Here is a 51,383-nt window from a genome sequence, read left to right on the forward strand (position 1 = left end):
CTCGGGGCGGGATCGTTGCCGCTGGTGCCGAGATGGGCGACGCTGCCGGAGAAGCTCAGGTTTCCGTCAGTCAGGCTTGAGAAAAGAACGTTGGCGAGCGTAACGGTTTGTCCGTTATTTCCAACGACGAGATCGGATCCTTGCTGAACAAACGTCAGATTTGCCGCCGAGTACCCGGAAAACGACAAGATATCTTGCGCCGGATTGAAGGCGAAGCGCTGGCCGATCCGATCATTGAAAATGTACGTGGCCATCCGAACGCCCCCGCGCGCCAATCATCAACCCGCCTGTGCTTTCACGCACTTGGCACAGTTTGCGGTGCTTCTAGCAAGATATCTGAGACGAGATCAACGCTTTATCGTTCGAAAATCGAACTTGTCTCGGATGGTACAATTCTTATTTAAATTGATAAATTTATATATTGACAGCAAACAGGGGGCTGAATGATGTCTTCTGTCACGACATGTCGCACCTGGCCGATTGAGTTACTCCGGATCCGATCGAAATGATCGGCTTTCTTCAAAGCTCGCGATTTCCATGAGGTGAATAAAAAATCCCCACCGGATTCGGCCGTGACAGGGCCGATTTCGGCATCCAGAAGCAATCGGGGAATCGATTATCGGGGAGTGGCGGAAATTTTCAATGACTTATTAATGTAATTCTTGATTATTGTATTGTTTTATTATCGTTGCTTGATCGAATGGGCTGGAACACACCGCTGATTTCGCAATATAAAATTATGTAAATCTTTTATCACGACGTCATTACATCTTTGCCCTTTGAGGAAGCACTGTTACCCATCTGCATCATGGTCGCACTGTCGCGACGGCGGCGGGCACTGGAGCTGGATGCAGCAAGCTGTCTCCGGCCCTATCGCTCTGCGCCTGCACACCGGTCGCGCCGGGCCGGCCGCACATCCGGTTGACCGGCTCCCGAATCGGGCCACCCGGGCGCAGCCCGGCCGGTCTCGCCTCGCCATCGCCCAGGATGGTGCCGGCGCGAAGGCGGGTGAAGGCCCTGAGGATGTCGCCCGCCGCACCGAGGCGGCCGTCAGGGCCTCGGCAGCCCGGTCGACCGGGTCTCCTGGCACATCGCACGCCGCAATCGGCTGCTGGATCGCCCGGACTCCGCCTGTCCGCGATGGCCTCGGACCCGACGAGCCCGGTGTTGCGAAACGGCACGGTCCCCCGGTGACGGCGGGCCGGCGCGATGGCGACGGCGGGCGGTGATGCGTCGGGGACAGGGCCGACCCGGCCCCGTCGCGACCGGGTCGACCGTCGGGATGCAGCGCGTCGTCACCAGCTCGTCAGCGCCGAGCGCTTCCATCGGTTCGTGGCGACGCAGACGTAGACGTAGCTCGTGCCGCTGCCGTCCGTACCCCAGGACATCTCGCCCGTGCTGCACGTCGCCGTCGCGGAGGCCGGCACGCGCTGCGAGGCCAGGCGGAGCGAATCGCCGGCGCTGACGATGTTGCCGGAATCGGTCAGCCCGTAGACGGATCTGCCGCCGACATCGTAGGTCATCAGGCCGTTGTTGAACCTCCAGCTCCTGTCGTTGTTCGCCGTGAACGCGATGCTCTGCCCCTGGGCAAGGTTGATGGCCGGCCCGCCGGTCGAGAACGTCGCGAAACGGAAATCGATTCCGCGGTCGAAATCGGTGCTGACGAAGTTGGACCCGAATGCCAGGCCGATCCCGAACCGGTTGGCCGTGGCACGGTCGGCCACTTGCCGGACGAGGCGCAGACCGACACCCATCGTCGCGGCGGGCCCGGAATAGGCGTGGCCCGGCCCGTCATGCGGTCGGGCGATGACGATGTCCAGGCCGACCCGGGCGGAGTGGGCGTCGGTCCCGTTGGCGGCGACGATCTGCTCGATGCCGAGCAGCGGTGACCGGGGGTCTGCGGTTTTCGTGTGGTCCGTCGTCTCGTTGGCCAGCGACCACGTCCCGGACGTGCCCCATTGGTTCGCCGTGAACCGGCCGCTCGCATTCTGCGCGGCGGTGTTGGCGTAGTTGTCGATGATGCTGAGCAGGCCGTCCTCGTAGTTGGCGTTTCCGGGAGAGACGCGGTTGATGATGCGGACAGCCGCGTTCTCGAAACCGCTCGACCCGCCCGTATAGGTCGAGACGCGCTGGAAGCTGAACGTGGCGGCCTGATCGGGCGTGTTCGTGTGGTCCTGCGCGGTGAACCGGTTGCAGGGGCCGGGCACCGCCGATGCGCCGGAGGTGTTGCACAGGAGCGAATAGCCCGGAACGGCCGGCAGGCGCGAGAACGGCACGGGCGCCACCGCCAGGTCGGCCAGGCGCGTCGCGGCCGAACCACCCCGCGGGGTGACCGTCATCCCCGACACGTCGCCGGTGCCGCCGTCCTGGAGCGTGCGCACCCAGGTCGATCCCTGAAGCGCGCACGGCACCCTCGGCCCGCTCGATCCGGAGGCGAAGCACAGGTCCTGCGCCGCGGTGCCGGCGGAGGTCAGCCCCTCGGCCTGGGCGATGCCGAGGCCGGCGAGGGTCAGGAGGGGCACGAGGAACAGGCGCATGGGTCGAATCCCGGGGGTTGAGGGCCGCGGCGGGCGAGCAAGGGACTCACCTGGGTCGCGGCCGCCAAAAAACCCGTTCGGCCCTGGCCCGACCTGCGGTAGAGACGGGCCACGATGCTGACCGAGAACGTCGTCCGTCCGGCTCCCGGGCGCTCCGCCTTCCTCCGGCCCCGGATCCTGCGGCGGCCTGCGCGCCTGCGCCGGGCCGGCACCGTCGGGCTGGTGCTCTACGCCCTCGTCCTCGGGGCGGGCCTGGGGCTCGCCAGCGCCAACTGGGCGACGCGGGGGCGCTACCCGTTCGGGGGCGTCGCCCTCAACGCGTGGACGGCCTGGCCGAGGATCGGCTCGCGGGAGGCCGACCCCTACGTGCGGGCGATCCACGCCCGCACCGGCGAGATCCCGCTGGCGCTGGGCGAGGGCCTGCTCCTCACCGCGCTCACCGACGATGCCGGGCACCGGCTCGATCCGTCCTGCCGCTACCGCATCGCCGGCGCCACGCCGCCGGCCCGGGCCTGGACCCTGACGGTCGAGCGGCGGGGCCAGGCGAAAGCCCTGCCTCAGGCCGGCACCGCCGCCCCGCCGCCGCGCACCGGCTTCACCTCCACCGAGGTGCTGCGCGACCGGGACGGCCGCTTCGCCGTGGCCCTGAGCCCGACCGTGCAGCCCGGCAACTGGCTGCCGATGCCCGAGGGCGAGGGCTCGATCCGGCTGGTCCTGCGCCTCTACGACACGCCCGTGGCGGCGAGCACCGGGGTGCTCGAGCGCGAGGGCGTGCCCTCGATCACCCGGGAGGATTGCCCGTGACGCCGCTCGGCCGCTTCATCCTGGCCACCCTGTGCGGGCTCGTCCTGGCGGGGCTCGTGCACGTCGCGGTGGTCCTGGCGATCCCCTTCCTGGCCGACGGCGACGCTATGACCCGCTCGCGCGCGACGCTCGCCAACGACACCTCGGTGCTGGTCCACGCCGTCGCGACCGGCGGGCCGCCCGAGCCGCCGCAGGACAAGACGGCGCCGGCGCAGGCACCGGAAGACTGGCTGCCGCCGCAGGATCCGGCGGTGGCTTTGGGCGTCTGCGCCTACGACCTCGACGACGGCCCGGTCCGGATCACCGCCGAGACCGGCCCGCTCATCGAGACGATCGCGCTCCACGGGCGCAACGGCGCCTACTACGCCATCACCGACCAGGCGGCGGTCCGGGGAACCGTGGAACTCGTCATCATGACCCGGCGCCAGTTCGACGAGGCGCTGGCCACCGCCGACGAGGACGAGCGCAACCGCGACGTGCGCATCGTCGCGCCGAGCCGCGAGGGCTTCGTCACCGTGCGGGTCCTCGCCGCCCTGCCGAGCCAGCAGGCGCAGGCCAACCAGGCCGCACGCTCGGTTTCCTGCACCATCGACGGGCCGGACGAGTAGCGGGCGATCGGGGCTGACCGCGTCAGCCCTTGCGCACCAGCACCGCCGCGGGCTCCGGTGCCACGAGGCCGCAGCGCGCCTCCGCATCGGGCGGCAGCAGCGGCTCGAGGAGGCCGCGCCGCGCATCCAGGAAGGCGAGCGCCCGCTCGCCCGCCACCGCCTCGTCCTCGGGCGCCGCCACCAGGAGATGCTCGAGGGCGTAGCGGTAGGAGGCGGAGCGCGCCGCCGTCTCCAGCCGCACCCACGCGATGAGGCAGCGGTTCTCCGCCACCCGCATCGCGGCGCTGCGCACGTCGCGGTCGTCGAGGGTGGCGATGAAGGGCAGGCTCTGCAGCCGCGTCAGGTCGGCCCGCACCACCCGGGCGGCGGTCTCGGCGAAGGCCGGGATCAGCCGGCCGTCGGCCACGAGGTCGTCGGAGAGGCGCCGGTAGAGCGACACCACCGAGCGGAACGGCCCGGCGGTGATCGCCTCGTAATAGGCGGTCGGGTCGGAGAGGCGCCAGCCCACCGGCAGCACCCGGGCGCGGGTCAGGTTGCTGAGGGCGGCCTCGAAGGCGTTGCGCTCGCGGGCCGGCATCAGGAAGCGCCAGGCGCGGTCGCGCAGGGCCCGCTCGTCCTCCGTGAACGGGAAGAGCGAGGCCGGCTCGCCCCGCTCGTGCGCCGCGAAGGTCCCGGCCGCATCGATCAGGCTGTTCCAGGCGGTCGGGGCCGGGCGGCCGAAATCGCCCTGCTGGACGCAGGCCGCCACCAGCGGCAGGGCAAGCAGGAAGCCGGCGCGCCGCATCAGGCGCGGCCGCTCACGCCCGGCAGCACCGCTCTGGCGGCCGCCCCGGGGCGGGCAATCCGGGCTCGGCAGGGTCGGGCAGCCTCTCATAGCGCACTCCCGTGAACAGCAGAATCGTGCCGCGGACCGCGTCCGCCGCGTGGGGGTCGGCCGCGCGGCCTTCGGCCCGGCGCGGGCGTCCCGTCCGGAACGGGATGATGTCCGCCGAGGGACGTCGCTGTGGGCCGACCATGCGTTCTCTCCCGCCTCCGTCACGTCCCTCCGGGACCGCCGCCCATCGCGGCGTGGCAAGCGGACGAAACCACGGACATGGTTAATGGACTGTTTCCGCAAGCGCCGTCCGGGCTTCGGGCCGGCCCACGGCGTAAACCATCGGTGACCGGCCCGAGGCGTCGTCCCCGTTGTCCCCAGGGCCGCGGCGCGCCGGTTCCCACAGCCTTAAGCGTCGCTTTACGGGGAGGCTCGCATTCTCCGGGTCGCCTTCCAGTCCTGCGTACCCGACCGCCCATGGCCCGCTCCGCCGCCGACGCTCCGCCGGACCTGTCCGGCCTCCTCGACCTCGCGCGAGACCGGCGTCTCGACATGAAACCGGTCCTGCTGCGGGTGCAGACGGACCTCTTCCGCGCCGCACCGGTGCGGGACGTGGCGACGATCCGGGCCTTCGAGGCACTGGCCTGCGGGCTGATCCCGACCGTCGATCCCGCCACCGCCGAGATCGTCGCCCAGAAGCTCGCGCTGCTCCCCGACACGCCCCAGAGCGTCCTGGCGCTGCTCGCCGCCCATGGCGGGGGCGCCCGCGACGCGGTGCTGGCGCAGAGCCCGGTCCTGTCGACGCAGGTGCTCGACGCGGCCGGCACCGGTCCGGAGCTCGACGCGATCGTGGCCCTGCGGCAGGATCTCGGCCGGGCCGTGGTCGAGGACCTGAGCCTGCGCGACGAGCCTGAGGTCGACCTGGCGCTCGCCCGCAACACGGCCGCGCCGCTCGCCGGGCCCGCCCTCGAGCGGCTTGTGGAGCGGGCGCGCCGGCGGCCCGACCTCGCAGCCCAGCTCCTCGCCCGCGACGACCTGCCGGCGGTCGACCTCGCCCCGCTCTACCTCCAGGCCGGACCGGAGCGCCGGGCGGCGATCCGCGACGGGGTCGCGGCCCGCGCGGCGCTGCGGCCGCAGGGCCGGGCCGGGATGCGCGCCGCCGGCGCGGCGCTCACCGCCTTCGCGGGCCGGGGCGAGCCGGAGCGGTTCGAGGCGGCCCTCGGCGAGGCCCTCGGGATGCCCGGCGTGAGCTTCCGCGCCACCGAGCCCGAGCGGCGCGACCTCCTGGCCCTGGCTTTGCGCGCCGCCGACCTCCTCGAGGAGGAGGCAGTCTTCATCTTCCTGCGCCTCGATCCCTCGATCGCCCGCTCGGTCGAGGCGGTCTTCGGCCTCACCCACCTCTTCCGCGCCATGGACGCGGCGACGGCGCGCGATCTCGTGGCCTCGATCCTCGGCAGCGAGCCTGCCGCCCGCAGCGCGACGCCCGAGCAGCACCGCCCGGTTCACGGGCCGGCCTCGCCGCGCCTGCGCCCGGCCGCCGCGCCGGCCCTGCGCCCCAGCCTGCCGGAGCGGACGCGCAAGACCCGCTGACGCAAGACCCGCCGGCGGAAGACCCGCCGACGGACCCGGCACGCGGTGCGGGCGCGACGGTTTCCTCCCGGTCGCGAAATGGTCTAGGCGTGGCGTCCCGGACGCGGCGCCGACTGACGAACAGGACGGACCCGCGGCGAGAGAACGAGAAACGCCTCGGAGGACCTCGTGAGTGCCAGCCTGCCGGTCGCCCTGCCCGATATCGGCGACTTCAAGGATGTCCCGGTCGTCGAGATCCTGGTCAAGCCCGGCGACCGGATCGCCGTCGACGACCTGCTGATCAGCATCGAATCCGACAAGGCCACCATGGAGGTGCCCTCGCCGGTGGCGGGCGTCGTCGGTGAGATCCTGGTGGCGCCGGGCACCCGGGTGTCGCAGGGCACGCCGATCCTGATGGTCGACACCTCCGGCGAGGCCGCCGTGCCGCCGCCGGCACAAGCGGCCGTCCCGCAAGCCGCGCCTGCGCCCCAAGCCGCGCCTGCGCCCCGAGCCGCGCCTGCGCCCCGAGCGGCGGCCGCGCCGCCACCCGCCCCGGCGGCGAGCCCCGCAGCGGCGACCGCGCCCCCCGCCTCGTCCGACATCCACGCCTCGCCCTCCGTGCGCGCCTATGCCCGCGAGCTCGGCGTGGATCTCGCCGGCATTCCCGGCACGGGCCCGCAGGGGCGCATCCTGCGCGAGGACGTGCTGGCCTTCGTGCGCGGCCAGATGGCGGCACCCGCCCCCGCCGCGGCGTCCGTGCCGGTCGCCGCCCCCCCGCCCGCCCCGGCCTCCGGCATCGGCGCCGGGCTGCCGGCCTGGCCGCAGGTCGACCACGCCAAGTTCGGCCCGGTGCGGCGCGAGGCGCTGTCGCGCATCCAGCAGATCTCCGGCCAGGCGCTCGCCCGCAACTGGCTGACGATCCCGCACGTCACCAATTTCGACCATGCCGACGTCACCGAGACCGAGGCCCTGCGCCGCGACCTGAACGGCGCCGGCCGGCCCGGCAGCCACAAGGTCACGATGGTGGCGATCCTGATCAAGGCGGCGGCCGCGGCGCTCCGGGCCTATCCGCGCTTCAACGCCGCGCTCGAGGGCGACGGCCTGATCCTGAAGGACTACGTCCATGTCGGCTTCGCGGTCGACACGCCGCGGGGCCTGCTGGTGCCGGTGGTGCGCGACTGCGACCGCAAGGGCATCGTCGAGATCGCCCAGGAGATGGGGGAGCTCGCCGAGCAGGCGCGGTCCGGCACGCTGCCCCCCTCCGCCATGCAGGGCGGCGGCTTCTCGGTCTCGTCGCTGGGCGGCATCGGGGGCGACGGCTTCACGCCGATCATCAACGCGCCCGAGGTGGCGATCCTGGGCGCGGCGCGCTCGCGCATCGAGCCGGTCTGGGACGGCAGCGCCTTCCAGCCGCGGCTGATCCTGCCCTTGAGCCTGTCCTGGGACCACCGGGCGGTGGACGGCGCCGCGGCGGCCCGCTTCCTCTCCCATCTCGCCGCCGTGCTCACCGACCTGCGCCGGGGCGCCCTGTGATCCGGGCTGTCACGCCGGCCGATCACCCGGCGCTGGCGCGGCTCTTCGAGGAGATGCAGGCCTACTACGCCGTGCCCTGCCCGCCTCTGGCGGAGATCGAGGCGGCGCTCGCCGGGCGACCGGCCGGCACCGAGATCCTGGTGGCGGAGGACGGGGCGGCGCTCGCCGGCTTCGCGGCGTTCTCGGCGATCTATCCCGGGCCGGGCCTCGCCGGCGGCCTCTTCCTGAAGGAGCTGTTCGTCGGCGCCGCCCATCGCGGCGCCGGCCACGGCCGGGCCCTGGTGCGGGCGGTGGCGGCCGAGGCCGTCGTTCGCGGGCTCAAGCGCGTCGACTGGACGGCGGATGCCGGCCGGCCCGAGCTCCTCGCCTTCTACGAGGGGCTCGGGGCGCTCCGGAAGCCCGACAAGGTGTTCTTCCGACTCGACGGCGAGGGGCTGGTAAAGCTCGGCGGGCCGGCATGACGCCGATCGCGAGGCGTGGGCTGCGATCGCTCGACGCCGCGGAACGTCCCGGCCTCGAAAGCGGAGAGGGATGGGATTCGCGCCCGATCCGCCCGACCCTTCGACGGTTTGCCCATGGTCGGAAGCGCGAGCCGAGCCGCCGGCCAGTCCAGGCGGCTCGGTTGCGGGTACGGTCCATGGGGGCTCGCCTGACGGAGCGGCTCTGCGAGACCGGGGCTGCCGTCATGGCCGCGTCCTGAGGATCACGGCAGGCAAGCCGGTGCCGGCTCGAATCTTCACATCCTTTAATATTGTCGCTGCCGACTTTTGGTAAATGGAGTTCGACGACCCTTGCTTGAGGATCGCACGAATCCATCGGCCGACCAGGCGCGTGAAGCACCGGGACTCGGGCGGATACTGACGCCATGGCATACGAAGAAAAACACAATTTGGATTCTCGCGCGAAGGATCGATCGGTCCAGGCAGATGTGTCGCTTTTCAGGACTGCATTGGATGGGATTGGAGAAGCGGTCATTATCACCGACTCGCAACTGAGTCCGCCCGGACCCCGTATCGAGTACGTCAATTCCGCCTTCTCCCGAATGACGGGCTACTCGGCCGACGAGGTCGTCGGACAGACGCCGCGCATCCTGCAAGGTCCCTTGACCGACCGTACGGTGCTGGATCGCCTGCGTTCCGATCTGGAGATGCGCGAAGCCTTCCAGGGCACCAGCATCAACTATCGCAAGGATGGCACGGCATTTCGCCTCCATTGGCACATCACACCGCTGCGCGATCGAACCGGGGAGCTGACGCACTGGATCGCCCTCCAGCGCGAGCTCACCGCTGACACGGCGATCGACGAGCCGCAGGAGCAGGGGGTGCACCGTGTTCGCCAGATCACCGGCCAAGCGGCGGCACGCTTGGCTGAAACACTTCCTTCGTCCGGCGAGGCGATCCGGCGTCGAGACCGAGGCACACCGGATCCGCGCGACCTGCAGAGGGAGGTACGCGACACCCTCGCCACCGTGCGCTCCATCGCGCGACGAACGGCGGAGACCCACGAGACGGCCGAAGACTACATCATGCACTTCGACGGGCGGATCGGTGCACTCGCCCGTCTGAAGAACGCCGCCATCCAACCGGACGGCCACAGCCTGGAATTGGGATGGCTGATCGCACAAGAACTCATGGCCTTCGACACTTCGGGCGAGAATCGTGTGCGGATCAAAGGGCCGAGAATCTATCTTCGACCACGAGCCGCCGAGATCATAGGGCTCGGCATTCATGAACTCGCAACGAATGCCCTCAAGTTCGGGGCGTTGTCCGGGGCGAGCGGTCGCGTGGCGGCCGGCTGGCGTATCGAATCGCGCGGGGCAGTGCCCCGGGTCGTCTTCCGATGGGTGGAAAGCGGGGCGTCAGAGTCGGTGAGCTTACCCAAGCACAAAGGGTACGGCATAAATTACCTGGAATCGATCATGCCGCGCGATCTCGACGCACAGGCAGAATTCAATTTCGCCACTGGCGGCATGACTTACAAACTGATGATACCGTTGGCTGATCCGATCAATCGCAAGCGTTAAGCATTTTTGGAGAGATGCAGGAATGCGGGATCAAATTCCGAGAATTCACACAATCGATCATAGTCGATTATTTTTACATATCCCCTCTGGCACTGTATGAGATTATTATTGCGCAATGATTGCATGATGCGATTTATATGAACGAACGATACCGCGATAGCGTCCGCCAGATCGACTTGCGTCAGACGCAGATCGCAGCTGTTGTCGCGCGCCAAGCCAATCGTCTGTAGCCGCACCAGCAATTCGCAGAAGAGGTGACCCAGGCGCCGGTCAGCCGGGCGACTATCGTTGACGAGCCATTCTCGCTCTATCTCCAGCTCAACGAGTGTTGCCCACCACAACCCCTGGGCGATACCCGGGTGCCTTGCGGCCAAGTCCAGGAGTGCCTGACGCTGCACGTCGACGACCTGGCAGCGCGTGAGCGCCCCCAGGTGCCAATGCGAGGCGAAATGTGCTGACGCATGGAGATCGTACAAGTCTCCCGGCAGCAGAAAATGCACGATGCGACGCTGTCCATCGGGGCGGAATTTATAGCGGCATGCGATACCACTCAGAATCAGAGGGATGGTCTGAGTGGATCGACTCTGCGCGATATCTTCCCGTGCCTGTATGCAACGAGATTTCAACACCAGCGCGTGAAGAGCGTCCTGCTCCACCTGCGACAAGAACCCAGCATGGTTCAGCCGTTGGATCAGGGGGTTGGCAGTCATCCGCCTCTCGTCACCGCTCTGATTTGCAGCCATCGATACGGGCTCATGGGCCAACAGGAGGTCACTCCAGCGGATCCGGGTGCGTAAAGCACGCTCCGACCTGGGTGACGATCAACATGAGCTCCGCTTGCACTATTGACGTCTGCTGAGGCGCGGGGTTGGGGCATGCTCGCACTGACCGACGAATACGCGACCCTTGGCCTCGGCACGGGTCCGGATCCTGGGAGAACGGAGTCGGACGGCCTTGTCACACTTCGTCCGATCCCTGGCCGGCCCGACGGGTCGCGCTTCACCCGGACGCCCGGCCCCCTGACCCTGGATCGTCGACCGCCCGCACGCTCCCCGGACGGGGGAGGCGCCGTCGCGGTCGAAGCGCCGGCGGACCTCCGGAGGCGTCGTTGCCGCCGCCGGCGCCGAGGTCTAAGCTCCCGCCATGGACGAAAGCGACGCCCTCCTGGCGGCCCTTCACCGGACGGCCGAGCCCGACGCCGCACGGGCAGTCGAGCACCTGCTCCGGCACGGACGCGACGAGGACCTGGCACGGATCAACGCCGTGCGCCTCGCCGCGGAGGCCGGCCTCGACGACGAGCCGGTGATCGCCGCTTTGCTGCACGGGGCGCGGCTCGGCCTCGTGGAGATGACCTGGAACGTGCTCTGCCCGAGCTGCGGCGGCGTGTTCGAGGCGCCCAGGAGCCTGCGCGGCGTGCGGCAGGGCTCGTATCACTGCGCCTTCTGCGCCCTCGACAGCGAGCCGGTCCTCGACGACACGGTCGAGGTGACCTTCACGGTCAGCCCCCGCGTCCGGCGCATCCGCGCCCACGACCCCGACGGGCTCGACGTCTGGGACTATCACCGCCAGGTCTTCTTCGGCTCCGGCGTCGCCTTCCCGGAGCCAGAGACCTTCGCCGCCCTGGCCCAGCGGGCGCTGGTCGAATCGGTCGCGCTCAAGCCCGGCGACCGGATGATCCTCTCGCTGCAGGTCGGGCCCGAGGCGCTGATCGTGCTCGATCCGGTCACCCATGCCGCCCACGGCATCGCGGTCGAGGGCGAGCCGACGCGGGAGCGCCAGGACCTCGCCCTGGTGTTCGACACCCGGGCCGCCTCCGGCCGCGACACCGTCCAGCCCGGCGCCTTGCGCCTCGCCCTCGACAACCGCAGCGACGGGCGGGTGCTGCCGACGATCTTCCGCGTCGGGCCGGAGCTCGACGCGCTGCTCGGCGGGCGGCAGCCCTACCTCACCGCCAAGCGTCTGCTCAGCAACCAGACCTTTCGCGATCTCTACCGCACCGACACGCTCGACATCGACCAGCGGCTGAAGATCCTCAGCCTCACCTTCCTGTTCACCGATCTGAAGGGCTCGACCGAGCTCTATGCCCGGGTCGGCGACCTCGTCGCCTACGACCTGGTGCGGGCGCATTTCCGCATCCTGCACGAGATCGTCGCCGCCGAGGGCGGGGCGGTGGTCAAGACGATCGGCGACGCCGTGATGGCCACTTTCCCGGCGCCGCACCAGGGAGTCGCCGCGGCGCTCGGCATGCGGGCGGCGATGCAGCGGCTGAACCGCGAGCGCGGGGCGGACGACCTCGTGCTCAAGATCGGGCTGCACGAGGGGCCCTGCCTCGCGGTGAGCCTCAACGACCGCCAGGATTATTTCGGGCAGACCGTGAACGTCGCCGCGCGGGTGCAGCAGCTCGCCACGGCGGGCGGCATCTTCGCCACGGAGTCGGTCCTGTGCCACGAGGAGGCCGCGCGCCACCTCGCCGCGCGGCAGGTCACGGCCCGGGCCGAGCTGCGCTCCTTGCGCGGTATCGGCGAGCCGGTGCCGGTCTACGAGTTCACCTGAGGTCGGGCGGAACGCCCTGCTCGACGAGCCCCAGCCGCGGCACCACCGTGCCGGGGCCGAGGATCGCCCCCGGCGCCACGACGGCGTTCGCCCCGAGCCGCACGCCATCGCCCACGAGGGCGCCGAACTTTGCCAGCCCCGTCGCGATCAGTGCCCCGTCGTGCCGGAACGCCACCGTGGCCCCCGGCCACTCGTTGCGGTGGTTCGCGATCACCGCGCCCGCCTCGAGATTCACGCCCCGGCCGAGCACGCTCTCGCCGACGAAGTTGAAATGCGCCAGCGCCGTGCCGGCGAACACGAACGACGCCTTGAGCTCCGCCCCGGGCCCGATCGTGCAGGCCTCCTCGAGCCAGGCGCCGCCCCGCAGGGTCGCGCCGTGAGCGATGAGGCAGCCCGGCCCGACGACGAGCGGGCCTTTCAGCACCGCGCCGGACTCGATCCGGGCGCCGCGATGGACCGCGACCTCCTCGGCGACCGTGTAATCCGCCCCGAGCCGGGCGAGGAGCCGGCGGACGATGTCGGCCGCGGCGGCGGTGAGCGCCCAGGGCGGCTCGGCCGCGAAGGGCGCGAGGGCCGAGGTGGGAAAGGCCTGGATGTGGCGGGTGAGCAGGGTCATGCCGTGAGTCGTGAGCCTCGGCGTTCGTCCGGCCCGCTCTCAGGCACCACCTGATCCCACCGCCAGCTCACAGATCCGCCGCGTCACCCGCCACGACGCCGCGAAGGCCGGCACCGGCAGGAACTCGAACCGCGAGTGGAAATTGCAGGCGCCCGTGAAGTAGTTCGGCGTCGGCAGGCCGCGGGCCGAGAGGGCCGCGCCGTCGGTGCCGCCGCGCATTGGGATCTGGTTCGGCGTGATCCCCTCCGCCTCGAGCGCGGCGAACAGAAGGTCGACGGAGCGGCGGTCGTCGCCCAGGCTGTCGTGGATGTTGCCGTAGGTGTCGGTGATCCGGCATGCGACCCGGCCGGTGGGATAGAGCGCGGCGATCTCCTCGGCGACCGCGTGCAGGCGCTCTTTGCGGGCCGCGAAGGCGGCGCGGTCGAAGTCGCGGATCATCGCCTGCAGGCGGGCCTCGCCGGAATGGGCCTGGAGGCCGTTGAACCAGATGTAGCCCTCGCGCCCTTCCGTGTTCTCCGGCGTCTCCGTGCGGTCGAACCGGGCGATGAAGTCGTGCGCCATCAGGAGCGGGTTCACCATCACGCCCTTGGCCGACATCGGATGGGCGCTGACCCCGGTGAACACGATCTCGGCGCTCGCCGCGTTGAAGGTCTCGATCACCACCTCGCCGACCGCGCAGGCATCGATCGTGTAGGCGAAGTCGCAGGGAAAGCGCGCGAGGTCGAGGGCCTTGGCGCCGCGCAGCCCGATCTCCTCGTCGGGCACGAAGGCGACCAGGATGTCGCCGTGCGGGTCCTCGGGAGTGAGGGTGGCAAGCAGCGTCATCACGACGGCGATCGCCGCCTTGTTGTCGGCCCCGAGCACGCTGGTGCCGTCCCCGACGATCACGTCCTCGCCGACGTAACGCGCGATTTCCGGGTGCTCGGCGACCCGCAGCCAGACGTCCTCCGCCCGGTTGAGGCAGAGGTCCCGGCCCTCGAAGCGCAGGACCTGCGGGCGGATCTCGGGCGAGAGGCCGACATCGACGGTGTCGAGATGGGCGACGAAGCCGATCCGCGGGGCGCCCGCGCGGGTGCCGGGCTTTCGCGCCGTCAGGATCGCGTGCGCGTCGAGCACGATGTCCTCGAGACCGAGGCCGCGCAGTTCATCGGCCAGCAGCGCGGCGAGGGCGCGCTGGCCCGGGGTGCTCGGCAGGGTCGTCGCGCGGGCATCGCTCTGGCTCGGCACCGCGAGGTAGCGGAGGAAGCGCGCGACCAGCTGCGCTCTGAGATCCGTCTCGTCCGGCATGTCGTACGGCTCCTCAGCTCAGCGCGACCGAAAAGCCGCGCTGCACCGCCGGCCGCGCCATCAGCGTCTCGTACCACCGCTTCACGTTCGGGTACTCGGCGAGGTCGACCCGGTGCCGGGCGTGGCGCCAGGCCCAAGCCAAGATGGCGAAATCGGCGATCGAGAGCTCGCCGGCGACGAACGCGCCCTCGGCGAGGCGCCGGTCGAGCACGCCGTAGAGCCGGTGCGTCTCCTTCTGGTAGCGCGCGAGGCCGTAGGCGCGGTCCTTCTCGTCGACGCCGAGGAAGTGGTGGACCTGGCCCGGCATCGGCCCGAAGCCGCCCATCTGCCACATCAGCCACTCCATCACCTGGACCCGGCCGCGGCCGGTCGCGGGCAGGAAGCGCCCGGTCTTCTCCGCGAGGTAGACCAGGATCGCGCCGGATTCGAACACCGAGATCGGCGCCCCATCCGGGCCTTCCGCATCGACGATCGCCGGGATGCGGTTGTTCGGGCTGATGGCCAGGAAGGCCGGCTCGAACTGCCGGCCCTTGGTGATGTCGACCGGCTCGACCCGGTAGGTCAGCCCCATCTCCTCCAGGGCGACGCTGATCTTGCGGCCGTTCGGCGTGTCCCAGGCGTAGAGCTGGATCATGATGCGCATCCTCCGGTGCGGGCGGGACCGTAGGACGGTTCGGGCGCGGAGTCGCGCCGGTTGTGAGCGGGATCGCTCGCGGCTGGTCCGCTCCCGCGGCATGGCCGCCGCAGGCGTGGACGCGCCGCCACGGCCTGCGACATCGGCTCCGGGATGAAGGAACCAACTTACCCGTACTGAGTATCTCCACACGACGGGGCGGCCGAGGTTGCCCGGGGGAGGTTGCGAGACCGCGAGGCGCATGGCGCAGATCTTTCGTCCCGGCGCGGACACCCTGGCGCGCCTGGCCCTGGCGGCAATCGCCGTGCTGCCGGTCCTCGCGGTCGGGCTTGCGTCCACGCTCTGGCGCTCGCCCTACGCCACTGCCCAGGACGTGACCCGCGAGCAGCCGGTGCCGTTCAGCCACGAGCACCATGTCGGCGGGCTCGGGATCGACTGCCGCTACTGCCACAGCTCGGTCGAGACGGCCGCCTTCGCGGGCATCCCGCCGACGGAGACCTGCATGAGCTGCCACTCGCAGATCTGGACCAACGCGCCGATGCTGGCGCCGGTCCGCACCAGCCTGGCGGAGGGGCGCCCGCTGGTCTGGCGGCGGGTCCATGCCCTGCCGGACTACGTCTACTTCAACCACGCGGTCCACGTCGCCAAGGGCGTCGGCTGCGCGACCTGCCACGGCCCGGTCCAGACCATGAAGCTGGTGCGCCAGGTCGCGCCCCTCACCATGGGCTGGTGCCTCGATTGCCACCGGAACCCGGCGCAGAACCTGCGGCCGCGCGAGGCGGTGTTCGACATGACCTGGACACCGCCGGAGGACCAGGAGCGGCAGGGCGCGCGGCTCGCCGCCGCCACTCACGTCAAGTCGCCGGCGCGGCTCAGCGAGTGCTCGATATGCCACCGCTGACCGCTCTCGACCGCCGCGAGGCCCTGCGGCTGCTGGGCGCCGGCATCGCGCTCGCCGCCGGCGGCTGCTCGCGGCCGGACGAGGAGATCCTGCCTTACGTCCGCCAGCCCGAGCAGCTGCTGCCCGGGGTGCCGGCGCGCTACGCCACGGCGCTGCCCCTCTCCGGCTGGGCGCGCGGCGTCCACGCCATCGCGGTCGACGGGCGGCCGATCAAGATCGAGGGCAACCCGCTCCATCCCGGCAGCCGCGGCGCCACCGACGTCTTCCTCGAGGCCGCGATCCTCGACCTCTACGACCCCGACCGCTCCCGGGCGCCGCGCGAGCGGATCGCCGGCATCGGTTCCTGGGAGGCGTTCGGCAAGGCCTATGCCCGGCCGCTCTCCGAGGCGCGGGCCAGGGCCGGAGCGGGCTTCCGGCTGCTCACCGGCCGCATCACCTCGCCGACGCTGCTGCGCCAGATCGCGGCCTTGCGCGAGGCGATGCCGGAGGCCGCCTGGCACGTCCACGAGCCCCTCGACGCGGCGAATGCCCGGGCCGGCGCCGCCCTGGCCTTCGGGCGCCCGTTGCGCGCCCTGCCCCGGCTGGACCGGGCCGAAATCGTGGTCTGCCTCAAGGCCGATCCCCTCGGGCCGGGGCCGGACCAGATCCGGCTGTCCGGTGCGCTGATGGAACGCCGGCGCGATCCCTCCCGGTTCGGCCGGCTGTTCGTGGCCGAGAGCCTGCCGACCCTCACCGGCATCAAGGCCGACGAACGCTGCGCCCTGCCGCCGGCGGCGACGAGCGCTCTCCTCGCCCATCTCGCCAACGGCTTCGGGGCGGGCCTGCCCGATCCCGGCCTGCCGGAAGCCGCGCGACGCTTCGCGGAACAGATCTTGACCGACCTCCGGGCGCATCACGGCCGCGCCGTGGTGCTCGTCGGCGAGGCGCTGGAGCCCCCGTTCCACGCCCTCGCCCACTGGCTCAACGCCCGCCTGGCCGCCCCGGTCGACTGGATCGAGCCGCCGGATGCGCTGCCGGGCCATGCGCCGGGCGACCTCGCGGGCCTCGCGCGAGACATCGCGGCGGGCGAAGTCTCGTGCGTGGCCATCCTCGGAACCAACCCGGTCCAGACCGCGCCGGCCGATCTCGGTTTTTCGGACTTGCTGCGGCGGGTGCCGTTCAGCGTCCAGGCCGGCACCCATGCCGACGAGACCGCCGGGGGTACGCACTGGCACCTGCCGCTCGCCCACGACCTCGAAGCCTGGTCCGACCTGCGCGCCACCGACGGCACCGCGAGCCTGGTCCAGCCCCTGGTGCGCCCGCTCTACGGCGGCCGCTCGGTGCACGAGGTCCTGAACCTGCTCACCGGCGCGGAGGCGCGACGCGGCTACGACATCGTGCGGGAGACGTGGCAGAACCATCCGCGCCCGGACGGGAGCGGGTTCGAGGGCTGGTGGCGCCGCTGCCTGCACGACGGCACGATTCCCCAGAGCGCCGCCGCGCCGGTGACCGTGCCCGATCCCGCGCTGCCGGCGCTGCCGCCCGCGCCGGCCCCGTGCGACCTCGCCCTCCTCCTCACCCCCGACCCGGCCCTGTGGGACGGGCGCTTCGCCAACAATGCCTGGCTGCAGGAATGCCCGCACCCGGTGACGAAGCAGGTCTGGGGCAACGCGCTCCTCCTCTCGCACGGCGAGGCGGCGCGGCGGGGTGTCAAGGACGGGCAGACCGTGAGCCTCACCGTGCACGGCACCTCGCTGATCGCCCCCGTCGCGGTGGTGTCGGGTGTCGCCGACGGGGTGGCGGGCCTGAGCCTCGGCCACGGCCGGGCCCGGGCCGGGCAGATCGGCAACGCCGTCGGGGTCGACGGCTACCGGCTGACGCGAGGCGGCGCGGCGCGGCTCATCCGCGACGTCACCCTCACCGCCCTCGACGGGAGGCGGGAGATCCTGCGCACGCAGAACTACACCCAGATCGAGGGCGAGACCGAAAAACTGTTTCCGCGCATCGACCTCGCGGCGCTCGCCTCGGCCGAGCCGAAGGGCAACGGGTCGGACCAGCCGACGCTGCTCGAACCCTGGACCGGGGATTCCGACGGCCACGCCTGGGGCATGGTGATCGACACCGCCGCCTGCATCGGCTGCAACGCCTGCGTCATCGCCTGCCAGTCCGAGAACAACGTGCCGGTGGTGGGGCCGGAAGAGATCGCCCGCGGGCGGATGATGCACTGGCTGCGGGTCGACATCTACGACGCCGGAAAACCGGAGCGGATCGAGGCCGGGTTCCAGCCGGTGCCGTGCATGCATTGCGAGCACGCGCCGTGCGAGCCGGTCTGCCCGGTGGCGGCCTCGGTCCATGACGGCGAGGGCCTGAACCTCCAGGTCTACAACCGCTGCGTCGGCACCCGCTTCTGCGAGGCGAACTGCCCCTACAAGGTCCGCCGCTTCAACTTCTTCGGCTACGCCGACGGGCAGGAATACGCCAGCCTCGGCGCCGCCCCGGTGCGGGCGCAGCGCAACCCCAACGTCACGGTGCGGGCCCGCGGCGTGATGGAGAAATGCACCTACTGCGTCCAGCGCATCGCGATCGAGCGCCAGGCCGCCGAGCGCGACGGGCGCCCGATGGGCGAGGTCTCGACGGCCTGCCAGTCCGCCTGCCCGACGCGGGCGATCCGCTTCGGCGACCTCAACGCGAAGGGCAGCCCGGTGGCGGCGCAGCGCCAGGACCGGCGCCACTACGCCCTGATGGAGGAGCTGAACACCCGGCCCCGCACCACCTACCTGGCGGACTTGCGCAACCCCGTCCGGGAGGACCGGACGTGAGCGGAGAGCCCCATCCGCTGATCGACGCCGAGCGCCTCGGCTACGGAGCGATCTCGGCGGCGGTCGCCGACCCGATCCAGCGCGAGGGCTTCGGCCGCGCCTGGGCGATCGCGCTCGTCTGCACCCTGCCCCTCGTCGTCCTGACGCTGGGGGCGATCGGGGCGGTGCTGACGGTCGGGATCGGGCTGTCGGGGGTGAACACCACCGTGGTCTGGGGCTTCTCGATCGCCAACTACGTCTGGTGGATCGGCATCGGCAATGCCGGCACCCTGATCTCCTCGATGCTGCTGCTGACGCGCCAGCGCTGGCGCGCCTCGATCAACCGCTTCGCCGAGGCGATGACCCTGTTCGCCGCAGGGATCGCCGGGCTGTTTCCGATCATCCATCTCGGCCGGCCGCTCTACGCCTACTGGCTCGCGCCCTACCCGAACACCATGGACCTCTGGCCGCAATGGCGCTCGGCCCTGGTCTGGGACTTCTGGGCGATCCTGAGCTACCTCCTGTTCTCCGCCCTGTTCTGGTTCACCGGCCTGCTGCCCGACCTCGCCACGATGCGCGACCGGGCGCGGACGCGGGCCGGCCGGGTGGTCTACGGCGCGCTGGCCCTCGGCTGGCGCAACTCCGCCCGGCACTGGCGCGCCCACGAGACCTACCACCTCACCATGGCGGCGCTCGCCGTGCCGCTGGTCTGCTCGGTCCACTCGATCGTCGGGCTCGACTTCGCCGCGAGCCTGATGCCCGGCTGGCAGGAGAGTCTTTTTCCGCCCTACTTCGTCGTGGGCGCGATGTTCTCGGGCTTCGCCATGGTGGTGGTGCTGGCGATCCTGATCCGCTGGGGCCTGAACCTGCAGGCGATGATCACGCGCGCGCATTTCGACGCCATGGCGAAGGTGATGCTGTTCGCGTCGATCGTGATGGCGTTCGCCTACGCCACCGAGTGGTTCACCGCCTGGTACGGCGGCGAGCACGCCGACCGCACGGTCGTCGGCTACGTCTTCACCGGCGATTACGCCCCGCTCTACGGCCTGCTCCTGGTCTGCAACTGCTTAGTCCCCCAGGCGCTGTGGTGGCGCCGGGTGCGGCGCAGCCTGTGGGCGCTGGCGATCGTCTCGGTGCTGATCAACATCGGCATGTGGCTCGAGCGGATCCTGATCGTCTGGAACACCCTCTCGCACGGCCACGCCGTCACGCTCTGGCGGACCTATCACACCAGCCTTTACGACCTCGCGATCCTGGTGGGACCGCTCGGGCTATTCGCCTTCCTGTTCCTGGTTCTGGCGCGCCTTCTGCCGATCGTCTCGATGCACGAGGTCCGGCAGCTGGCGCGGGACGAGGGGGCGGCGTGATGGGCAGGCAGGCTCGCCCCCAACCCTCCCCCTTGTGCGGCAGGGCTGTCTGGAAAAGAACCTTGCGCGGGATCCCCTCTCCCGGCGATGCCGGGCTTGCCCGGTATCGCTGCAAGGTGTGGGAGAGGGGTAGGGGTGAGGGTGGAGACAGGTCAGGATCAAGCACGAAACGTCGAGCTGCCAGCACGACGGCTCAAGTTCTACTCAGAACCGTGTCACCCTCACCCCTACCCCTCTCCCACACGGGAGAGGGGATCCCGCGCTTATTTTTTGTCACCGGTTGTCCGTCCCGTAGTGAGATGCGCACGAGCCGGCGCGCTCTTCCCGGATCTCGGGAGGCGCGCCCGTGACCACGCCCCTCCTCGCCGAGTTCGACACCCCCGACGCCCTCGTCTCCGCCTGGCGCCGCGCCCGGAGCGAAGGCCACCGCGCCATCGACGCCTTCACGCCCTTCCCGCTCGAAGAACTCGCGGAGGCCTTCGACCCCGCCCCGCGCTGGATCCGGCCCGCGATGGCGTCGGCCGGCTTCGGCGCGGCGGCCGCGATGTACGCCCTGCAATGGTGGAGCGCCGTCCGCGACTACCCGCTGAACTCCGGCGGCCGGCCGCTGCACAGCTGGCAGGTCTTCGTGCTGGTGCCGTTCGAGGTCGGCGTGCTGGCCGCCGCCGTCGCGGGCTTCGTGGCCTTCCTCGTCACCTGCGGGCTGCCGCGGCTGCACCATCCCTTGTTCGTGATGCCGCAATTCGAGCGGGCGAGCCAGGACCGCTTCCTGCTCCTCGTCGCCCCGACGGGCGATCCGGCCGCCTTGCGCCGGCTGCTGGAAGAGGCCGGCGCCGCCTTGGTCGCGGAGACGCATCCGTGACCGGCCGGCTCCTCGCGCTCCTCCTGCCGGTCCTGCTGCTCTGCGCCTGCGACGACCTCTCGATGGCGCAGCAGAAGCGCTACGACGTCTATCGCCGCGCCGACCTCTGGCCCGACGGGGCCGAGGCCCGGACTCCTCCGGAGGGCACAGTGGAGCAGGGCGCGCTCGCCGCCGAGGCGGCGCTCGCCGATCCGCCCCCGGTCGATGCCGCCCTGCTGCAGCGCGGGCGCGAGCGCTACGAGGCGATCTGCACCCCCTGCCACGGGCTGACCGGCCACGGCGACGGCATGATCGTCGCCCGCGGCTTCCCGAGGCCCCCGTCATACCACGACGACCGCCTGCGGGCGGCGCCGGCCCGCTACCTCGTCGACGTGATCACCAACGGCTACGGCGTGATGTACCGGTACGCCAACCGCGTCGCGCCGCAGGACCGCTGGGCGATCGCCGCTTATATCCGCGCGCTCCAGCTCTCCCAGGGAGCCCGCGTCGCCGAGGTACCGGGGCTGGCGGAGAGGCTTCCCGGCACGGATGCCCCGGGAGAACGGCCGTGACGGACGCCCTCGCCCGCGGCTGGCTCCTCGCCTGGATCGCCTTCGGGGCCGCGCCCGCCGGCAGCCTCGTGCTGCTCCTGATCCACCGCATCACCGGCGGGCGCTGGGGCGAGGCGCTGGCGCCGGTCCTTCGCCCGACCGCCGCGCTCCTGCCGCTCGTCGCCCTCGGCTTCCTGGGCGTCGTCATGGCCCTGCCGGCTCTGTACCCTTGGGCCGGGGGACCTTGGGCCGGGGGATCTTGGGCCGGGGGATCTTGGGCCGCCGATCCCGGCACGGTGAAGCCGGACGTCGCCTCCCTCTACCTCAACCCGGTCCTGTTCGGCGCCCGCGGCGCGGTCGCGCTCCTCGGCTGGTCGGTGCTGGCCGTCCTCGTGCTGGCCGGGCGTTGCACCCGGCTCGTCGCCGGCCTCGGCCTCGTCGTCTACGGCCTGACCATCAGCCTGGTGCCGGTCGACTGGATCCTGTCGCTGGAGCCCCGCTTCACCTCCTCGGCCTTCGGGGCCGGCATCGCCCTGCACCAGGTCCTCGCGGCACTGGCGCTGGCCGCCGTCGCGAGCCCGCGCGGGCTCGACGAGACGACCGCGCCCGACCTCGCCAACCTCCTCCTCGCGACGCTGCTCGGCGTGCTCTATATCGGCCTGATGTCCTACGTGGTCGCCTGGTACGGCGACCTGCCGCCCAAGGCCGCCTACTACCTGCGGCGCGAGGCCGTCCCCTACCCGGCCGTGATCGGCGCGAGCATCGGCGTGGGCGGGATCGTGCCGTTCCTGCTCCTGCTGCTCGGGGCCGTGCGTCGCAGCCCCGGGGCCTTGCGCCTCGTCGGCCTCCTCGTCCTCGTCGGGCTCGCCTTGCGCTTCGCGTGGCTGGTCCTGCCGGCCTGGGGCGAGGCGGCGGGCGGAGCCGCGGCCGCCGCCGGCCTCTGGCTCGTCGGCCTGATCGCCGTCGCTCTCCTCGCGTTGCGCCTCGCCGGCCGGTTCGGAGGGAGGCTCAGGGATGCCTGACACCGCCGCTCCGGTGCGCGACGACGCGGCCGGCCACGCCGAGGGGCCGCCGGAAGCGCCCGACATCCGCCTCACGCCGGTGCTGCTCACCGGCCTGTTCATCGTCGTCTTCGTCGGCCTGACCCTCGCGGGCATGCGGCTCTACCGCGACACGGTGATCACCAGCCCCAACACCGAGGAGCCCCGCACCTTCGCCGGCCCGGCCCTGCAGCGCGACCCGCAAGGCGACCTCGCCCGGCTGCTGGCCGACCAGCGCCGGCGCCTCGACGCCTACGCCTGGGTCGACCGGGCCCACGGCATCGCCCGGATGCCGATCGCGGAGGCGATGCGGCGCCTCGCCGGGCGGGGCGCGGAGGCCTACGCCGCCCCGCTCCAGCCGGAGCGCGTGCCGCCGCTCGGCAGCCGCGGCGGCGCCGCGAGCCCGCTGCAGCCACCCGGCAGCGTCGCGGCCCCCGTCCCGACCGGGGAGGCGCGCTGATGCTCGGCCGCCTCATGCCGGAATCGGCCTCCCTCCAGGCGGTGCTGACCGACCGGATCTTCCTCGGGCTGACGATCGCGTCCGCCCTGATCCTCGGCCTCGTCGTCACGCTGCTGCTGGTCTTCTCGATCCGCTACCGGCGCGGCTCGACGGCGGACCGCCATCCGCTCCCCGAGATCGTCTCGCGCGAGTTCGAGATCGGCTGGACCGCCGCGACGATCTTCCTGTTCGTGTTCGTCTTCTGGTGGGCCGCCTCGGCGGAGATCGGCGCCTATTCGGTGCCGCCGAACGCCATCGAGATCCACGTCGTCGCCAAGCAGTGGATGTGGAAGACGCAGGCCTCGAACGGGGCGCGCGAGATCAACGAGCTGCACGTGCCGGTGAACGCGCCGGTCAAGCTGATCATGACCTCGCAGGACGTGATCCACTCGTTCTTCGTGCCGGCCTTCCGGCTCAAGCGCGACGTGCTGCCCGACCAGCAGACCGAGGCCTGGTTCCAGGCGACGAAGACCGGCACCTTCCACCTGCTCTGCACCGAGTATTGCGGCACCGACCACGCCCGCATGCTCGGCCGGGTGATCGTGATGGAGCCCGAGGCCTACGCGCGCTGGCTCTCGGCGCAGCCCGAGGGCGACGACCTCGCCCACCAGGGCGCGCGACTGTTCTCCGAGCGCGGCTGCGCCGGCTGCCACGCCCCGAGCTCCCGGGTGCATGCACCGAGCCTCGCGGGGATCTGGGACCGCCCGGTCCCCCTCGACGGCGGCCGCTTCGCCACCGCCGACGCCGCCTATATCCGCGATTCGATCCTCCAGCCCGGACGCGACGTGGTGGCGGGATACGCCCCCGTGATGCCGAGCTATGCCGGCCTCCTCGACGACGGCGAGATCCAGGCGCTCACCGCCTATATCCGCGCGCTCGGCTCCGAGCCCGGGGTGGTGCGGGAGCCCGGCACGCCGGAGGTGCGCTCCAATGTGCCCGGCGGGGTGCGCGCGCGCAGCCCCGCGATGGTGCCGGGCGCGCCGGTGCGCGACGAGCCCGCCCCGGCGGGACCGGGGCGGCCATGAGCAGGAGCACCCAAACCCTCCCCCCTCTGCGCAGGGCTGTCCGGGAAAAGAAGAAACGCGCTTCTCTCCTCTCCCCGCGGGCGGGGAGAGGCCTGAGCTCCGAAGGGGCTCGGGGAGCCCGCAGGGCGGGGGTGAGGGGGTGTTTCCGGAGGAGCCTCATTCGGCACCTCCCCCTCACCCTCGCTCCGGCTGCGCCTGCGCTTGCCGTGCCTCCTGGACGGAGGTGGGATCTTCGATCCCCAGGCCCTCTCCCCGCCCGCGGGGAGAGGAGAAAACCCGCGTCTTCCCTTTCCCCGGACAGCCCTGCCCTTTGCGGGGGAGGGAGACAGCCTCGGAGGCTCCCGATGAGCACCACCGCCAGCCCCACCGGCCTCGCCGACCCGGACGAGCTCGATCTCGGCCTCCCGGTCAGCTACCTCGCCGACGGGCACAGCGTCCGCTCCTGGCTCCTCACCACCGACCACAAGCGGATCGCGATCCTCTACGCGGTCACCATCACGGTGTTCTTCTTCATCGGCGGGGCGGCGGCCACGCTGGTGCGGCTAGAACTCGCGACGCCCGAGGCCGACCTGCTGCGGGCCGACACCTACAACAAGCTGTTCACGCTGCACGGCGTGGTGATGGTGTGGTTCTTCCTGATCCCCTCGATCCCCAACACGCTCGGCAACTTCCTCGTCCCGCTGATGATCGGCGCGCGGGAGGTCGCCTTCCCGAAGCTCAACCTGATCAGCTGGTACCTCAACCTCGGCGGCGGGCTGCTGGCGGTCGCGGCGCTGATCCTCGGCGGAGTCGATACCGGCTGGACCTTCTACGTCCCGTACTCGACGGTCTTCTCCAACACCTGGGTCTCGCTCACCGTGCTCGGGGTGTTCACCACCGGCTTCTCGTCGATCGCCACGGGGGTGAACTTCATCGGCACGATCCACCTGCTGCGGGCGCCGGGCATGACCTGGTTTCGCCTGCCGCTCTTCGTCTGGGCGATGTACACGACGAGCCTGATGTTCGTGCTGGCCACGCCCGTGCTGGCCGTTACGCTGCTCCTGGTCTTCGCCGAGCGCACCTTCGGGCTGCCGATCTTCGATCCCGCCCGCGGCGGCGACCCGATCCTGTTCCAGCACCTGTTCTGGTTCTACTCGCACCCGGCGGTCTACATCATGGTACTGCCGGCGATGGGCGTCGTCTCGGAGCTGATCACCTGCTTCGCGCGGCGCAAGGTCTTCGGCTACACCTTCATGGTCTACGCCCTGGTGGCGATCGCGGTGATCGGCTTCTTCACCTGGGGCCACCACATGTTCACCTCGGGCATGTCGCCGTATGCCGCCCTGGTGTTCTCGTTCCTGTCCTTCGTCGTCGCGGTGCCGTCGGCCATCAAGGTGTTCAACTGGACCGGCACGCTCTATCGCGGCCAGGTCGGTTTCGAGTCGCCGATGCTCTACGCCCTCGGCTTCGTCGGGCTGTTCACGCTGGGCGGCCTCACCGGCCTGTTCCTCGCCTCGATCCCGATCGACGTCCACGTCCAGGACACCTACTTCGTCGTCGCGCACTTCCACTACATCATGGTCGGCGCCTCGGTCTCGGCCTATTTCGGCGGCCTGCACTTCTGGTGGCCGAAGATCACCGGACGGACCTACCCCGAGACCTGGGCGCGGTTCGCCGCGATCCTGATGTTCTTCGGCTTCAACCTGACCTTCTTCCCGCAATTCATCGCCGGCTATCTCGGCATGCCGCGGCGCTACCACGTCTACCCGCCGGAATTCCAGATCTGGAACGTGCTGTCCTCGGCCGGCGCCGCGGTGCTGGCGGTGGCCTACCTGATGCCGCTCGGCTACCTCACCTGGTCGCTGCTGTTCGGCGAGCGGGCGAAGAACAACCCGTGGGACGCGAGCGGGCTCGAATGGCGCACCACCTCGCCGCCGCCGCGGCAGAACTTCTTCGGCGCGCCGCGGGTCCAGGGCGGTCCCTACAACTACCATCCCGAAGGCGTCGCCCCGGTCCACGACCAGCCGCGCCTGCCCTCGCAAGGGTCGCTGACATGAGGTCGCTGACATGAGCGGCGCCGACGTCGAGGCGCGCCTGCGGGAACCGTGGAGCGACCTCGAGACCGACCACGACACCGCCTTCGCCCGCCAGCGCGCCGGCGCCACCTTCGGGATCTGGGTCTTCCTGGCGAGCGAGGCCCTCTTCTTCGGGGCCCTGTTCCTGACCTACACGGCGACGCGCCTCGCCCACCCGGAGGCCTTCGCGGCGGCGGGGCGCGAGACCAACATCGTCTACGGCACGCTCAACACCGCGATCCTTCTCACCAGCAGCCTCACCATGGCGGTCGCCTCGCAAGCCGCCGAGAAGGGCCTGTTTCGCCGCATGACGCTGTGGTGCCTCGCCGCCACCGCCGCCCTCGGCCTCGCCTTCCTGGTGGTGAAGGGCTTCGAGTACCGCGAGGACATCGAGAAGCACCTCGTGCCGGGCGCGCGCTTCGCCTTGAGCCAGGCCCCGGCCCAGCTCTTCTTCGGCTTCTACTGGCTCGTCACCGTGGTGCACGCGATCCACCTCGGCATCGGCATCGGGCTGGTGGCGCGGCTGATCGAGAAGGGCCGGCGCGACCCGGAGTTCCTGAAGGAGAACCCGCAGGTCGAGGTGACGGCGCTCTACTGGCACCTCGTCGATCTGGTCTGGGTCTTCCTCTATCCGATGCTCTACCTGCCGGGGCGGTCCGGATGAGCGCGAAGTCCGAAACCCCGAACCCCGAAACCCCCGGCGCCCTCTGGCGCCGCAACCTCCCGGTCTGGGCCGCCCTGATGGCGCTCCTGGCCTTGAGCGCCTGGGCCGCCTACTGGCCGTTCGGGCGCATCGACACGGCTCTGGGCTTCGCCATCGCGGGGGTCAAGACGGCCCTCGTCGCCCTGGTCTTCATGCAGCTCAAGCACGCCAGCGGCCTCGTGCGGATCGTCGCCGCCTGCGGCCTGTTCTGGGCCGCGATCCTGTTCACCCTGACGCTCGCCGACGTGCTGAGCCGGATGGTGAACCGGTAAGCCCGCTCACGGCCCGCAGCGCACCGGCACCACCGCCCCGGCGAGGCGCCCGGCGACCGCGCCGGCGCTCATCGGCCGGGTCTCCGCGCCGGGCGGCGCCGGGGCGTCGGGGCCGAGGAGGGCCTTGAGCGCCTCCAGGCCGACGAGCGGGTGGGTGAGCGGCGGCAGCACGCCGGCGACGAGGCGGGCCTGAGTCGGCATCCGGGCGACGAGGCCGAGGAGGCGGCCGGAGCGGTCGAGGACGGGGGCGCCGGCGGCCCCGGGCTGGAGCGGGGCGAGCACGCCGCCCGTCGCGAGCGCGCCGGTCGTCACCACCGGGCCGTCCGCCCCCGCCGCCAGCGCGATCACATCCTCCCCGGGCGCCCCGGGCGCCGGCGCGAGGACGGCCGACGGCGCGGCGGGCGCGGCGCCCTCGAGGAGCGTGAGGCCGCTGCCCTCGTCCCGGCGCAGGATCCGGGCGGGCTGGCCGGCGGCCTGCGGGCCCGCGCAGGGGCCGGGGAGCACCGTGACGATGCGGCGGGGGCCGACGACGAGGCCGGTGCCGGAGACCGCGCCGCCGGCGGGCGCGCCCGGGTCCGGCATCGTTGCGACCGGGCGCGGGGGCGCCACGGGCGCCTCGCCCGGGAAGGGCACGAAGCTGTTGGCGATGGCGATGACCAGCCGGTCCATCTCCCGGGCCGTGGCCTTGTCGTAGGACAGGGTGAAGCCGCGCAGGCCCGCCGGTCCGGCGGCGTGGCGGATGTAGAACTTGCCCGCCGGCGTCTCGCCGGTGACGACCATGAAATCGGGGCGCTTGAGGGTGTAGGTCACCTTCCGGTCGGGCGCCGCGGCGGTGCTCTGCGCGAACAGGGCGTCGAGGTCGGTGTCGCCGGGGGCGAAGGCCTTCGTGTCGAGGGTGACGCGCCCGTCCGGGCTCTGCCAGCGGCTGCCGCCCGGCACCCGGGCGCGCTTCGGCAGCAGCCGCTCCGGCACCCCGATGACGAGGCCGGTGGCGGGGTCCGGCGCGACGGTGAACCGGGCGGCGCGCCGCGCCGCCTCCCCGGCCGCGATCAGGGCGGCGCGGCCGGCCTCGTCGAGGATGCCGGTCCCCGCGCCGCCGGTGCGGCCCTGCCAGGCGCCGATCGCCTCGTAGGTGCGCCGGCCGAAGGTGCCGGTGACGACGCTGTTGTAGCTGCCGGCCCAGACCAGGGCGTCCTGCACCGCCCGGCGCTCCGCCTCGGGGCGGGCCTCGAAGGCGGCCCGGGCCGCCTCGAAAACCGGATCGGGGGCTGGCGGCGATCCCGGCCGGGAGGCGCCGGGCGGCTGGCCGGGCGCTTGACCGGTTCCTTGGGCCAAGACCCCGCCCGGGGCGAGGACGCCCCAGACGAGGAGCGGCAGCAGGCCGGCGGCGAGGGGGCGAACGGGACGCGGCATCGGGCTCTCCCGGAGCAGGCGCCGGACCTTGGCAGAGACGGACGCCGAGTTCCAGGCCGGACCGGCCTCGCGGCGGCAGGACCGGCCTCCACCGGGACCTGCTTCGAAGTCGAGGCCGGTCCGGCCGCAAGAGCAGGGGACATCAGCCGGCGAAAGACCGGGTCGCGGAGCGGCGTCGGATTGCAACGGGACCGGGCGCTGCTTAGGCTGCCGCCCGGGGAATCGCTTGCGAGGCCGGTCATGTCGATCATCACCCGGGTCGGACGCCTGGCTGGAGTCCTGACTCTGCTCGCAGGTCCCGCGGTCTGGGCCCAGCAGGCGCCCCAGACGGCCCCCCGTGAGACGGCCCCCCGCGGCAGCGCCCTGACGCAGCCGGCCGCCCGTCCTCCCGCGAAGGCGGTCACCCCGAAAAGCTTCGTGCGCCAGAACCTCGCCAGCGAGGCGGTGCGCCTCGAGGCGCGGGTGAAGGCCGAGGCCGGGGCCCGGGACAAGTCCGCGATCCAGTGGCGGCGCGAGGCCGAGGCCCTGCACGCCAAGGACGACGACGAGGGCGCGCTCGCCGCCTACCGGAAGGGCGCCGCCGCCGATTCGGCGGATTGGCGCGCCTGGTACGCCCTGGCGGAGGCCGCCAACGGCGCCGAGACCGACGATTACGACGCCGGCCAGAAGCTGAAGACGGAGGCCCGGGCCGCCGCCTACCTGGCCTACCAGCGGGCCGCGAGCCCGGCCGACGAGGGAAAGGCCCTGGCGCTCCTCGGGGCGGTCCAGGCCAAGCAGGAGAGCTGGCGCCCCGCGCTCGAGGCCTATGCCGCGAGCCTGGCGCTGGCGAGCAGCCAGGAGACCGCCAAGACCTACGAATCCCTGCGCGAGGCCCACGGCTTCCGGGTGCTCGACTACAAGGTCGATTCCGACGCCGCCGCCCCGCGCGCCTGCTTCACCCTCTCGGAGACCGTCGACCCGAAGGCGGACGTGGCGCCCTTCGTCGCCGTGTCGGGCTCGAGCGAGGCCGCCGTGACCGCCCAGGGGCAGCAGGTCTGCGTCGACGGCCTGCGCCACGGCGAGCGCTACGGCATCGTCCTGCGCCAGGGCCTGCCCTCGAGCGTCGGCGAAGCCTTGCGCAAGGCCGCCGACTACGAGATCTACGTCCGCGACCGCAGCCCGCAGGTGCGCGTCACCGGCCGCAACTACGTGCTGCCCCGCACCGGCCAGGCCGGGGTGCCGCTGGTCTCGGTCAACGCCGCGAAGATCGACGTCGAGGTCGTGCGCATCGGCGACCGCGGCCTGCTGCCGGCCCTGCGCAGCGACGAGTTCCTGTCGCAGCTCTCCGGCTCCGGCCTGCGCACCATCGCCCGCGAGCGCGGCGTGCAGGTCTGGAAGGGCACCCTCGACACCGCCCCGGCGGAGGTGAACCGCGAGGCGGTGACCGCCTTCCCGGTGCTCCAGGCGGTCGGCAAGGTCGAGCCCGGGCTCTACGTCATGACGGCGCGGCCGAGCGGCACCGCCTCGGTCAGCGACGAGGAGGGCGGCTACGAGAGCGAGGCGACGCAGTGGTTCGTGGTCTCGGACCTGGGGCTGACCGCCTTCAAGGGCCGGGACGGCGTCCACGTGCTGGCCCGCTCTCTCGCCTCGGCGGCGGTCGTGAAGGGCGCGGAGATCCGGCTGATCGCCCGCAACAACGAGGTGCTGGGGACCCGCAGTACCGATGCCCAGGGCTACGCCGCCTTCGATCCGGGCCTCGCCCGCGGCGAGGGCGGGGCGGCGCCGAGCCTGGTGGTGGCGCGGCTGGGCGACGATTACGGCTTCCTCGACCTGTCCTTGAGCGCCTTCGACCTCGCCGACCGCGGCGTGAAGGGGCGCCCGAGCCCGGGAGCCGCCGAGGCCTACCTGTTTCCCGAGCGCGGGGTCTACCGCTCCGGCGAGACGGTGCAGCTGACCGCGCTCCTGCGCGACGCAAAGGGCGCGGCGATCCCGAACCTCCCGCTCACCCTGGTGGCGAAGCGCCCGGACGGCGTCGAGTACCGCCGGGTGCAGGTGCCCGATGGCGGCCTCGGCGGGCGGTCTTACTCGCTGCCGCTCCTGCCCGGCGCACAAGGAGGCACCTGGCGGGTTTCGGCCTATACCGACCCGAAGGCGCCGGCGATCGGCGAGGCGAGCTTCCTCGTCGAGGATTACGTGCCGGAGCGCCTCGAGGTCAGCCTGACCCCGGAGGAACCCGCCTTGCGCCCGGGCGAGCCGGCCTCGGTCGCGGTCGCCGCGCGCTTTCTCTACGGCGCGCCGGGGGCGGGCCTGAGCGTCGGCGGCACAGTCGCGGTGCAGCCGGCCTCCCGCACCGGCATCAAGGGCTTCGAGGATTTTTCGACCGGCCTCGACGACGAGCGCGTCGAGCCGGTGACGGCGGAGCTGGACACGCCCGTCACCACCGACGCGCAGGGGCGCGCCACGGTGCGGGCCCCGGTCCCGGGGGCGAGCGGGCCGCGGCCGTTCGAGGCCAAAATCTCGCTCCAGGTCGGCGAGCCCGGTGGCCGGGCGGTGCAGCGCAGCCTGACCCTGCCGATCCTCCCCGCCGGCCCGGTGCTGGGGATCAGGAAGACCTTCGGCGAGCTGCGCGAGGGCGCCACCGCGACCTTCGAGGTCGCTGCCGCGCGGCCCGACGGCACACGGCTCTCCGGCGAGGCGAGCTGGACGCTCCTGCGCGTCGAGCGGCGCTACCAATGGTACCGGACCGACGGGCGCTGGACCTTCGAACCGGTCAAGACCACCGCCAAGGTCGCGAACGGCCGGGTCGCCCTCGATCCCGCCGCGCCGGCCCGGGTGGCGGCGCCGGTGGCGCTCGGGACCTATCGCCTGGAGGTGCGGGGCCCCGGCTTCGAGGCGGCGAGCCTGTCCTTCACCGTCGGCTGGGGCGGGACCGAGAGCGCCGACGCCCCCGACCTCCTCGACCTCACCCTCGACCGCAACGCCTACGCGTCCGGCGAGACGTTGCGGGCGCAGCTTCGCCCGCGCTTCGCCGGCACCGCCACCGTCGCGGTGGTGAGCGACCGGGTGCACGAGATCCGCACCCTCGACCTGCCGGCCTCGGGCGCGACCGTCGAGATCCCGGTCAAGCCGGACTGGGGAGCGGGCGCCTACCTCGTCGCCACCGCCTACCGGCCCCTCGACCAGGCGGCCAGGCGCCTGCCCGGCCGGGCGCTCGGCCTCGCCTGGTTCGGGATCGACCGCGACGCCCGCGCCCTCGGCGTCACCGTCGAGGCGCCCGCGAAGGTCCGGCCCCGGGGCGAGCTGCGCCTGCCGATCCGGCTGGCGGGACTGAAAGCCGGCGAGGAGGCCCGGGTGACGGTGGCGGCGGTCGATGTCGGCATCCTCAACCTCACCCGCTACGCCAATCCCGATCCGTTCGGGTTCTTCTTCGGCCAGAAGGCGCTGTCGGCCGAGATCCGCGACCTCTACGGCTACCTGATCGACGGCATGCAGGGCACGCTGGGGGCGATCCGCTCCGGCGGCGATGCCGGCGGGCCGGAGCTCGAGGGCTCGCCGCCGGCCCAGGAGCCGCTCGCGCGCTACTCGGGCGTCGTCACGGTCGGGCCGGACGGGCGGGCCGAGGTGAGCTTCCCGATACCCGCCTTCAACGGCACCGCCCGGGTGATGGTGACGGCCTGGAGCGCCGCCCGGGTCGGCGCGGCCTCCGCCGACGTGGTGATCCGCGATCCGGTCGTCGCGACCGGCACCCTGCCGCGCTTCCTCGCCGTCGGCGACCGCTCGCGCCTCCACGTCGCCCTCGACAACGTCGAGGGGGCGGCCGGCGACTACGCGGTCGATGTCGACCTCGCCGGGCCGGTCGTGGTGCCGGCGGGCGCCCTCGGCCGTTCCCTGCGCCTCGAGCCGGGCGGGCGCGGCGCCGTCGAGATCCCGCTCACCGCGGCCGGACCCGGCCTCGCCCGGGTCGACCTGCGGCTGACCGGGCCGGGGCTCTCCGAGCCCGCCGGCCAGAGCTTCGCCCTGGGCGTCCAGCCCGGCACCGGGGCGCTCCTGCGCCGCGAGCTCCGCACGCTCGCCCCCGGCGCCAGCCTGACCCTGTCGGGCGACCTGCTCGCCGAGGTGATCCCGGGGACCGGCGCGGTGACGCTCGCCGCCTCGCCGCTCGGTGGCATCGACGTGCCGGCCCTGCTCCAGGCCCTCGACCGCTACCCCTATGGCTGCACCGAGCAGGTGGTGAGCCGGGCCCTGCCGCTCCTCTCGGTCAACCGCCTGGCGGCGCTCGCGCAGCTCGGCCTCGACGGCGCGGCCGACGAGCGGGTGCGGGCGGCCATCGACCGGGTGCTGTCGCGCCAGGATGCGAGCGGCGCCTTCGGGCTGTGGTCGGCGGGCAATGCCGAGGATCTCTGGCTCACCGCCTACGCCACCGACTTCCTGACCCGGGCGCGGGAGCGCGGCTTCGCGGTTCCGCCCCAGCCCATGGCCCTCGCCCTCGACCGGCTGCGCAACACGGTCGCCAACGCCACCGAGGTCACCGAGGGCGGCCTCGACCTCGCCTACGCGGCCTACGTGCTCGCCCGCAACGGCCGGCCGGTGATGGGCGACCTGCGCTACCTCGCCGACACCAAGCTCGCCTCCTTCTCGACCCCCCTCGCCCGCGGCCAGATCGCTGCGGCGCTGGCGCTCCTCGGCGACCGGGCCCGGGCCCGCACCGCCTTCGAGGCCGCGGTGGCGGCCCTGCGGGCCGAGCGCGACACCGGCGCCTACCGGGCCGATTACGGCTCGCGCCTGCGCGACGGCGCCGGGCTGATCGCGCTGAGCGCCGAGACCGGGGTGGCGCGCGACTCCCTCGGCGCCCTCGGCGCGGTGGTGGGCGAGGAGCGCGGCACCCGTCCGACCAGCACCCAGGAGCAGGCCTGGCTGGTGCTGGCGGCCTCGGAACTCGCCAAGGACGCTGCGGGAAAGGACGCTCCCGCGCTCACCCTCGATGGCGCGCCGGTCTCAGGCGCGCTCTACCGCACATTCCCGGGCGCCACCCTGGAGGCGCGGCCGGTGACGGTGGCGAATCGCGGCACCGCCCCGGTGCAGCTCGCCCTCGGCGTCTCGGGCAACCCGGCGGTGCCGGAGCCGGCCGAGTCCAAGGGCTACACGGTGGAGCGCGGCTATTACCGCCTCGACGGCAGCCCGGCCAACCTCGCAGGCATCCGCCAGAACGACCGCCTGGTGGTGGTGCTGAAGGTGACCGAGGCCAAGGCCAGCGCCGGGCGCCTCCTCCTCGTCGACCGCCTGCCGGCGGGCCTCGAGATCGACAACCCGAAGCTCCTCGACGCCGACGCGGTCGCGGGCCTCGCCTGGGCGAAGTCCGACGTGACGCCGACCCACACCGAGTTCCGCGACGACCGCTTCGTGGCCGCCTACGAACGCAGCCCGAGCCAGTCCGCCTTCTTCAGCGTCGCCTACACGGTGCGGGCGGTGACGCCCGGCCGCTACGTCCACCCGGCGGCGACGATCGAGGACATGTACCGGCCGGAGCGCTACGGGCGGACGGCGTTCGGGGTGCTGGAGGTGGGAGCGGGGCGGTAGGGGTTGGGGCGTGAAGTGGCGCCTTCAGCACGGACCGGTTGCGCAGTAATCGATCCGTGCTCTCGATATTGATTTTGCCGCATTGTCTTCGACGAGCCGGCATCCGCTGCGTCGGAAAGCGCTCCAGGGTCGAAACCCGATCCGCTCGTCCCGACGAGGGTCAGCTCGCGGACCCAAGTGATCACTCTGTTGCCTGACCAAAAGGTGAGACAAGCGAGGGCTTTTCAGACACTCGAACTCGTAAGGATCGAATGCCTGAATAATCTCACCGCGATCCAGCAACCAAGAGGGCCCTTGGACCAGTTGCTCCAAACAGAGGATCGGATTTGTGGGACCTATGATCGAGCGGCAATCACCGCTTAACCGCACATGCGACGATAGCGGCGGCAGTTGCCCTGCCCTTCCTCGCCGTACACATCCCGGTTCTCGCAACGATCGCGAAGCTCCCGACACATGCGGCGGTAGCGGCGCTCGTCGCGCTCGTCGCGATAGCCCCGTCCATCATCGACCTCCACGCCGCCAGGCCCAATCCGGATTCCTTGGGCAAAGCTGGGAGCACCCGAAACGAGCAGCACGGCCATCGTGGCGGCGGCAAACACCAATGTGCGCATGAGAGCCTCTCCCTCGTTCGGAATGCGCTGAACGCGGGAGGAGAAACGGCTGAAGCTGAAAATGGTTCGAGGAGAATGCCGGCCTGCCGCTTCGGTTGGCTGCATTCGGACCCGCTCGCTGTCATGAGCAGCGTCGCAGGCGGAGCCTTCACGCTACGGTTTTCAGGTCTTGCGCGCTGGCATGGGCAAAGGGCGATGGTCCGCACGCCACCCTTCGCCACCCTTCGCACGGTCAAGCCGGTCCGTGTTCGCGCTGAACCTCATCGGGCCGGGTGATCGAGACCGTGCCACGCCACCTCGTGGCCGCAGCCCGGCGTGGTCACGACCCCGTAGAGGGGACGGTCCGCGACCGCCAGGCCGATCAGGCGGGCCGACATCCGCCCGTAGTGGCGCAGCCAGGCCCGCCATCGCGGCTGATCCTCGTAGGTGCCGCCCTCGTACACGAAGAAGGCCCGCCCGCCCTCAGGGGCCAGGCGATGGAGGAGGTCGCGGTGCCAGCTCAGCGGCGAGAGCGCCCCCACCAGCACCCGGCACGCCCCCGCCCGCGCCGAGACCAGGCGCACCTGCCCGGTCCCCTGCCACCCTTCGATCGTGAACCCGCTCCGCTCCAGGAAGCCGGCGACCGCCTCGTCGTGGCGTCCCAGCGCCGGGTCGGCGAGCGCCGCGGCCTGGAAGCCCAGGCTGAACCCGAGCGCGACCTTGAGGCTCAGGCTCAGGGCCAGCAGGCCCGCGAAGAGAAGCTTAAGCATGCGCCGGCCCCCTCCCCCGCGCGCCGCAGGCGCACAGGCCCACGATGGCCGCGAGCGTGAGCCAGCCCGCCACCCCCGCCCCGACCGGGCCGTGCAGCAGGTCGTAGCGGTCGCGGTAGAGGACCATCAGGCCCATCCGCGACACGTTGATGAGGGTCACGACGAGGCAGGCGAGCGCGCACCAGCTGAGGCCGGCCGGCGTCCACCGCGCGCCCCGCGCCTGCGAGAACAGGGTCCAGCACAGGATCACCAGGGAGATCCCCGACAGCGACGAGCAGCCCTCCTCGATCCAGATGTAGCCACCCCCGGCGGCGAACTGCACCGTGTTGCCGGAGCGCGGCGAGCCCGTGAGCCAGCCGACCAGGACCGCGTCGGCCTTCAGCAGCACCTCCCCCAGGACGACCAGCAGCAGGTGGCCCCAGAACAGGGTGCTGGTGAGGGCCAGCAGGACCCAGGCGGCGCGGCGCAGCGGGGGCGACCGGCCGGGGACGGGCCGGACCGCGCCCAGGAGGTAGAGCGCGACGCCGGTGAGCGCGAGCCAGCTCGGCCAGGCCATCGGCAGCAGGAAGGCCGGGATCGCGCCGGCGGCGACGATCAGGTCACCGCGCGCGGGGGGCTGCGCGCGGGACTGGAGCATCCAGAGGGGGCACAGCCAGGCGGCGACCCAGACGAGGACGCTGACGCCGAAGGTGTGCAGGACGGCCTCGGCCAGGCCGGATGTCTGAATCGCCCCCGCTGCGGATTGCGCCATGCCGTTGGCGAAGCCGAGCCCGAAGAGCGCCGCGAACAAGCCGCCGCGGGTGAGCACGGCCGGATCGCGGGCCGCCGTTGCGGGACGGTCGGGGCCCGTCACGGGAGAGGTCGTCGCTTGGCTCACGGTCGATGCTCCGCGATGCGCCGGGAGAGCGGCCGGGCGAGGCTCGGCGCAGACCTGGATGGTGTCGCCGCACACCGAGCGTCCCGGCGTGCCGCCGCGGGCGCCGGCCTGGCTGACGTGCGGACCGGCGGTCTCGGGACCGGGCGTCCCTGGGCGAACCGCGGGTCATGGCGGACGCCCAGGCGGCTCTCTCAGCCCAGGCGGCTCTCTCAGCCCTGGCGGCTCTGCTCGGCCTGGCTCCGCTCGAGGCGCCGGCGCCGCGCGTGCCGGACGGCTGCATACGCTCCGGCGAGGATGAGGAACGGAAGCCCGGCGCCGGCCACCGGGCCCGGCGCCCCATGCGACCCGCCCGCCCCCCAGCCGAGCCCGGGGGTGCTCCCCCGATCCGCCGGCTGACCCGCCCTGACGGCTCCTGCTCCCAGCGTGCATAGTACAACCGCAGCGAGTACGATCCTGTGGCGCATCGTTCGTGTCATGTCGCTCTCCTTGATTGTCACAGCAATACGATCATGCTGCACACACAATCCAGAGATCTTAAAATCATCATAATCTTAATTTACAGCGATCTATGTTATTATGGAAATTGCCGATCGTTCCAGGACCGGGCGCATCTCTTGCCACTTATGTTCGAGGACCATGATTTCAGGATGGTATTTGGCTACGCCGAAAGGATGTAAGGCGAGCAGGCTGAGGTCGGGATCGACGGCCGTCGATCCGGGATCGGCCCGCACGCCGCCGCCAGAGCGGGAGCGGAACTGTTCGACCCGACGCGGTGTCCGCTCTCGTCTCGACCGACCGGCGTGGCGGTGATGAGGTGGAGCCGGCAGAACCGGATGCGGAGACCGGCCCATCCGGGACCGCCCTCACCCCCGTCCCCCCATCACCTCCACCTTCTCCCCAAGCCACACCACGTGCCGACCGCCGCTCCCGGCCGAGCGCACCTTGTGCTCCTCGACCGCGAAGCCGCCCCGCTGCAGCCGCGCCTTGAACTTGCGGTCGGGCCGCTCCGACCACACGCCGAGCAGGCCGCCGGGCCGCAGCGCCCGGTGGGCACGGCCGAGGCCCGCGACGTCGTAGAGGCGGTCGTTCGTCTGCTGCACCAGCCCCTCCGGGCCGTTGTCGACGTCGAGCAGGATGGCGTCGTAGGCACGCGGGCTCGCCGCGATCAGGTGGTGGACATCCGTCTCGTGCAGGGTGACCCGGGGATCGTCGAGGCTGCCGGCGAAGAGATGCGCGAGGGGTCCGCGCGCCCAGGCGGCGACGGCGGGCACCAGCTCGGCGACCACGACCTCGGCGTCGGGCCCGAGCTCGCCGAGCGCCGCCCGCAGGGTGAAGCCCATGCCGAGGCCGCCGATCAGCAGCCGCGGCCGCGGGCTGTCGCGCAGGCGCGCGCAGGCGAGCGTCGCGAGCGCCCGCTCCGATCCGCTGCGGCGGCTGTTCATCAGCTCGATCGTGTCGACGACGATCGCGAACTCGTCACCCCGCCGCATGAGGCGCAAGGAGGCGGTCTCGCCGGGAATGGCGCTGGTGTCGAGGTGAACCCACGGGATCAAGAAAACACTCCATCCGCGTCGCGCCGGAGAGAGCGGCGGCGATCCGCGATCGAAAAACGCGAGACTCCCGGCGAGGAGACGGGACCTGGTCTCGTCCTGCGGCGGTGCCGGTGCACCTCCACCCGCGGACCGCCTGCCCCTGCGGAAGCGGCACGGACCATGCGACGGCTATCGCACGCGACCGCCCGCCCCGTCGAGCGGCGGCAGGCGGGGCGGGGTCCGATGTCGCGCCCGGAGGTTTTTTTCCGCCTGGGTCCGTGCCATATACCGGCCGATGAGCGACAACGAATTCTACCCCTTCTCCATCGAGGTGGCCCCGCTGAACAGCCCGAAAGGAAAATTCGGCTGGGCGATCCGCAAGCACGGCAAGCTGCTCGAGCGGTCGGACCGGCCGCACGACAGCGAGGAGCGGGCCTATGCCAGCGCGACCGCGGCCGTGGAGCGCGCCTTCCGCCCGGCCGACCCGCGCCGCCGCTGACGCGGCGCCCGATCGCGCCTCCATCCGGGATTCCTGGCACTGCACCGCCCTCGCCGAGCCGTCCTCCGGTTCGGCGGAGGCTTCCTGCATGAGGCCATCCGGCTGGTCTCGCGACGATCCGCCTCGCCGGCCCTCCACAACCATCAAATGACAAGAACAACCTGCCTTGTCGGCGGCAGGAAAATCATTTATTGTCAAACAGACGATATGTGGCTGGCTTTTTTGGATCTTGTAGCCTGAGACATCAGGCGCCAGCTCTGACACATCCTCCCAACGATATCGCGAGGTTTGTCCGGCGGCACCGGCCGCGGGCAAAGCGCCCTCGGATGGGTCCGGGTTCCGGCACGAGGAGGATCAGCCATGGCCAAGATGTTCATCACCGGGTCGGCCCGGAGTCCGTCGACGGAGGAGTTCAAGGCGCGCGTCGCGCGGCTGGCGGAGATGCCGGCCCACACGGCCTCGCCCGCGAATGCGCGCAAGAACCGGCCCGCCAAACCGTCCTTCACGCAAGGCCCGCTCAAGCGCGAGCCGGAGAGCGCGGCGGACGAGACGGAGTAAGCGGCGCCGGAGCGGTTCCGCGACGGCCCGCGACTCTGATATGTTAGATCCTGCCCGCCGGCGCGACGCGCGCCGGCGCCCCATGGCAGGAGATCCCCGATGAGCTTCGTGACCACCGGCGACGGCGTTCAGATCTATGTCAAGGACTGGGGCCCGCGGAACGCGCAGGCCATCATGTTCCATCACGGCTGGCCGCTGTCGTCCGACGACTGGGACGCGCAGATGCTCTTCTTCGTCCAGAAGGGCTACCGGGTCGTGGCGCATGACCGGCGCGGCCACGGCCGCTCGTCGCAAGCGGCGGACGGGCACGACATGGACCACTACGCCGCCGACGCGGCGGCGGTGGTGCACCAGCTCGGGCTGATGAACGTGATCCATATCGGGCACTCGACCGGCGGCGGCGAGGTCGCCCGCTACGTCGCGCGTCACGGCGAGCCGCAGGGGCGGGTCGCCAAGGCGGTGCTGGTCAGCGCCGTGCCGCCCCTGATGCTCAGGACCGAGAGCAATCCCGGCGGCCTGCCGATCGAGGTCTTCGACGGCTTCCGCAGCGCGCTCGCCGCCAACCGGGCGCAGTTCTTCCTCGATGTCCCGGCCGGGCCGTTCTACGGCTTCAACCGCCCGGGCGCTCAGGTCTCCGAGGGCGTGATCCGCAACTGGTGGCGCCAGGGCATGATGGGCAGCGCCAAGGCCCATTACGACGGCATCAAAGCCTTCTCGGAGACCGACCAGACCGAGGACCTGCGGGCGATCTCGGTACCGACCCTGGTGCTCCACGGCGAGGACGACCAGATCGTCCCGATCGACGCCAGCGGCCGGATGTCGGTCAAGCTCCTGCGCAACGGGACGCTCAAGACCTATCCGGGACTCTGCCACGGCATGCTGACGGTGAACGCCGAGACGCTCAATGCCGATCTCCTGGCCTTCGTGACGGCGTGATCCCGGCGAGCGGAAGGGGCGCGGCCGAGATCATCGGTGGCCGGGTCGCGCGGGTCCGGATGCTGCTGGACCCGCCGGGGCCGTAGCGATCTCCCGTCGGCCGAACGGTACCGTCTCCTCATCCCGGGGCCGCGGAGGCGGGACCCGGGATGATGCCGAAAGGGTCACGTCGGGCTCGTCCGGTGGGCCGGACGGGCCGCTCAGAGCATGCTGGGCAGGATCCGGTCCGGGGGCCGGTGGCCGTCCAGGAAGGTCTTGATGTTGATGATGACCTTCTCGCCCATGTCGACGCGGCTCTCGTGGGTGGCCGAGCCCATATGCGGCAGGAGCACCACCTTGCCGGCTTTCGCGAGCTTGACGAGGCGCGGGCTCACGGCCGGCTCCTGCTCGAAGACGTCGAGGCCCGCGCCCGCGATGTCGCCGACCTCGATCAGGCGGGCGAGCGCGGTCTCGTCGATCACCTCGCCGCGGGCGGTGTTGACCACCACGGCCTCGGGCTTGAGGAGCTTCAGGCGCCGGGCCGAGAGCAGGTGGTAGGTCGCCGGCGTGTGCGGGCAGTTGACCGACACGATGTCGACCCGCGCCAGCATCTGGTCGAGGGATTCCCAGTAGGTCGCCTCGAGCTCGCTCTCGATGCGGGCGCCGACCCGGCGGCGGTTGTGGTAGTGGATCGAGAGGCCGAAGGCCTTGGCGCGCCGCGCCAGCGCCTGGCCGATGCGGCCCATGCCGACGATGCCGAGGCGCTTGCCGGTGATTCGGCGCCCGAGCATCCAGGTCGGCGCCCAGCCGCTGGTCCAGGCATCCTCCGGGATGATCCGGGCGCCCTCGGTAACCCGGCGCGCCACCGACAGGATCAGCGCCATCGTCATGTCGGCGGTGTCCTCGGTCAGCACGCCCGGCGTGTTGGTGACCGTGATGCCGCGCTGGAGCGCCACCCCGACGTCGATGTGGTCGACGCCGTTGCCGAAATTGGCGATCAGGCGCAGGTTCGGGCCGGCCTGGGCGAGGAGCGAGGCATCGATCTCGTCGGTGACCGTCGGCACCAGGACGTCGGCCTCCTGCAGGGCCTGCGCCAGGGCGCCGCCGGAGAGCGGCGCGTCCTCGTGGTTGAGGCGTGCGTCGAACAACTCGCGCATCCGCGTCTCCACGACGTCCGGCAGGCGCCGGGTGACCACCACGAGCGGCTTGCGCTTCAACGACATGATCCCTCCCTCGGCCCCGGGCGGGGTCCCGGCCCGCCCGTGCGACCCCGACACGCGTCACGGGCGCCCGTGCCCTACGATAGGCGACGCAACGGCCCGGCGAAAAGCCCCGCCTTGGTGCGGCCCCGGAGCGTCGATACGCTCCGTTAACCACGTTCCGGCGATAGCAGCCGTGACGAACCGCGAGAGCCGGCCGGGCCCTCGCGCCCGGCGGCCTCTCTAGCAGAGGCCACCCGGAAGACAATCCGCGCCACGGCCGCGAGCGGCGCCGGATGGGAGACCGACCGCCGATGCTCCACCCGCGCCTTCTCGCGATCCTGGTTCTGGCCGGCCTGGCGGCGCCCGCCGCCGCCGCGCCCCCGACCCCCGCCCCGAATGCCACTCCCGGCGAGATCGGCGTCAGCATCGGCCCGGCGACGAAGCTGCCGCTGCCGCGCTACGTCAGCCTGAAGACCGACCGGGTCAACCTGCGCGAGGGACCGTCCAAGGACCACCGCACCCTCTGGGTTTTTCAGCGGGCGGGATTGCCGGTCGAGATCGTGGCGGAGTTCGAGACCTGGCGCCGCATCCGCGACTCGGAGGGCACGGAGGGCTGGGTGCTGCACTCGCTGCTGTCGGGCCGGCGCACCGCCGTGGTGCAGACCCGCGGCACCGACAAGGGCGCGCCGGTCTCGCTCCACGACCGGGCCGACGCGGGAAGCGGCGTGGTGGCCCAGCTCCAGGCCGGCGTGATCGGCAGCGTGAAGGCCTGCGACGGAACCTGGTGCCGCCTCATCGTGGCGCTGCCGCAGAAGCGCGGCGACGTCGACGGCTACATGCGCCAGGACCGGCTCTGGGGCGTGTACCCCAACGAGAAGGTGGAGTGATCGGGAGCGGCTTCGCCCTGTCCGATCCCATCCGCGACCTCGTCCTGAGGGGCACGCGAAGCGTGCCTCGAAGGAGGGCTCCAGGGATCACGGCGCTGTCTGGAGCCCTCCTTCGAGGTCAATCGGTCTTCGATCGCGTGCGATCTCCGATCGCCGACACCTCAGGATGAGGTCGTCGGCGGGATACATGGGCGCGATCAGTCAAACAGTCTCTCAGGCAGACACTCAGAGCCTGTTTGACGTGCCTTGTAAAATTATCCCGCCCCCAACCTCATCCTGAGGTGTCAGTCGATTGAAGATCGACTGACCTCGAAGGAGGCCTCCAGCAATCACTATGGTATCTGGAGCCCTCCTTCGAGGCTCCTTTCAGTCGCACCTCAGGATGAGGTCTCGGATGGGATAGATCAGGCTCATGCGATACCGTTCTCGGCAGTCAAACAGGCTCTCACAATTCTGGCGCCCGCAGGTGCCACTCGGTCGCGCCCTGGTAGGCCTGGCCGATGCGCAGAGCCGTCGCCTCGTCGTAGCCGCGGCAGACGATCTGGAGCGAGAGCGGCAGGCCGCTGGCCGTGACGCCGTTCGGCAGCGCCAGGGCACAGAGTTCGAGCAGGTTGCCGAAGCGGGTGAAGCGCGACGGCATCACCGCCTGGTCGACCGTCTCGAGCGGAATCGCGGCGGTCTCGGTCGTGGGCGTCAGGAGCGCGTCGATCCCCTCCATCGCCCGGGCGAAGGCCGCCTTCATCTCGTGCTGCATCCGGCGCGTGCGCAGGTAGTCCTGCGCGCTCACGCCGGCACCCGCCAGGGTGCGCAGGCGGACATCCTCGTCGAGACGCGCCGCCGCATCCTCCGACACCGCGCCGTTGAAGAAGTAGCACTCGGCCATGACGATCGAGGAGGTGGCCAGGAGGTCGGCGAAGCGGAACGGCAGGTCGATGTCGACGATCTCGGCGCCGAGCCTCGCCAGCGCCTCGAGGGAGGCGTCGTAGGCGTCCAGCATCTCGGCCGAGACGCCCGCCCGCTCCGCCGCCGGCATCCGGGCGAGCCGCATCCCGCGCACGCCGCGATGCAGCACCGGCATCGGGTCCTCCGGCACGATGCCCCGCGTGTTCGGGTCGCGGGGATCGGGGCCCGACAGGATCGTGTAGAGGAGCGCCACGTCCTCGACCGAGCGCGCCATCGGGCCGGGCGTGTCGAGGGTCGTGCTCAGCGGCACGATGCCGGCGGTGCTGACCCGGCCGATCGTGACCTTCAGCCCGGTGAGCCCGCAGAACGAGGCCGGCAGCCGCACGGAGCCGCCGGTATCGGTGCCGATCGCCCAGGGCGCGAGCCGCGCCGCCACGGCGACCCCTGAGCCGCTGCTGGAGCCGCCCGGCGTCCGCGGCGTGTCCAGGTCCCAGGGATTCCAGGGCGTGCCCATGTGCTGGTTGGTGCCCCAGCCGCCATAGGCGAACTCGACCGTGTGGGTCTTGCCGAGGACGATCATGCCCTGCGCCAGCATGCGCCGGGCGATCGTGGCGGTCTGCGTCGCCCGCCGCTCGCGGAAATGCGCCGAGCCGCCGGTGGTGATCCGGCCCTCGAGGTCGATCAGGTCCTTGAGCGCCACCGGCACGCCGTGCAGCGGCCCGACGGCGTGGCCGGCGCGGATCATCCGGTCGGCGCCCTCGGCGGCGAGCCGCGCGTCGTCGGCATAGACCTCGACGAAGGCCCGGAGCTTCGGCTCCAGGCGCTCGATGCGGGCGAGATGCGCCTCGACGGCGTCGACCGGCGAGATCGCGCGGGCCGCGATGGCGCGGGCGAGATCGTGGGCGGCAAGCTCGGCGGGATCGGTCACGGTGGCGGTCCTCACTGCACGCTGATCCGGGTCATGTCGACGAACCACGACTGGGGCGAGACGAAGCCCTTCACCCGTGGCGACATCGCCCTGGGGTTGAGATCATGCACGATGTACAGCCACGGTGGATCGTCGACCAGGCGCTCATGCGCCGCCCGGGTCGCCTTGGCGATCGCCTCCGGGTCGGTCGCCCCGGCGAGGTCGGCGAGCGCCGCGTCGAAGCGCGCGTCCTTCCATTGCGGGAAGTTGAAGCCCTTGGGCGAGACGTTGGCGGAGGAGAAGTAGCGCGCCATCACGGCGACGTCCGAGGACGGCGAGGACACGTTGAGCGCGTGCGCCCCCTGCAGAACGGCCGCGTCCGGCGCCGCCCGCGCGGAGTTGAGCAGCACCTGCCACTCGACCACGTTGAAGCTGACGTCGACGTTGCAGGTCTGCTTCAGGTTCTCCTGCAGGAACTCGTTCATCGGCAGCGGCTGCATCTGGCCCGAGCCCGAGGTCGAGATCATCACCTTCAGGCTGAGCGGGTTCTTCTCGGTGTAGCCGGCCTCGGCGAGGAGCGCCCGGCCCTTCTTCGGATCGAGCCCGTAGCGGTTCTGCGGCGCGCCGAAATCCGGGTCGCTCGCCTTGAGCCAGCCGACGGCCGGCTCGGCGGTGCCGTTCAGGAAGGTGACGAGCCCCTCCCGGTCGATGCAGTAGTTCAGCGCCTGGCGCACCCGCACGTCCTTGAGCGGGCTGTTCGCCGCGCCGATGTTGTAGAACCACGGCCAGACATGCGGGTAGGAGCCGGTGGTGATGGTAAAGCCCGCCTGGCGCAAGGACGGGATGCCGTCCGGCGCCGGTGCCTCGATCCAGTCGACTTGGCCGGCGCGGAGCGCCGCGATGCGGGCATTGGCTTCCGGAATCGGCATCAGCCGCACCCGGTCGACCTTCGCCAGCTTCTCCTTGTCCCAGTAGCCCTCGTTGCGGGCGAGATCGACCGCCTCGCGCGGCCGCACCCCGGTGATGCGGAACGGCCCGGTGCCGGCCGCCGGCAGCGACGCGACCTTGGCCCAGTCCCGCCCGGCCTTCTCGAACGAGGCCGGCGAGGTGAACAGCAGGTAGACCACCATGTAGGGGAAGTACGAGGCGGGCGCGGCGCTGGTGATCGCGACCGTCCGCTCGTCGATCTTGCGGTAGCTCGCCAGGAGCGGCGCCCGCGCCCGGCTGATGCCGGCGGCCGGCGGCTCGTATTGCGGGCTGTCCTGCTTGAAGAAGCGGTCGAGGTTCCACACCACCGCGTCGGCGTCGAAGGCGGTGCCATCGTGGAAGCGCACGTTCGGGCGCAGGTGGAAGATCCAGGTGTTCTTGTCGTCCGGGGCCTGCTCCCAGCGTTCGGCGAGGCCCGGCCGCAGGGTCGCGAGGCGGTCGGTGCGCGAGAGGTCCCACAGCACCAGCCCCTCGAAGACCGGGTAGCCGAGGAAGCGCATGCCCTCGAAGCCGTTATTCGGCAGGCCGGTGGTGGTCGGAACGTCGGCGGCGGTCATGCCGATGCGCAGGACCGATTCGGCGAAGGCCGGCGCGGCGGTGGCGAGGAGGGCCGAGAGGGTGGCGAACGGGGCGAGCGTGCGGGGCATGGCGGGACGGCGGGCTCCGTGTTGGCCCCTGCCCGCCGCAAGAGCCGGGCCATTCCGGCTGCATGCTCGCTCTCGTCGTCAGCTCTTGAGCCGGTACCCCGTCCGGAAGATCCAGGCGACCGCCGCCAGGCAGGCGAGCAGGAACACCAGGGCCATGCCGAGGCTCACCGCCGGGTTGACGTCGGAATGGCCGTAGAAGCTCCAGCGGAAGCCGCTGATGAGGTACACGACCGGGTTGAGGAGGCTCACCGTGCGCCACACCGGCGGCAGCATGTCGATCGAGTAGAAGCTGCCGCCAAGGAAGGTCAGCGGCGTGACGATGAGGAGCGGCACCAGCTGCAGCTTCTCGAACCCGTCCGCCCACAGGCCGATCACGAAGCCGAACAGGCTGAAGGTGACGGCGGTGAGGACCAGGAACAGCACCATGACGAACGGGTGCTCGATCCGCAGCGGCACGAACAGCGCCGAGGTCGCCAGGATGATCAGCCCGAGCATGATCGACTTGGTGGCCGCCGCCCCGACATAGCCGGCGACGATCTCGACCGCCGAGATCGGCGCCGAGAGGATCTCGTAGATCGTGCCGGAGAAGCGCGGGAAGTAGATGCCGAACGAGGCGTTGGCGATGCTCTGCGTCAGGAGCGTCAGCATGATCAGCCCGGGCACGATGAAGGCGCCGTACGGGACGCCGTCGACCGAGGTGATCCGCCCGCCGATCGCGGCGCCGAACACCACGAAGTAGAGCGAGGTCGAGATCACCGGCGCGACGATGCTCTGGAGCAGCGTGCGGAAGGCGCGGTGCATCTCGAAGCCGTAGATGGCGCGGATGGCGGGCCAGTTCATGTGCGGTCCCTCACGAGATCGACGAAGATGTCCTCGAGCGAGCTCTGCCGGGTCTGGAGATCGCGGAAACGGATGCCGGCGGCGGCGAGGTCGGTCAGCAGCGCCGTGATGCCGGTGCGCTCCGCCTTCGTGTCGTAGGTGTAGGTGAGCGCGCTGCCGTCCTGCGACAGGGCGAGCGCATGGCCGGCGAGTGCCGGCGGCAGGGCGGCGAGCGGAGCGTGGAGCTGCAGCGTCAGCTCCTTGCGGCCGAGCTTGCGCATCAGCTCGGCCTTGTCCTCGACCAGCACGATCTCGCCCTTGGCGATCACCCCCACCCGGTCGGCCATCTCCTCGGCCTCCTCGATGTAGTGGGTGGTGAGGATCACCGTGACGCCCTGGTCGCGCAGGCGGCGCACCAGGCGCCACATGTCCTGGCGCAAAGCCACGTCGACGCCGGCGGTGGGCTCGTCGAGGAACAGGATGCGCGGTTCGTGCGCCAGCGCCTTGGCGATCAGGACGCGCCGCTTCATGCCGCCCGACAGGGTCATGATCTTCGCGTCGCGCTTCTCCCACAGCGAGAGGTCGCGCAAGGTCTGCTCGACATGGGCCGGGTCGGCCTTCAGGCCGAACAGGCCGCGGCTGAAGCTCACCGTCGCCCACACGGTCTCGAAGGCGTCGGCGGTGAGCTCCTGCGGCACGAGTCCGATCAGCCGCCGGGCGGCCCGGGGCGAGGCCAGGATGTCGTGGCCGCCCACCGTCACCGTGCCGGTGCTCGGCGTGACGATGCCGCAGATGATGCTGATGAGCGTGGTCTTGCCGGCGCCGTTCGGCCCGAGCAGGGCGAAGATCTCGCCCTGCCGGACCGCGAGGTCGACCCGCTTCAGGGCGGCGTGGCCCGAGGCGTAGGTCTTCGACAGGTTGTCGATCGCGATGATGGGCGTCATCCGGTCCCGGTGCGTGAGGGGCTGACGGGGTCGCGGATCACCTAGGCCGGCAAGGGCCGGACCGCCACCGCTCCCCGCCCGGAACCCGTCGCGTGACGGCCGAGGGCGGGGCGAATCCGGCCGGGTGTGGCGCGGATGTCCGCGCCTGCTCGCGTCACGCGGTCCGGCCGTCCGCGGTCCTGGCCGGGCCGTCCCCGTCGGCGGGATCGTCGGCCTCGCCCTCGACGGCGTCCCCGTCGTCCTCCGGCCCGTCGGCCTCGTCGTCCCGGGTCCGGGCCTTGGTGTAGAAGTTGCCGACCAGCAGCGCCTCGCCGGCGGTGACCATGGCGCTCAGGTAGGCGTTGATCGTCGCCGGGGCCGCGTCGGGCAGCGCCCGCAGGATCTGCGGCTGCGACAGGCCCTGCGGGCCGGCGCCGTCGATCAGCGCCTTGAGACGGCCCTTGGTCGAGTTGGCCCGCGGGCCCCGCGGGCCGCGCCGGCCTCCCCCCGTCCGGGGCTCGCCCCGATCCGGGCCGGCGGGCCCGGCGGGCGCGGGCGGCGAGGAGAGGCCGAGATCCTCGATCGGCGTATCCTCGATGATCGCCCGGAGCGCGTTCTCGGCGAGGCGGAGCTTCGCCAGCTCCGCGCCGATGCGCTCGTATTCGGCCTCGAGCGCCGCTCGCCGTTCGCTCACATCAGCCAAGGCTTTCATGAGCGCATCATTCCCCGACATCGCCCCTCCAGAGATTCTGGGCAACGGCTCCTTGCACAGGCGACGTGCAGCGTCAACGAAGGCGCGAATGGACGGGAGAGGTCGGCGGCGATACGCCGAGTACGGGCCGTCGCCGGTGCCAGGAGCCGGGCGCCGCACAACAGCCACGAAACCATACGGAATCTGGGATCCAGGCCGCCGCGAGCGTAGAGCGGCGGCGGAGAGACCGCCTCCATGCTCGCCGACAACAAAAAGGCCGCTCGAACGAGCGGCCCAAGTCAAGGGAGGAAACGCCCGTGATGGGCACGCTCTTTGTACGACCCGGACGACAGCGGCGATGTGCGTGATCGCACACGGGGCGACCGCCGCCATGACGAGGCCTCAACCAGGCGGCAACTCGCCCGTGCAGCCCGACATCGATCGGCGTCACCGTCGATCCGGCCGAGGATGGCGCGATGCGCAGCGGCGGGCGGGGTCTCGCCCGGCGCGGTCGGCCGTCCGGCCCACCCTGCTCGACACGTCGCCAGCGCGATGACGATGCGGTGGGCCGCCGCGCGGACCACCGCATGTCCGGCGGCCGGCGATCCGTCCTTCGGGACGCCGGGAGCCGTCGGACCGCGTGCAGTAGCGCACGGCGGCCGGCCATCCGGTGCGCCATGCTTCCTTCATCGCCCGGCGCCGAACGGCCACCGCCGAGCCGGATCGACCAGGAGAGCATGATGAAGCCGATGCCGATCTCCCCCGAACTGATCAACTCCGCCGAGATCATCGCCGAGGTGTCGGGCGTCGAACTCTCTCTCGACGCGCTCGAGGGCGTCGTCGGGGGGGCCGGCTGGGCGGCAGGCACGGGTCCCACCCAGATCGTCTCGCCCGGCAACGCGAAGCTCGGGATCCACGCGACCGGCGTCGCCCCGGGGTCGTCCTGGTCGCCCACTCCGTCGCTCCCGAGACCCGCCTGGGGCCACTGACCAGGGGAGGCGCGCCGCGCCCCGGGGCGTCTCGTCGTCAGGGCATCGAGCAGCCGACGCCCCGCCTCCGGGCGGCCCGTCGTATCGAACCCAGCATGCGGCAGACGGTTGCCGCTGATCGCGTGGGCGGTCCGGCAGGGTACCGGACCGCATGGCTCACGAGGCCGCCGGACATCAGGTGACAGGCATCGGAGCCTGTTTGACGTGCGCCGCGAAATGATCCGCCCTCAGCATCACCCTCATCCCGAGGTGTTGGCGATCGGAGATCGCCTGACCTCGAAGGAGGGCTCCAGACAGCCCCGTGATCCCTGGAGCCCTCCTTCGAGGCCCACTGCGTGGCCACTTCAGGATGAGGTCGTGGATGGGATGGATGAGACCCACGTGATGCTATTCTCGGCGATCAACCAGTCTCTCAGTTGAAGAAGAGTTGATCCTGGATCTGAGCCACGGTGAAGTTCTGGACGATCACGCCGCCGGTGCCGCCCAGCTGCGTCGTGCTGACCAGGACGTCGCTGCCCCGCTGCGTCACCTCCAGGCTCGACGGCGACATCCCCAGGAAGAGCAGGGCATCGGTGTCCCCGGCCGCCTCGTGGAAATCGCTCACCTGATCGAACACCCCGGCCTGGAAGTCGCCGGCCTGGAACGCGAAGACGTCCGAGCCGGCCCCGCCGACGAGGGTGTCGGCCCCCTGGCCGCCATACAGGAAGTCGTTGCCGGCCAGGCCGTAGAGCTGGTTGGTGCCGGCATCGCCCTGGAGGTTGTCGTCGAAGGCCGAGCCGACCAGCCCCTCGATGCCGGCGTAGCTGTCGCCCGCCGCCTCCCCGGTGTTGAAGCCCGGCAGGGACAGCACCGCCGTGACCCCGGTGGTGGCGTAGTCGTAGCGGGCGAAGTCGAAGCCGGCCCCACCGTCGAGCGCGTCGCCGTCCAGGCCGCCCCAGAGGCTGTCGCCACCGTCGCCGCCGAAGAGCGTGTCGCTGCCCGCCAGGCCGTAGAGCTGGTCGTCACCGGCCTGGCCGTAGATCAGGTTGGCGCCGCCATCCCCCTGGAGGTTGTCGGCGAGAGCGGAGCCGACGAGGCCCTCGATGCTGGTATAAGTGTCGCCCGCAGCCTCCCCGGTGTTGAAGCCCGGCTGGTACAGCACAGCCGTGACCCCCGTGGCGGCGAAGTCGTAGCGGGCGAAGTCGAAGCCGGCCCCGCCGTCGAGCACGTCGCCGTCCGGGCCGCCCCAGAGGCTGTCGCCACCGTCGCCGCCCGAGAGCGTGTCGACACCCGCCAGGCCGTAGAGCTGATCGTCACCGGCCAGGCCGGAGAGCTGGTTGGCGCCGCCGTCGCCCTGGAGGTTGTCGGCGAAAGCCGAGCCGACCAGACCCTCGATGCTGGCGTAGGTGTCACCCGCCGCCTCGCCGGTGTTGAAGCCCGGCTGGTACAGCACCGCCGTGACCCCCGTGGTAGCGAAGTCATAACGGGCGAAATCGAAGCCGGCACCTCCGTTCAGCACGTCACCGCCGAGACCACCCCGAAGCTGGTCGCTGCCTGCTCCTCCGATGAGCGTGTCGTTGCCGGCGCCGCCGTTGAACGTGACGCTGCTGCCGATGGACTGGTACACCCCGGCCGTCGCGGCGGTGATGGTGTCGTTCAGGGCCGTGCCGGTGACCGTCGAGTTGCCGGAGGCGCGGATCTCCAGCGGCTTGCCGGTCCTGGAGTAGGTGTTCTGGCCGATGACGCTGGAGAGGTCGGTGGTTCCCGACTCGCGCAGCGACACACGGATGTCGTTCGTGCGCGTCCTTGTGAAGATGTTATCCGATACATCATTGACGCTCGGACCCTGCTCGAAGACGAGGCCCTCGGTGTTATTGGTGAAGATATTATCTGCAACCGTCGAGGGACCGCCCGTCCCGGCATTCACGTAGACGCCGTAGTTGAAGCCGGTGATGGTATTGTCGCTGATCGTGGCGGCGCCGCTGCCGTTACCGACGACGATGCCGGTCCCGGTGCCAGCCGTGCCGGGGTTGGTGATGACGTTGTTGGTGATCGTGGCGCCGTTCGCCAGCACGAAGACGCTCGAATCCTCGTTGCCCGGGACCGTGCCGGAGATGGTGAAGCCGTCGAGCGTGACGCCGGTCGCGCCCGCGTTGATCGCGATGCCGCCCTGGATGACGGCCGACGTGCTGAGGGCGCGCAGGGTGACGTTCGCGGTCGAGACGACGAGGTTCTCGGCGTACGTTCCTTGCGCGACCAGGATCGTGTCGCCGCTCTGGGCCGCGTCGATCGCCGCCTGGATCGTGCCGTAGCCGCTGCCGCCGACCAGGAGCGTGCGTCCTGCCCTGGCGTCGTCCACGACTTCGACATTCGTCAGCGTGTCCGTTCCGGCCGCGTTCGCAACCTGGAAGCTGCCGTTGCTGAAGCTGATCGTCGCGAGGTCGCCGTAGATCGCGGTGTCGATCCCCGCCCCGCCGTTCAGGGAGTCGTTGCCGTTGCCTCCGTTCAGCGTGTCGTTGCCCGCACCGCCGATGAGCGTGTCGTTGCCCGCACCGCCGTTGAACGTGACGCTGCTGCCGATCGCCTGGTACTGCCCGAGCGTCGCGGCGGTGATGGTGTCGTTCAGGGCCGTGCCGGTGACCGTCGAGTTGCCGGAGGCGCGGATCTCCAGCGGCTTGCCGGTCGTGGAGTAGGTGTTCTGGCCGATGACGCTCGAGAGGTCGGTGGTTCC

At 71.3% G+C, this 51,383-nt stretch carries 42 protein-coding genes and 1 pseudogene; 24 read left to right on the top strand and 19 right to left on the bottom strand.

Features of this window, described 5'->3' with window-relative positions; genetic code table 11:
- Together EU555_RS30700 and EU555_RS30705 are read right to left on the bottom strand one after the other, a co-directional pair.
- Positions 1-254, bottom strand: a 254-nt coding sequence (locus EU555_RS30700) for a hypothetical protein (RefSeq protein WP_135419134.1), incomplete at its 3' end; no start/stop codon positions are given.
- Between the two features lie 1,041 nt (positions 255-1,295).
- Positions 1,296-2,537 carry a hypothetical protein gene (locus EU555_RS30705; RefSeq protein WP_135419135.1) on the bottom strand — a complete coding sequence of 414 codons (1,242 nt, stop codon included), beginning with the start codon at positions 2,535-2,537 and terminating at the stop codon, positions 1,296-1,298.
- 114 nt (positions 2,538-2,651) lie between these two features.
- On the opposite strand from EU555_RS30705, the gene EU555_RS30710 reads away from it, so the two are divergent.
- A complete protein-coding gene (locus EU555_RS30710; protein ID WP_135419136.1) occupies positions 2,652-3,341 on the top strand; it encodes a DUF1214 domain-containing protein in 690 nt (229 codons plus the stop codon).
- Positions 3,338-3,949, top strand: coding sequence for a DUF1254 domain-containing protein (locus EU555_RS30715; RefSeq protein ID WP_135419137.1), 612 nt, complete (start codon positions 3,338-3,340; stop codon positions 3,947-3,949). The genes EU555_RS30710 and EU555_RS30715 overlap by 4 nt, the downstream gene beginning before the upstream one ends.
- 22 nt (positions 3,950-3,971) lie before the next feature.
- Here the strand turns inward: EU555_RS30715 and EU555_RS30720 are convergent, their stop codons facing one another.
- Positions 3,972-4,733: a hypothetical protein gene (locus EU555_RS30720; RefSeq protein ID WP_135419138.1), complete on the bottom strand. Its 762-nt coding sequence runs from the start codon at positions 4,731-4,733 to the stop codon at positions 3,972-3,974.
- A gap of 507 nt (positions 4,734-5,240) precedes the next feature.
- On the opposite strand from EU555_RS30720, the gene EU555_RS30730 reads away from it, so the two are divergent.
- The 4 genes from EU555_RS30730 (at position 5,241) to EU555_RS30745 (ending at position 9,888) form a co-directional block, all read left to right on the top strand.
- Positions 5,241-6,353: a DUF2336 domain-containing protein gene (locus EU555_RS30730; RefSeq protein WP_135419140.1), complete on the top strand. Its 1,113-nt coding sequence runs from the start codon at positions 5,241-5,243 to the stop codon at positions 6,351-6,353.
- 168 nt (positions 6,354-6,521) lie between these two features.
- Positions 6,522-7,865, top strand: coding sequence for a 2-oxo acid dehydrogenase subunit E2 (locus EU555_RS30735; protein WP_135419141.1), 1,344 nt, complete (start codon positions 6,522-6,524; stop codon positions 7,863-7,865).
- A gap of 53 nt (positions 7,866-7,918) precedes the next feature.
- Positions 7,919-8,326, top strand: coding sequence for a GNAT family N-acetyltransferase (locus tag EU555_RS30740; RefSeq protein ID WP_135419173.1), 408 nt, complete (start codon positions 7,919-7,921; stop codon positions 8,324-8,326).
- A gap of 404 nt (positions 8,327-8,730) precedes the next feature.
- On the top strand, positions 8,731-9,888 hold the full coding sequence (locus EU555_RS30745) for a PAS domain-containing protein (RefSeq protein ID WP_135419142.1): 1,158 nt from the start codon (positions 8,731-8,733) through the stop codon (positions 9,886-9,888).
- Here the strand turns inward: EU555_RS30745 and EU555_RS30750 are convergent.
- Positions 9,885-10,598, bottom strand: coding sequence for a Crp/Fnr family transcriptional regulator (locus EU555_RS30750; RefSeq protein WP_167858720.1), 714 nt, complete (start codon positions 10,596-10,598; stop codon positions 9,885-9,887). The two genes, EU555_RS30745 and EU555_RS30750, sit on opposite strands and share 4 nt — an antisense overlap.
- Positions 10,599-11,031: 433 nt before the next feature.
- Between EU555_RS30750 and EU555_RS30755 the strand changes: the two genes are divergently transcribed.
- Positions 11,032-12,441, top strand: a complete 1,410-nt coding sequence (locus EU555_RS30755) for an adenylate/guanylate cyclase domain-containing protein (protein WP_135419144.1) — start codon at positions 11,032-11,034, stop codon at positions 12,439-12,441.
- Here the strand turns inward: EU555_RS30755 and EU555_RS30760 are convergent.
- The 3 genes from EU555_RS30760 to EU555_RS30770 are packed head-to-tail and all read right to left on the bottom strand — an operon-like array spanning position 12,434 to position 14,978.
- On the bottom strand, positions 12,434-13,057 hold the full coding sequence (locus EU555_RS30760; RefSeq protein ID WP_135419145.1) for an LbetaH domain-containing protein: 624 nt from the start codon (positions 13,055-13,057) through the stop codon (positions 12,434-12,436). The genes EU555_RS30755 and EU555_RS30760 overlap by 8 nt on opposite strands.
- Positions 13,058-13,096: 39 nt before the next feature.
- Entirely contained in the window at positions 13,097-14,344 is a 1,248-nt protein-coding gene (gene pepT, locus EU555_RS30765) for a peptidase T (protein ID WP_135419146.1), read from the bottom strand.
- Positions 14,345-14,357: 13 nt separating this feature from the next.
- Positions 14,358-14,978: a glutathione S-transferase family protein gene (locus EU555_RS30770; protein WP_425375170.1), complete on the bottom strand. Its 621-nt coding sequence runs from the start codon at positions 14,976-14,978 to the stop codon at positions 14,358-14,360.
- 241 nt (positions 14,979-15,219) lie between these two features.
- Here EU555_RS30770 and EU555_RS30775 point away from each other — a divergent pair, with 241 nt between their 5' ends.
- From EU555_RS30775 to EU555_RS30825, 11 genes are all read left to right on the top strand, one after another.
- On the top strand, positions 15,220-15,879 hold the full coding sequence (locus EU555_RS30775; protein ID WP_135419147.1) for a cytochrome c3 family protein: 660 nt from the start codon (positions 15,220-15,222) through the stop codon (positions 15,877-15,879).
- The gene (locus tag EU555_RS30780) at positions 15,867-18,677 is read left to right on the top strand and encodes a 4Fe-4S dicluster domain-containing protein (RefSeq protein WP_135419148.1); all 2,811 of its coding nucleotides are present in this window, start codon (positions 15,867-15,869) and stop codon (positions 18,675-18,677) included. Before EU555_RS30775 ends, EU555_RS30780 begins: the two co-directional genes overlap by 13 nt.
- Positions 18,674-20,023, top strand: a complete 1,350-nt coding sequence (nrfD, locus tag EU555_RS30785) for an NrfD/PsrC family molybdoenzyme membrane anchor subunit (protein WP_135419149.1) — start codon at positions 18,674-18,676, stop codon at positions 20,021-20,023. The genes EU555_RS30780 and nrfD overlap by 4 nt, the downstream gene beginning before the upstream one ends.
- A 346-nt stretch (positions 20,024-20,369) precedes the next feature.
- Positions 20,370-20,885 (top strand): DUF3341 domain-containing protein, encoded by a 516-nt coding sequence (locus EU555_RS30790; RefSeq protein ID WP_135419150.1) that lies wholly within the window; start codon positions 20,370-20,372, stop codon positions 20,883-20,885.
- A gap of 62 nt (positions 20,886-20,947) precedes the next feature.
- Positions 20,948-21,436 carry a c-type cytochrome gene (locus EU555_RS30795; RefSeq protein WP_135419175.1) on the top strand — a complete coding sequence of 163 codons (489 nt, stop codon included), beginning with the start codon at positions 20,948-20,950 and terminating at the stop codon, positions 21,434-21,436.
- Positions 21,433-22,437 carry a hypothetical protein gene (locus tag EU555_RS30800; protein ID WP_135419151.1) on the top strand — a complete coding sequence of 335 codons (1,005 nt, stop codon included), beginning with the start codon at positions 21,433-21,435 and terminating at the stop codon, positions 22,435-22,437. Before EU555_RS30795 ends, EU555_RS30800 begins: the two co-directional genes overlap by 4 nt.
- Positions 22,430-22,915 carry a hypothetical protein gene (locus EU555_RS30805; protein ID WP_135419152.1) on the top strand — a complete coding sequence of 162 codons (486 nt, stop codon included), beginning with the start codon at positions 22,430-22,432 and terminating at the stop codon, positions 22,913-22,915. Before EU555_RS30800 ends, EU555_RS30805 begins: the two co-directional genes overlap by 8 nt.
- On the top strand, positions 22,915-23,979 hold the full coding sequence (gene coxB, locus EU555_RS30810) for a cytochrome c oxidase subunit II (RefSeq protein ID WP_135419153.1): 1,065 nt from the start codon (positions 22,915-22,917) through the stop codon (positions 23,977-23,979). The genes EU555_RS30805 and coxB overlap by 1 nt, the downstream gene beginning before the upstream one ends.
- 344 nt (positions 23,980-24,323) lie before the next feature.
- Positions 24,324-26,015, top strand: a complete 1,692-nt coding sequence (gene ctaD / locus EU555_RS30815; RefSeq protein WP_135419154.1) for a cytochrome c oxidase subunit I — start codon at positions 24,324-24,326, stop codon at positions 26,013-26,015.
- A gap of 10 nt (positions 26,016-26,025) precedes the next feature.
- The gene (locus tag EU555_RS30820; protein WP_135419155.1) at positions 26,026-26,697 is read left to right on the top strand and encodes a cytochrome c oxidase subunit 3; all 672 of its coding nucleotides are present in this window, start codon (positions 26,026-26,028) and stop codon (positions 26,695-26,697) included.
- Entirely contained in the window at positions 26,694-27,008 is a 315-nt protein-coding gene (locus EU555_RS30825) for a cytochrome C oxidase subunit IV family protein (protein WP_135419156.1), read from the top strand. The genes EU555_RS30820 and EU555_RS30825 overlap by 4 nt, the downstream gene beginning before the upstream one ends.
- 6 nt (positions 27,009-27,014) lie before the next feature.
- Here the strand turns inward: EU555_RS30825 and EU555_RS30830 are convergent, their stop codons facing one another.
- A complete protein-coding gene (locus EU555_RS30830; protein WP_135419157.1) occupies positions 27,015-28,421 on the bottom strand; it encodes a peptidoglycan-binding protein in 1,407 nt (468 codons plus the stop codon).
- Positions 28,422-28,661: 240 nt separating this feature from the next.
- Here EU555_RS30830 and EU555_RS30835 point away from each other — a divergent pair, with 240 nt between their 5' ends.
- A complete protein-coding gene (locus tag EU555_RS30835) occupies positions 28,662-33,977 on the top strand; it encodes an alpha-2-macroglobulin family protein (RefSeq protein ID WP_135419158.1) in 5,316 nt (1,771 codons plus the stop codon).
- 359 nt (positions 33,978-34,336) lie between these two features.
- Here the strand turns inward: EU555_RS30835 and EU555_RS30840 are convergent, their stop codons facing one another.
- From EU555_RS30840 to EU555_RS30855, 4 genes are all read right to left on the bottom strand, one after another.
- A complete protein-coding gene (locus EU555_RS30840) occupies positions 34,337-34,693 on the bottom strand; it encodes a hypothetical protein (protein ID WP_425375171.1) in 357 nt (118 codons plus the stop codon).
- Between the two features lie 155 nt (positions 34,694-34,848).
- The gene (locus tag EU555_RS30845; protein ID WP_135419159.1) at positions 34,849-35,337 is read right to left on the bottom strand and encodes a hypothetical protein; all 489 of its coding nucleotides are present in this window, start codon (positions 35,335-35,337) and stop codon (positions 34,849-34,851) included.
- Positions 35,330-36,214, bottom strand: coding sequence for a hypothetical protein (locus tag EU555_RS30850; RefSeq protein WP_135419160.1), 885 nt, complete (start codon positions 36,212-36,214; stop codon positions 35,330-35,332). The genes EU555_RS30845 and EU555_RS30850 overlap by 8 nt, the downstream gene beginning before the upstream one ends.
- An 863-nt stretch (positions 36,215-37,077) precedes the next feature.
- On the bottom strand, positions 37,078-37,767 hold the full coding sequence (locus EU555_RS30855) for a spermidine synthase (RefSeq protein ID WP_135419161.1): 690 nt from the start codon (positions 37,765-37,767) through the stop codon (positions 37,078-37,080).
- A 274-nt stretch (positions 37,768-38,041) separates the two neighbouring features.
- Between EU555_RS30855 and EU555_RS30860 the strand changes: the two genes are divergently transcribed.
- From EU555_RS30860 to EU555_RS30870, 3 genes are all read left to right on the top strand, one after another.
- Complete coding sequence (locus tag EU555_RS30860; protein WP_048443191.1) at positions 38,042-38,245, top strand: hypothetical protein; 204 nt, start codon at positions 38,042-38,044, stop codon at positions 38,243-38,245.
- Between the two features lie 360 nt (positions 38,246-38,605).
- Positions 38,606-38,803, top strand: coding sequence for a hypothetical protein (locus tag EU555_RS30865; protein WP_135419162.1), 198 nt, complete (start codon positions 38,606-38,608; stop codon positions 38,801-38,803).
- Positions 38,804-38,902: 99 nt separating this feature from the next.
- Positions 38,903-39,739: an alpha/beta fold hydrolase gene (locus tag EU555_RS30870; protein WP_135419163.1), complete on the top strand. Its 837-nt coding sequence runs from the start codon at positions 38,903-38,905 to the stop codon at positions 39,737-39,739.
- 200 nt (positions 39,740-39,939) lie between these two features.
- Here EU555_RS30870 and EU555_RS30875 read toward each other — a convergent pair whose 3' ends face one another.
- Positions 39,940-40,944: a 2-hydroxyacid dehydrogenase gene (locus tag EU555_RS30875; RefSeq protein WP_425375172.1), complete on the bottom strand. Its 1,005-nt coding sequence runs from the start codon at positions 40,942-40,944 to the stop codon at positions 39,940-39,942.
- A gap of 287 nt (positions 40,945-41,231) precedes the next feature.
- Between EU555_RS30875 and EU555_RS30880 the strand changes: the two genes are divergently transcribed.
- Positions 41,232-41,807 carry an SH3 domain-containing protein gene (locus EU555_RS30880; protein WP_205821032.1) on the top strand — a complete coding sequence of 192 codons (576 nt, stop codon included), beginning with the start codon at positions 41,232-41,234 and terminating at the stop codon, positions 41,805-41,807.
- 445 nt (positions 41,808-42,252) lie between these two features.
- On the opposite strand, the gene EU555_RS30885 is transcribed toward EU555_RS30880, so the two are convergent.
- The 5 genes from EU555_RS30885 to EU555_RS30905 form a co-directional block, all read right to left on the bottom strand.
- Complete coding sequence (locus EU555_RS30885) at positions 42,253-43,638, bottom strand: amidase (protein ID WP_135419166.1); 1,386 nt, start codon at positions 43,636-43,638, stop codon at positions 42,253-42,255.
- A gap of 11 nt (positions 43,639-43,649) precedes the next feature.
- Positions 43,650-45,251: an ABC transporter substrate-binding protein gene (locus tag EU555_RS30890; protein ID WP_135419167.1), complete on the bottom strand. Its 1,602-nt coding sequence runs from the start codon at positions 45,249-45,251 to the stop codon at positions 43,650-43,652.
- A 78-nt stretch (positions 45,252-45,329) separates the two neighbouring features.
- The gene (locus EU555_RS30895) at positions 45,330-46,091 is read right to left on the bottom strand and encodes an ABC transporter permease (RefSeq protein ID WP_135419168.1); all 762 of its coding nucleotides are present in this window, start codon (positions 46,089-46,091) and stop codon (positions 45,330-45,332) included.
- Positions 46,088-47,014: an ABC transporter ATP-binding protein gene (locus EU555_RS30900; protein ID WP_135419169.1), complete on the bottom strand. Its 927-nt coding sequence runs from the start codon at positions 47,012-47,014 to the stop codon at positions 46,088-46,090. Before EU555_RS30900 ends, EU555_RS30895 begins: the two co-directional genes overlap by 4 nt.
- Before the next feature lie 154 nt (positions 47,015-47,168).
- Positions 47,169-47,726, bottom strand: a complete 558-nt coding sequence (locus tag EU555_RS30905) for a hypothetical protein (RefSeq protein ID WP_135419170.1) — start codon at positions 47,724-47,726, stop codon at positions 47,169-47,171.
- A gap of 695 nt (positions 47,727-48,421) precedes the next feature.
- Here EU555_RS30905 and EU555_RS30910 point away from each other — a divergent pair.
- Positions 48,422-48,673 (top strand): hypothetical protein, encoded by a 252-nt coding sequence (locus tag EU555_RS30910; RefSeq protein WP_135419171.1) that lies wholly within the window; start codon positions 48,422-48,424, stop codon positions 48,671-48,673.
- A 412-nt stretch (positions 48,674-49,085) separates the two neighbouring features.
- Here the strand turns inward: EU555_RS30910 and EU555_RS37550 are convergent.
- Positions 49,086-51,383: pseudogene (locus EU555_RS37550) on the bottom strand (hypothetical protein); the annotation flags it as partial.

Source organism: Methylobacterium nonmethylotrophicum (assembly GCF_004745635.1).
In the GTDB taxonomy this organism is placed as follows: domain Bacteria; phylum Pseudomonadota; class Alphaproteobacteria; order Rhizobiales; family Beijerinckiaceae; genus Methylobacterium; species Methylobacterium nonmethylotrophicum.

Coding starts and splice junctions, on each gene's coding strand:
- EU555_RS30775 (WP_135419147.1), top strand. CDS start 15,220: ATGGCGCAGATCTTTCGTCCCGGCGCGGACACCCTGGCGCGCCTGGCC.
- pepT (WP_135419146.1), bottom strand. CDS start 14,344: ATGCCGGACGAGACGGATCTCAGAGCGCAGCTGGTCGCGCGCTTCCTC.
- EU555_RS30710 (WP_135419136.1), top strand. CDS start 2,652: ATGCTGACCGAGAACGTCGTCCGTCCGGCTCCCGGGCGCTCCGCCTTC.
- EU555_RS30745 (WP_135419142.1), top strand. CDS start 8,731: ATGGCATACGAAGAAAAACACAATTTGGATTCTCGCGCGAAGGATCGA.
- EU555_RS30740 (WP_135419173.1), top strand. CDS start 7,919: ATGCAGGCCTACTACGCCGTGCCCTGCCCGCCTCTGGCGGAGATCGAG.
- EU555_RS30805 (WP_135419152.1), top strand. CDS start 22,430: ATGCCTGACACCGCCGCTCCGGTGCGCGACGACGCGGCCGGCCACGCC.
- EU555_RS30760 (WP_135419145.1), bottom strand. CDS start 13,057: ATGACCCTGCTCACCCGCCACATCCAGGCCTTTCCCACCTCGGCCCTC.
- EU555_RS30705 (WP_135419135.1), bottom strand. CDS start 2,537: ATGCGCCTGTTCCTCGTGCCCCTCCTGACCCTCGCCGGCCTCGGCATC.
- EU555_RS30880 (WP_205821032.1), top strand. CDS start 41,232: ATGCTCCACCCGCGCCTTCTCGCGATCCTGGTTCTGGCCGGCCTGGCG.
- EU555_RS30795 (WP_135419175.1), top strand. CDS start 20,948: ATGGCGCAGCAGAAGCGCTACGACGTCTATCGCCGCGCCGACCTCTGG.
- EU555_RS30840 (WP_425375171.1), bottom strand. CDS start 34,693: ATGCAGCCAACCGAAGCGGCAGGCCGGCATTCTCCTCGAACCATTTTC.
- EU555_RS30900 (WP_135419169.1), bottom strand. CDS start 47,014: ATGACGCCCATCATCGCGATCGACAACCTGTCGAAGACCTACGCCTCG.
- EU555_RS30870 (WP_135419163.1), top strand. CDS start 38,903: ATGAGCTTCGTGACCACCGGCGACGGCGTTCAGATCTATGTCAAGGAC.
- EU555_RS30770 (WP_425375170.1), bottom strand. CDS start 14,978: ATGATCCAGCTCTACGCCTGGGACACGCCGAACGGCCGCAAGATCAGC.
- EU555_RS30780 (WP_135419148.1), top strand. CDS start 15,867: ATGCCACCGCTGACCGCTCTCGACCGCCGCGAGGCCCTGCGGCTGCTG.
- EU555_RS30845 (WP_135419159.1), bottom strand. CDS start 35,337: ATGCTTAAGCTTCTCTTCGCGGGCCTGCTGGCCCTGAGCCTGAGCCTC.
- EU555_RS30860 (WP_048443191.1), top strand. CDS start 38,042: ATGAGCGACAACGAATTCTACCCCTTCTCCATCGAGGTGGCCCCGCTG.
- coxB (WP_135419153.1), top strand. CDS start 22,915: ATGCTCGGCCGCCTCATGCCGGAATCGGCCTCCCTCCAGGCGGTGCTG.
- EU555_RS30905 (WP_135419170.1), bottom strand. CDS start 47,726: ATGTCGGGGAATGATGCGCTCATGAAAGCCTTGGCTGATGTGAGCGAA.
- EU555_RS30865 (WP_135419162.1), top strand. CDS start 38,606: ATGGCCAAGATGTTCATCACCGGGTCGGCCCGGAGTCCGTCGACGGAG.
- EU555_RS30830 (WP_135419157.1), bottom strand. CDS start 28,421: ATGCCGCGTCCCGTTCGCCCCCTCGCCGCCGGCCTGCTGCCGCTCCTC.
- EU555_RS30910 (WP_135419171.1), top strand. CDS start 48,422: ATGATGAAGCCGATGCCGATCTCCCCCGAACTGATCAACTCCGCCGAG.
- EU555_RS30720 (WP_135419138.1), bottom strand. CDS start 4,733: ATGCGGCGCGCCGGCTTCCTGCTTGCCCTGCCGCTGGTGGCGGCCTGC.
- EU555_RS30890 (WP_135419167.1), bottom strand. CDS start 45,251: ATGCCCCGCACGCTCGCCCCGTTCGCCACCCTCTCGGCCCTCCTCGCC.
- ctaD (WP_135419154.1), top strand. CDS start 24,324: ATGAGCACCACCGCCAGCCCCACCGGCCTCGCCGACCCGGACGAGCTC.
- EU555_RS30820 (WP_135419155.1), top strand. CDS start 26,026: ATGAGCGGCGCCGACGTCGAGGCGCGCCTGCGGGAACCGTGGAGCGAC.
- EU555_RS30755 (WP_135419144.1), top strand. CDS start 11,032: ATGGACGAAAGCGACGCCCTCCTGGCGGCCCTTCACCGGACGGCCGAG.
- EU555_RS30835 (WP_135419158.1), top strand. CDS start 28,662: ATGTCGATCATCACCCGGGTCGGACGCCTGGCTGGAGTCCTGACTCTG.
- EU555_RS30730 (WP_135419140.1), top strand. CDS start 5,241: ATGGCCCGCTCCGCCGCCGACGCTCCGCCGGACCTGTCCGGCCTCCTC.
- EU555_RS30750 (WP_167858720.1), bottom strand. CDS start 10,598: ATGACTGCCAACCCCCTGATCCAACGGCTGAACCATGCTGGGTTCTTG.
- EU555_RS30825 (WP_135419156.1), top strand. CDS start 26,694: ATGAGCGCGAAGTCCGAAACCCCGAACCCCGAAACCCCCGGCGCCCTC.
- EU555_RS30895 (WP_135419168.1), bottom strand. CDS start 46,091: ATGAACTGGCCCGCCATCCGCGCCATCTACGGCTTCGAGATGCACCGC.